The sequence below is a fragment of the Salipiger marinus genome, from assembly GCF_900100085.1.
Lineage (GTDB): Bacteria > Pseudomonadota > Alphaproteobacteria > Rhodobacterales > Rhodobacteraceae > Salipiger > Salipiger marinus.
In genome coordinates, this window is the sequence record NZ_FNEJ01000006.1 from 166,267 (window position 1) to 223,104 (window position 56,838).

Genomic DNA, 56,838 nt, shown 5'->3' on the forward strand with positions numbered 1-56,838 from the left:
CCCGCGCCAGATCGCGGATCAGCCCGGCCAGACCCCGGTCATGCCCGTCATAGGCATTGACGTTCTGGCCCAGCAGGGTGATTTCGCGCACGCCGCGTTCGATCAGATCGCGGGCTTCGGTCATCACGCGATCGGCGGGGCGCGACACCTCTGCGCCACGGGTATAGGGCACCACGCAGAAGGCGCAGAACTTGTCGCAGCCCTCCTGCACGGTCAGAAAGGCGGTGGGGCCGCGTTTCGCCTTGGGCCGCGCCTTGAGATGGACGAACTTGTCCTCTTCGGGGAAATCGGTGTCGAGCGCCCGGCGCCCCTGCCCCGCCTGCGCCTCAAGCTCGGGCAGGCGGTGATAGCTCTGCGGGCCCACCACCAGATCCACCAGCGGCTGGCGGCGCATGATCTCGGCGCCTTCGGCCTGTGCCACGCAGCCCGCCACGCCGATCTTCAGATCCGGCTTGGCATCTTTCAGATCCCGGTAGCGGCCCAGTTCCGAATAGACTTTTTCCGCCGCCTTTTCCCGGATGTGGCAGGTGTTGAGCAGGATCATGTCGGCGTCTTCCGCCGAGGAGGTCTCCACATAACCCTGTCCACCCAGCGCCTCGGCCATGCGTTCGCTGTCATAGACATTCATCTGACAGCCATAGGTCTTGATATAAAGCTTCTTCGGCTGGGTCATCGGAGGCCTCCGGTCGCGGCGGTTCAAGCGCTGCGGATACCGCATTCCGCCCCCTGCTTGCAATGCACCAGATTTTTGCACAGGGTCGGCAGGGGTCGGGTGACGGGGTTGTGATGCGGTATAGCGGGCTGGAGGCGTTCCTGCGGCGGGACCGGGGCCGACTGCGCGGCGGCCCCGTGGCGCTGATCTTCTGCGAGGATCAGGCCGAGATCGACACCACCCTGCGCCATCACCTGCAGCTGGGATTCCGTCCGGTGCTGGCCTTCATGGCGCCGCATCTGGCACTGGCGCCGGATCTGACGGCGCAGGTGCTGCGCATCGACTGGGATCCGGCGGCGGACCGCGCCGTGCCGCATGCCGTCGACCGCCTGAGCGAGGCGGCGCCGGGGCTGTGGATGTTCTACTGCTACAATGCGGAATTCCTGTTCTATCCGTTCAGCGAAACCCGCTCCGTGCCGGAGATGCTGGCCTTTCACACCGAAGAACGCCGCGCGGCCATGCTGACCTATGTGGTCGATCTTTACGCGGGCGATCTGGACCGCTGCCCGGACGCGGTGTCGCTGGACGACGCGTGGATGGACCGGACCGGGTATTACGCGCTGGCGCGGCCCGATCCCGCCCGCCACAACCACCCCAAAGAGCGGCAGCTGGATTTCTTCGGCGGGCTGCGCTGGCGCTACGAGGAGCATGTGCCGCCCGAGCGGCGCAAGATCGACCGGATCGCGCTGTTCCGGTCCGCACGCGGGCTGCGCCTGCGCAGCGACCACACCTTCAGCGACGAGGAATACAACACCTATGCCTGTCCGTGGCATCACAACCTGACGGCGGCGCTGATGTCCTTCCGCACCGCCAAGGCGCTGAAGCGCAATCCCGGATCCAGCGAGAGCATCCGCAGCTTCCGATGGCATGGCTCCGTCCGGTTTGACTGGCAGTCGCGCCAGCTGCTGGATCTGGGGCTGATCGAGCCCGGACAGTGGTTCTGAGCCGGGCGGCGGTTCAGTCAAAATCCTCGGTCACGATGCGGTCGGCGGGCACGCCGCGTTCCCGCAGCAGATCCGACATGTCCTCCAGCATGGCATCGGGGCCGCAGACGTAACAGGTGTCGCGGTCGGGCTGCAGGTAATCCTTGAGCAGCGCCGAGTCGATGCGCGGATGATAAAGCGCGCTGTCCTTGTCCTGAGTCACGATGAACCGGGTGCGCAGGCCGGGCATGTCCTCGAAAAAGGCCTTGAGGAAGATGTCCTGCTCGGTCTCGTTGGAAAAGATCAGCGTGTTGCCCTCCAGCGTTCCGGCCCGGGCGAGCTTGTCGCGCAGCACGGCGATGAAGGGCGTGACCCCTGCCCCGCCGGCGAGGAACAGGCCGTCACCCTCGTCCTTGATGGCGCCCCACGGATCCTCGACCAGCACGGCATCGCCGGGCTGCATCCGCGCGATGCGGGCGGTCATGCCTTCATGGCCCTCCGCATCCTCCGGATAGGTCTTGATGACAAACTCCGCAGCCTCCTCGGAGGGCAGCGAGGTGAAGGTGAAGGGATGCCGGGTCTCGCGCCAGCCGTCACGGTCCAGCGCCATGTCCACCGCCTGACCGGGGGTGAAGGCCAGCCCCTCGGGGCGGTCAAAGACAAGATGAAAAACGGAATGGTTGAGCGGCGTGATGCGCTGCAGGGTCAATCTGCGGGTCATGAAGTCTCCTTGCTGTAGGGCGCAAACGCGCCGCACTCCGGCAAGGTTCCTCTTCTTCCGCGGCCGCGGCCGCTCCGGGGCCGCGCCTATTTGCGGCGCAGCCGGATCACCACATCGACAGAGGCGATTTCCGCCCCTTCGGGCAGATCGGGCAGCTTGGCGATCACAAGCTGGTCCGACGGCGCATCGGTCAGATGCCCGTCCTCTTCCCAGTAGAAATGCGGATGGTCATGGGTGTTGGTGTCGAAATAGCTGCGGCTGCCATCCACCGTGACCTCCTGCATCAGCCCCGCATCGCAGAAGGCGCGCAGCGTGTTGTAGACCGTGGCAAGCGACACGCTTTCGCCCCGCTCCTGCACGGAAGCGAACAGGCTTTCCGCCGTCACATGGCGGTTACGGCCATCGCCGACAAGCAGGGCGGCAAGCGCCACACGCTGCCGCGTCGGGCGCAATCCTGCCTGGTTCAGCCAGTCGCTGCCTCTTTGAATGGCGTCAGAAGTCATCGCCTCATCCGGTCACGTCGCTGCATCAGATCCATATAAGGTCTGAGCCTGTGGAATTTCAAACGGAAATGCGCAAAAGCTGGTGCACCCCCCGCGCCGATGCGCAGGCTTGCATGGCGCGGCGGCGCGGTGCTAGAGGGGGTCGAAACTTGAAACCCTAGGACTAAGAGGGCCTGCCTGCATGGCCGACTATCCCACCAGCTTCGGCAAGGAAGACCTGCTGAAATGCGCGCGCGGCGAACTTTTCGGCGCGGGCAACGCTCAGCTTCCTGCGCCGCCCATGCTCATGATGGACCGCATCACCGACATCTCTGGCGATGGCGGGCTTCATGGCAAGGGGCATGTGGTGGCGGAATTCGACATCACGCCGGACCTGTGGTTTTTCGAGTGCCATTTTCCCGGCAACCCGATCATGCCCGGCTGTCTGGGGCTGGACGGGCTGTGGCAGCTGACCGGATTCAATCTGGGCTGGCGCGGCTGGCAGGGGCGCGGCTATGCTCTGGGTGTGGGCGAGGTCAAGCTGACCGGCATGGTCCGCCCTGACCGCAAGCTGCTGACCTACAAGATCGATTTCACCAAGGCGATCCAGACCCGGCGGCTGACCATGGGGGTTGCCGACGGCATCGTCGAGGCGGATGGGGAAGTGATCTACCAGGTCAAGGACATGAAGGTCGCTCTGTCCGAGAGCTGATCCAGGGAGGATCAACATGCGTCGCGTCGTCATCACCGGACTGGGCATCGTCTCGTCCATCGGAAATTCCGCCACCGAAGTGCTCGCCTCGCTGAAGGCAGGCAAATCCGGCATCACCGCCAACGAGCAGATGAAGGAGCATGGCTTCCGCAGCCAGATCGCGGGGGCTCCCGCCATCGACGTGGCGGACCATGTGGACAAGCGCGTGCTGCGCTTCATGGGCCCCGGTGCGGCCTATGCGCATATCGCCATGACGCAGGCCATCGCGGATGCGGGGCTGGAAGAATCCGACATCGTCAATCCGCGCACCGGTCTGGTGGCAGGATCGGGCGGGCCCTCCACCTCGGCGCTGCTGACCGCGCATCAGACCGTGCTGAAGACCGGCGGCACCAAGCGCGTCGGCCCCTTCGCCGTGCCGAAGGCGATGTGTTCGACCATCTCCGCCAACCTGTCGACCGCCTTCCGCATCAAGGGCATCAACTATTCCATCACCTCCGCCTGCTCGACCTCGCTGCATTGCATCGGCAACGCGGCAGAGCAGATCATGATGGGCAAGCAGGACGTGATGTTCGCGGGCGGAGCAGAAGAACTGGACTGGACCCTGTCCTGCCTGTTCGATGCCATGGGCGCCATGTCCTCCAAATATAACGACACCCCCGAAAAGGCGAGCCGGGCCTTTGATGCCGGGCGCGACGGCTTCGTGATCTCCGGCGGCGGCGGCATCGTCGTGCTGGAAGAGCTGGAGCATGCCCGCGCGCGGGGCGCCAAGATCTATGCCGAAGTGACGGGCTACGCCGCCACCTCGGATGGTCATGACATGGTGGCCCCGTCCGGCGAGGGCGGCGAGCGGGCCATGCGGCTGGCGCTGTCCACCCTGCCCGAGGGCCGCAGCGTCGGCTACATCAACGCGCATGGCACCTCGACCCCGGTCGGCGATGTCGGCGAGATCGAGGCGGTGCGCCGCGTCTTTGGCGAGGGCAGCACGCCCCCCGTCAGCTCCACCAAGTCGATGACCGGCCACAGCCAAGGCGCCACCGGCGCGCAGGAGGCGATCTATTGCCTGCTGATGCTGCAGGACGATTTTATCGCGCCCTCGATCAATGTGGAAACGCTCGACCCCGCGCTGAAGCCTGCAGAGATTGCGACCACCCGCGTGGACAATGCCGGGCTTGATACGGTGATGACCAATTCCTTCGGATTCGGCGGCACGAATGGCTCGATGCTGCTGAGCAGATTTAACGGCTGAGGCAGGTTTAACGAATGAGCGAGCTTCTGAAGGGCAAGCGCGGGCTTGTCATGGGCGTGGCGAATGAGCGCTCCATCGCATGGGGCATCGCCAAGGCGCTGCATGGCGCGGGGGCAGAGCTGGCCTTCACCTATCAGGGCGAGGCTTTTGGCAAGCGGCTGGAGCCGCTCGCCGCTTCGGTCGGGTCGGATTTTATGGTCGATGTCGACGTGACCGACGACGCCTCGCTGGATGCGGCCTTTGCCGCGCTGGCGGACCGCTGGCCCAGCATCGACTTTCTGGTGCATGCCATAGCCTTTTCCGACAAGTCGGAACTGACGGGGCGGATCCTCAACACCAGCCGCGACAACTTCAAGCATTCGCTCGATATTTCCTGCTATTCCTTCATCGATGTCGCGCGCCGCGCGCATCCGCTGATGGTGGAAAACGGCGGCACGCTGCTGACCCTGACCTATGAGGGCAGCCAGCGCGTCGTGCCCAATTACAATGTGATGGGCGTGGCCAAGGCGGCGCTGGAATCGGCCACCCGCTATCTGGCCAATGACCTTGGCCCCGAAGGCATCCGGGTCAATGCCATCTCTCCCGGTCCAATGAAGACGCTGGCGGGGGCGGCCATCGGCGGCGCGCGCAAGACCTACAAGTTCACCGACCAGAACGCGCCGCTGCGGTCCAACGCGACGCTGGAGGCGGTGGGCGGCACGGCGGTCTATCTGGTGTCCGATGCGGGCGCCTGCACCACCGGTGAAATCATCCATGTGGATGGCGGTTTTCACGTGCTGGGAATGCCGCAATACGAATACCTCTGACCCGCTCCGGAGTGCGGCAGCAGCGGGCGACTTAACGTCGCCCGCAAGTCATGCGGTATTGTTTGCATTATCTGCCCAAGCGGCATTATGATTTCTGATATAGTCTGAATGCTCCTGCGGTTCTGCAGGTAACGAGTTTTATTTTTTCCCGAAGCACGCCCGGTAAGCGGTCTTCGCCATTTTTGGTGAGTAATCAGGTGACGAACCGCAAAAACACGTCTCCGCCCAAGCGTCCGCGTCCCGACCGACCGGATTCGGACCCCAAGGGCAGACCTTCCCGCCGCCATGCACCCGGCTGGTGGATCGCGCCTTTCGCGCTGATTGGGCTCTTGCTGTGGTGGGGTCTCTGGAAGCTGGTCCAGTACCTCTTTTTCTGATCCGCCCGCGCCCTGCCGCCGCGCCGTGGGACAGGCTTCGTTCCGGTCATTCCGCAACCGTCAAGAAATCACCACATTAAGACCGCAAACTATGTGCTTCTGAATCCACAACTCTGCGAGAAGAGTGCGGCGCTGCTTACAAACACGGCCAAGATGTGAGTAGGTGATGCTAAGGGGTCTTATTCCAGTAGAGCATGGCGAGGGGCGTGGTTTGCGGAAATCTGCGAAGCAATCAACTGGACGTGCACGTCCTGCGCGCAAGGGTCTTCCCCGCGCGCTGATGACCTGTCTGGTTCTGCTGGCAGGTGCGGCCTGTTCCACCTTTCCCAAGACATGGAGCGAGTTTGACGACACGCTCGACCGCGCCCCCTATGTGCAGCAGGATCTGTCGCAGGCCTGGGTCGGCTATCCGGGGGCGCAGCTTGTGCTGGAACGCCGCTACCGCAATGTCAGCGAACAGCGCATCCTGCTGCCCAACACCACCACCCTGCCCGGCGACAACTTTGTCTTCATGATAACGCAGGGCAACAACCTGACCTCGCTGGGCCAGTTCCAGCCGCTGACCATCTGGCGCCGCAATGGCGAGCCGCCCCTGCCCTTCACCAGCTTCCGCGATCTGACCATCACCACCGAAGAAGACGTGCTCGGCACCCTGCACTGGGCGCGCTGGACCAATGGCACGGATCTGACCTGCGTGCTGGCCTTCCGCAGGCTGGATGCCTCCTCCCGCGTGGTGCCCCCCGGCACCGGAGGGCTGGACGTGATGATGCGCAACTGTCTGCGCGGCAGCGTCGAAGAGGCGCTGCGACCGCTGGCCATGGCCAGCGCGGGCTTTGCCGGGGAACGTGGCGCATTGGATGGACGGCCTCAGATGCTGTCCCCGCTTGCGGCGCCCATCCCGTGAGCCGGACCGCGCGCAAAGCCCGGCCGGGGGCCATGCTGCTGATGCTGGTCTGGCTGGCCCTGCTGGTGCCGGTGCTGTTTCTGGCGGCGACCCCCGTCGCAACCGTGGTGCAGGCGCTGCTGGCTCTGACCGTGCTGGCGATCCTGTTCGCCCTGAAGCCGTTTGTGCAGAAAAGCCTGCGCGTGCGCTTTTTCGTGCTGGCAGCGGCCAGCACGCTGGTGCTGCGCTACTGGTTCTGGCGTCTGACCGAAACCCTGCCCTCGCCCGAGGATCCGGTCTCCTTCATCGCCGCACTGGTGCTGTTCGGGGCGGAATCCTTTACCGTGGTGCTGTTCTTCCTGACGGCCCTCATCACCGCCGATCCGACCACGCCGCCGCTGCCCAAGCGCATGCGCCGCAGCGAGGCGCCCACCGTCGACGTGCTGGTGCCAAGCTATAACGAGCCACCCGAACTGCTGGCGGTGACGCTCGCGGCGGCCATGCAGATGGTCTATCCCGAGGGCCGCAAGACCGTGGTGCTGTGCGACGATGGCGGCACCGACCAGAAATGCGCCTCTCCCGATCCCAAGGCCGCCAAGGAAGCGCAGGAGCGGCGCGCGCAGCTGCAGGCCATGTGCGAACAGATGGGCGTGGTCTACACCACCCGCGCGCGCAACGAACACGCCAAGGCGGGCAATCTCAACTCCGCGCTGCAAAAGCTGCGCGGCGAGCTGGTGCTGATCCTTGACGCCGACCACGTGCCGAGCCGGGAGTTTCTGGCCCGCACCGCCGGGTATTTTGTCGAAAACCCCAAGCTGTTTCTGGTCCAGACCCCACATTTCTTCACCAACCGCGATCCGATCGAGCGCAATATCGGCCTGCCCGAGACCTGCCCCTCGGAAAACGAGATGTTCTATACCGAGATCCATCGCGGGCTGGACCGGCTGGGCGGCGCGTTCTTCTGCGGCTCCGCCGCGCTGATCCGGCGCAAGGCGCTGGACGATGTGGGCGGCATCTCGGGCCGGACCATCACCGAAGACGCCGAAACCGCGCTCGACATCCATTCGCGCGGCTGGGAAAGCCTGTATCTCGACCACGCAATGATCGCGGGGCTGCAGCCGGAAACCTTCGCCTCCTTCATCACGCAGCGCGGCCGCTGGGCCACCGGCATGATGCAGATGCTGATCCTGAAGAACCCGCTGTTCCGTCCCGGCCTGACCATGCTGCAGCGCGTGTGCTACCTGAACTCCATGAGCTACTGGCTGTTTCCGCTGGTGCGCATGATCTTCCTGCTCAGCCCGCTCTTCTACCTGTTCTTCGGCCTCGAGGTCTTTGTGGTGACCTATGACGAGGTGCTGGCCTATATCCTGCCGCATCTTCTGGTGGGCTTCCTGATCCAGAACGCGCTGTTTTCAAAGGTGCGCTGGCCGCTGATCTCTGAAGTCTACGAGATCGCCCAGACCCCCTATCTGCTGAAGGCGGTGTTCAACACCGTGCTGCGCCCCAACGCCGCCACCTTCAAGGTGACGGCCAAGGACGAGACGCTGGACAAGGATTTCATCTCGCCGGTGTTCCAGCCGCTGCTGATGCTGAACCTGCTGCTGTTCGCGGGGCTGGTGGCGGCGGCGATGCGCTGGTCGCTGTTTCCCGGCGACCGCACCGTGGTGCTGATCGTGGGCGGCTGGAACCTTTACAACTTCCTGCTGGCGGCGCTGTCGCTGCGGTCGGTCTTTGAACGGCAGCGGCGGCTGCAGAAACCCCGCACGGTGATCCGCGCCCCTGCGCGGGTCTGGCTCGCCGGTCAGCCCGAAGAGACGGCGGCCCCGGCCCTCGTGCGGTCGATCTCGGGCAAGGGGCTGCGGCTGGAACTGCAGCTCGGCCCCGACACCGATCCGGCCCTGCTGGAGATCAAGCCCGATGCAGAGATCATGGTGCATCTGGAGATCCCCAAGGCGCGCGCGCTGGAGCAGACGCTGCAGGGCAAGGTCACCCAGTCCGACCGCGGGCGGATGGGCGCGGAACGCCATGGGCTGGCCGTCACGTTTGACGAAAGCCAGATGATCGCGGCCAGCGCCATGACCGCATGGCTGGTCTATGGCGACAGCAAGAAATGGCACGCCGCGCGCAAGGCCGTGCCGCAGCGGCGCGGGCTGGTGCCCGGCATCCTGTTCGTGCTGCGCAAGGCCATCGTGTCCCTGCCGGTGACGGTGATCGGGCTGCTGCGGGCGCCGTCTTCGGCGCGGGCGGCCAAGACCGATGACCGCCGCAGTTCGGTCGAACAGCAGGCCATCGACCAGTTTCTGGCCGATGATCCGCGCGACGATGACGGCAGCGGCTATTTCGACAGCGACGAAGCGGAGGTGCGGGCATGATCCATCGAACCCTCCGGCATCTGGGCGCGCTGGCGCTGCTGCTGGCGGCGCTGCCCGGTCAGGCGCAGCAGATCCGGCTCGACCCGCTGCCCGATGCGGGCCCCGCCGAGGTGGAAGAGGCGCGCCCCGTTGTGCCGCAGCAGCCCGCGGGCCCCCGCCTGCATGTGCAGGGCGCCAGCCCCGAGTCGCGCCCCGCCACCACCGCCGACGTGCTGCTGCCGCTGCGTGCGCTGGAGCCGCAGCCGGGGCGGGTCACCAGCTACCGCATGGAAGGCGACGCGCCGCAGGCGGGCTTCGTGCTGTTCCTGCCGCAGGATTTTGACGGAGAGACGCTGCAGATCGCGACGCAAAGCTCCATCAACGTGCTGCCCGACCGCTCGCAGATCCGGGTTTTTGTCAATGGCAGGGCCATCGGCACCGCCACGCTGGAAAATTTCGACAGCGTACGCGCCGTGTCGCTGCCGGTGCCGCCGGGTCTGCTGAAGGCCGGGCGCAATCTGGTCCGGATCGAGGCGCGGCAGACGCATCGCGTATTCTGCGGCGCCGACGCGTCGTTCAGCCTGTGGACCGACATCGTGCTGGACCAGAGCGGCGTGCGTCTGGGATCGCAGAGCTTTGACACCAATCCGCTGGGCTTTCTGGCCGCCGTGGCCGCACAGGCCGCCCGGGGTCAGGCGCTGCGCGTGCATGGCACCGGAGCCGCCGACCGCGCCACCACCATCGCCCCGGTGATCGCGCAGGTGGAAGGCGCCTTTGGCGGCACCCCGCCCCGCATCAGCTTCGAGGATTACTATTCGGTCGGCACCACCCCGCCCGCGCTGGCGCGGGTGGCCGAACTGCCGCTCGGCACCAGCCCGCCCGGCGGCTATGAATTCCGCCGCGGCAGCGATGGCGCCATCGTGATGGCGGTGGATCCCACCGCCTATGAGCGGCTCGCCGAGGTGCTGGCAGAGGCGGTGCCGCAGAATGGCACGGAACAGGGCCTGCCCGATCTGCCGCTGGGACGCTACGTCACCTTCGGCGAGCTTGGCTTTGACGGGCTGCAGGGCCATGGCCGCTACATCCGCGAAGGCGCGGAATTCCGGCTGCCCTGGGACTGGCTGCTCTTGGCCTCGCAGCGGGCAGACTTGGCGCTGAACTACCGCTTCGACACCGGCCTTCCCGAAGGCGCGCTGCTGCTGGTCAAGGTGAACGGCACCACGGTGCAGCTGCTGCCGCTGGACGATCCCGAAACCGCGGGCCAGACCCTGCCGCCGCTGCCGATCCGCTTCCGCGCCTCGCTGCTGCAGCCCGGCGTCAACCGCGTGGATTTCGAGGCGCTGGTGCCCGGCGATCCGCCCGATCGGGCCTGCGAACCCCGCGCCAATCCGGTGTTCGAGGTGCTGGACAGCACGCAGATCTTTGTGCCCGACTCGCCGCTGATGTCGCGGCCCGGCCTTGGGCGTACGCTGGCGCATCTGCGTCAGGAAGGCCTGTCGATCAGTGAAAATGCCAAGCAGACGCTGCCTGCGGGGCTGCTGCTGCAGCTGGCGGCGGTGTTCCGCGGCCATCAGGGCACCGAACGCGCGCCCTCCGGGCTGGACCCGCAGCTGACGCTGGCGACCCCCGCCGATCTGGGCCTGATCGAAGGACCGCTTGCCGACCGCTACAGCGCCGATCTCCTGCACGCGCTGACCCGGGTTTCCGCCCCCGCCGTGGCCACGGCCCCCGTCGCCGCGTGGGACCGGGTGAACGAAGGCAACTGGCTGTCGGCGCTGCTGCGGCTTGACCGCATCGCGGCGCTGCCCGACCGCCTGCGCGAGGGCGTCACCTCGATGTGGCGTGGCGACGAACCCGACCTGCCGGAATGGCTGGCCGACCGCAGCGCACAGGCGCTGCTGTTCCAGCCCGACATGTCCCGCCCCGACCGCGTCTGGCTGGTGGTGGGCCCCCGCGCCATGCCCGAAACCATCGTGGAAAGCCTTGCCGCCACCCATCGCCGGGTCGACGGGCCCAAGGGGCAGGTGTCGGTGCTGACCGGCGAAGGGATCTGGGACAGCTGGGTTTCTCCGGACCAGCCGCTGCAGCTGCACGAGCCTCTGACGCTGGCCAATGCCCGCGCCGTGGCCGGAAACTATGCCACCACACGGCCGCAGGACTATGTGCTGGTCTTCATCACCATCACCCTGTGTTCAGCCTTTGTGGCCATGCTGATCGCAATCCTCATGCGACGGAGACGACCATGATACGGCGCAACCTGCTGGCCGGTCTTTGCGGACTGGCCGGAGCTTCGGTGTTTGGCGCTGGCGCCCTGCGCGCCCAGACGGCGGATGACATCAGCAATCTTGGCGACGTCTGGCGCGCATGGAAGGCGGCGCATCTGGCCTCCACCGGGCGGGTGATCGACCGGCTCCAGCAGAATTCCAGCCATTCCGAAGGTCAGGGCTATGGGCTGCTGCTGGCGGCGGTCATGGGCGATGCCCGCAGCTTCGAGCAGATGGAAACATGGACCCGCGTCAATCTGGCGATCCGCGCCGACACGCTGATGGCGTGGCGCTGGCTGCCCGACACGCCGGAGCGGGTGCCCGATCTCAACAATGCCAGCGACGGCGACCTGTTCCGGGCTTGGGCGCTGATGAAGGCCGCCGATGCCTTTGGCGTGGCGGAATACCGCGACCGTGCCGCCGCCATCGTGGCCGATCTGGTGACCACCTGCATCGTCCCCCGGCCCGACCGCATCGGCATGATGCTGATGCTGCCCGCCGCGCAGGGTTTCCAGACCGATGAGGGCTTCATCTACAACCCGTCCTACGCGATGCCGCTGGCGATGATGGAGCTTGCCAATGCCTTTGACGCGCCCGAACTGGCCTCCGCCGCCGATGGCGCGGTGCAGCTCATGCGCGATCTGGCCTCGGGCGGCGTGGTGCCCGACTGGGTGCTGCTGACCCCCTCCGGCCCCCGCGCCGCCGAGGGGTTTTCCTTTGACGCAGGCTATGAGGCCGTGCGCGCGCCGCTTTATCTGGTCTGGTCCGACATGGCCTCGCATCCGGCGGTGGCACGCTATGCGCAGGCGCAGGCCAATCTGCCGCCCGGGCTCGTCGCCACCGTGATCTCCCGTCAGAGTGGCGGCGTGCTCGCCACGGATGGTGCGGCGGGCTACAATGCCGTTGCAGCCTTGACCGCCTGCGCGGCCTCTGACCAGATCGGGTCGCGCATTCCGCCTTTTGCGCCGACTGACCCCTACTATCCCGCCACGCTGCATCTGTTCGCCCTTCTGGCACAGATGCACGCCGAACCGAGATGTCTGCCGCTATGACCCTGCTCCGCCTGTTCCGCCCCGCCCTTCTTGTGCTTGCGCTGCTGCCCGCCGGGGCCATGGCGCAGGATCCCGATGAACGCGACCTTCAGGCGCTGCGTTTCTACATCAACGAGAACAACGAACAGGCGATCCGGTCGGAACTGCGCCGCCTTCAGGTGCAGTTTCCGGAATGGTCCCCGCCGGACGATCTGTCCAACCTCAACCGCGACGTGCCCCCCGGGCTGGTCGACGGCATCTACCAGCTGATCGCCCGCGAGGATTTTGCCGGGGCCCGCGACCGGATCGAGGATGCGACACGCACCTATCCCAACTGGACGCCCTCCGCCGATCTGCTGCAGACCCTGTCCCTGGCCGAGGCGCAGCGCGAATTCACCGCCGCGGTCGATGCAGGCAATTCTCAGGCGGCGATCCGCATCGCCCGCGCCACCCCCGCGCTGCTGGTCTGCGAACGGGTGAACAACGCATGGCTGCTGGCCGAACAGTATCAGGCGGTGGGCCAGACCGACACCGCGCGCGGCATCTATCGCGGCGTGGCTGACAGCTGCACCACGCCGGACGTGCTGGTGGCGACGCTGGAAAAATCCGCCTCCGTGTCCAATGCCGCGCAGCTGCAGGAGATGGCCGCGCTGATGCGCAACACCGCCCCCGGCGTCGCCGCACAGATCAACGCCGTGGAAACCCGGCTGCTGGCCGGGCTTGGCGCCGCCCCCGCGCCCGGTGCCGCGCCCGCCGAGGCTCCCGCTGCCGCAGGCGTTCCCGTCACCGATGCCACCCGGCCCGAAGCGCGGCCCGCCACGCTGGGCCAGCCGCGCCCCGCCCCGGCACAGGCCCCGGCGTCGCGCACCATGGCAGCCCCTGCGCCCGCAGGCGCTGCACGCGCGGCACCTTCCGGCGGGGGGGCAGGCTATAACGCGGTGCTGGCCGCCGCGCAGGCCGGGGACTGGCGCCGCTGCCTGTCGCTGGCCACCGGGGCGAAACAGCCCGAGATCGTGTCGCAGCGCGGCTGGTGCAACTTCAACATCGACCGCCCCATGCAGGCGCTGAAGGATTTCCGCGCCGCCGCCAGTTCCACCCGCGATGGTAACCTGCAGCGCGATTCCCTGTACGGCATGGCGCTGACCATGCTGCGCATGAACATGGTGGATCAGGCCGCCTCGGTTGCGGCGCAGACCCATTTCACCCCCGAACAGCGGCTGGAGATCGAGACAGAGATCCTCGACAAGCGCGGTGTCGCCGCCTATGAGCGCGGCGATTACCGCCGCGCCATCGCCTATTTCGACGAGGTGGAACGGCTGACCGGGCGGATGCGCCGCGATCTGGCCATGCTCAAGGGCTATGCCTATCTGAATTCCGGTCAGCGCGACCGGGCCCGCGCCCTGTTCCAGATGCTGCATGACCAGATGGCGACCGCGGAATCCCGCCGGGCGCTGGCGGCGGCGATCCAGTAACGCGGGACATCCCCATGACGCGGCCCATGTTCAGCGCAACCACAAAGACAGGGGCACAGGGCGGATGACATCAGACAAGGCGCCGCTGCGGGTGGCGGTGATCGGGATGGGCCCGCGCGGGCTTGGCGCGCTGGAAGCCTTGGCACGCCAGATGCCGCAGACCGCGCGCCCCGTCACGGTGGAGGTGTTCGACACCGGCGCGCATCCCGGTGCGGGGCCGAATTTCGACCCCGAGGACAGCCCGCTCTGCCTGCTGAACACGCCGCTGCGCGCGCTGGATCTGGGCGCACCGCCCGGGGGTCCCGACCGGCTGGCAGGGTTTGCGGAGTGGAGCGGCAGCACCGATCCCGACAGTTTCCCGGCGCGCAGCCTGCTGGGCGGCTATCTGGCCGCGCGCTTCGATGCGCTGGTCTCCTCCCCGCCGGAGGGGCTGCGCCTTGCGCGGCGCAGCGCACAGGTCACGGCGCTCGATCCCGTGCCCGAAGGCTGGCGGCTGCGCGGGCCCGAGGGCGGCTTTGGCCCCTATGACGAGGTGCTGCTGACGCCGGGCCAGCCTGCAACAGACCCCGATCCGCAGCTTGCGCGCTGGCAGGACCACGCGGAGCGGACCGGCGCCGACCTGCAGCCCGCCTATCCCGCCCGCGCCCTGCTTGCCGCCGCCGAAAGCTGGGCCGGGCAGACCCTGGCGATCCGCGGACTGGGCCTTTCGACCTTCGACGTGCTGCGCCTGCTGACGCTGGGGCTGGGCGGCAGCTTTACCGCAGGCGGCTATGTCGCCTCGGGGCGCGAACCCGCGCGGATCCTGCCGTTTTCGCTGAACGGCCATCCACCCGCGCCGAAGCCGCAGACCGCCGCGCTGGATGCCGCCTTTGACCCGACCGGGCCGGAAAGCGCCGCCTTTGACGCGGCACTGGCCCAAGCGCTGGATCAGGCGCCCCGCGCGGCGCTGGAGCGGCTCGCCACGGCCCTGCTGCCCCCGGCCCGCCGCATCCTGCGCGCCATGGCCAGCCCCGACCAGCCCGAGCCATGGCTGGAGACGGAACAGCGCGACCCCGGCGCGCAGGACAGCGGCACCCCGCTGGAGGTGCTGCGCCACGGCATCGCCATGGCAACGGGCACAGCCCCACCCTCGGCGGGTTATGTCATCGGCCAGATCTGGCGCAAATGGCAGAACGCGCTGCGCCAAGGCTTCAACCCCGCGCGCTGCGATGCCGCCACCGCCGCCGCGATCCTCGGCTTTGACGAGGGGCTGAAACGCTTTTCCTACGGCCCGCCGCTGCGCTCCGCGCAGGAACTGCTGGCGCTGGTCGAAGCCGGGCGTGTCGATCTTTGCGCGGCAGAAGATCCGTCGATCACCCTGACCGAGCGCGGCTGGAGCCTGAGCACCGCGCAGGGGGCTGTTCCCGTCCGCGCCATGGTGGATGGGGTGCTGCCCGCGCCGCGGCTTGATGCCGTGACCGATCCGCTGGTGGCAGGCGGGACAGCTGCGCACGCTCTCCGAGGATCTGGGCGCCGAGACCGCGCCCGACGGGCAGCTGGCCGGCGCTTCGCCGGGGCTGTGCCTGCTGGGGCGCATGGCGCTTGGCAGCGTGATCGCGGTGGATTCGCTGCATGACTGTTTCGGCGCCGCGACAGATCGCTGGGCCGAAGGGCTCTGCGCCCGCCACCGCTGAACCGGCGCAGCCGTTGCAGCCCGCGCGGCGGCGCCTATATCAGCAACGGGAACCGGCCCGGCAACCAAGGAGAGCGAGCCATGGGGTATTTCAAGACGGCCCTGCTGATGGCGGCGATGACCGCGCTGTTCATGGGCATCGGCTATCTGCTGGGCGGGGGCGGCGGCGCGCTGATCGCGCTGGCGGTGGCCGCCGCGATGAACGTCTTCACGTGGTGGAATTCCGACCGCATGGTGCTGCGGATGCACAACGCCCGCCCGGTGGGCGCGCGCGACAGTTTCGGGCTGAACACGATGGTGGCGGATCTGGCGAAAAACGCAGGCCTGCCCATGCCCGCCGTCTATATCATCGACACGCCGCAGCCCAATGCCTTTGCCACCGGGCGCAACCCGGCCAATGCCGCCGTGGCGGTGACAACTGGCCTGATGCAGAGCCTGTCGCGCGAAGAACTGGCGGGCGTGGTGGCGCATGAACTGGCGCATATCCGCAACCATGACACCGCGATCATGACGGTGACCGCCACCTTTGCCGGGGCGATTTCCATGCTCGCCAACTTTGCGCTGTTCTTTGGCGGCAGCCGCGAACGGCTGGGGCTGGTCGGCACGCTGGCGATGATGTTCCTTGCCCCCGTCGCGGCGGCGCTGGTGCAGATGGCGATCTCGCGCACGCGGGAATATGCCGCCGACAAGGCCGGGGCCGAGATCTGCGGCCAGCCGCTGTGGCTCGCCTCGGCGCTGGCGCGGATCCAGCAGGGCGCCGCGCGCATCGACAATGACGCCGCCGAACGCCATCCCGGCACCGCGCATATGTTCATCATCAACCCGCTGCACGCGCATAAGCGCGACAGCATGTTCGCCACCCACCCCGCCACCGAAAACCGCATCGCCGCGCTGCGCGCCATGGCGGGCGAGGCCGCAGAGCAGCCCGCTCCGCGCGAGGTGCGCAGCGCGCCCTCGGGCCTGCCCCGGGTGCCGCGCGGCGGCTCGCAGCGCAAGGGACCGTGGACCTGACACAGTTTTCCGGCGGACAGGGCTGGACCATGGCGCAGGCTTCGCCATAGTCCGGCCCGACTGGCCATCCCGGCCCAATCCGGAGGAACATCGTGACAGACCCCCATCCCTTCACCGAAGCGCTGCTGACCGCCTACCAGACCCGCACCCGCGTTTCCCCCGAAACCGGCCTGCCCCAGACCCGGGACGAGGCGCTGGCCGTGCAGGCCGCCGTCAGCGCCGCCCGTGGCGCCGTGGCCGGGTTCAAGGTGGCGGGACAGGGCGACGCGCCGCCCATCCTTGCCCCCATCGCCGCCTGCGACGTGGTGCAGGAGGGCGGCAGCCGTCCCTTGGGCGACCGTTTCGCGGTGGAAATGGAAATCGGCTTCCGGCTGGACAAGCCCCTGCCGCAGGACGGCTTTCCCGCCAGCCCGCAGGAGTATTTCACCCCGCATCTGGTGCTGGAACTGGTGGACCAGCGGATCGACGGCGCGGTGGCCGAACAGCCCCTGCCCCGGCTCGCCGATGCGCAGCTGAACGCCGGTCTGGTGGTCGGCCCGGCGCTGGCGGACTGGGACGGGCGCGATTTCACCACGCTGACTTCCCGGCTGCTGGCCAATGGCACGGCGCTGCTGGACGGTGAGGCCACCGTTCCCGGCGGTTCGGCGCTGGCGCATCTGGAACTGCTCTGCGCCTCTGTGGGCGATCACTGCGGCGGGCTGGTGCCCGGCCAGATCGTCATCACCGGCTCGCTCTGCGGCTGCCCGTGGTTCGACACCCCCACCGACATCGAGGGCCACGTGGACGGGTTCGGCAGCATCCGCGTGCGTCTGGCCTGAGACGGGCCTGACCCGCGCCCCTAACCCGCCGCGATGACGCGGCCCAAGGCAGGGGCAAGCCCGACAGAGGGCTTGCCCACCGGCTTGCAGGCACGCGCGCCAAAGCCCACCCGCAGCGAGGCCAGCGCCAGCGCCTGTGCCGTGGCGGCACATATCGGATCCAGCACCAGCGCGGGCACCTCTCCGGCGATCTCGGGCGCCAGACCCGCCAGCGGCGCGCCGCCAAGGATCACCACATCCGCGCCATCCTCGACCACCGCGCGCCGCGCCAGCGCCACCAGATCGGCGCGCAGCAGGTCGCGGGCGCGGCCCACATCGGGCTGATGCGTCTCGGGCGTGCGCACCCCGGTAAAGCGGGCCGAAAGCCCGGTGGCGGCCACACAGTCGGCATACCAGCGGCGCATGACCGGCGAGAAGGTCACGATGGAAAACCGCTCTCCCATCATCGCGGCGGAAAGCACGGCGGCCTCGGCCATGCCCACCACCGGCAGGTCGAACAGGTCGCGCGCCCCGGCAAGCCCGGGATCGCCAAAGGCGCCGATGATCACCGCGTCCATCCCCTGCTGGTGGTCCGCGATCATTTCCAGCGTGATGGCCCCGGCGATCTGCGCCTCGGCGCGGGAGGCGATATAGGGAAAGCCGCGCGGCGCGGTCAGCGGCACGATCTCGGCCCGGTCCCCCGCCACCTTGCGGGCCAGCGCCGCCATGCTGTCGGTCATGGCGGTGGTCATGTTGGGATTGACGAGAAGCAGGCGCATGGCGGGCACTTTCACAGGCGGGTCAGCAGAGGGGCAAGACGGTCGGCAGCGGCCAGCAGCGCCGCATCACGGCCCCGCGCCGCCCAAAGCTGCATCCCCAAGGGCAGCCCGTCGGTCGTGGTGCCGCAGGGCAGCGACAGCGCGGGACAGCCCGCGTGATTGGCCTGCGAGGTAAAGGCGGCGTGGTCGCGCGGCCCGCAGGGCAGCCCGGCGATGGTGGCAGGGGCAAGCTGGCCCACCGGCCATGCCGCGCAGGGAGTGGTGGGGGTCAGCCAGAGCGGGTGGCGGTCCAGAAACGCGCCAAGGATTTCCGCCATCCGCGCGCTGGCCTGCCGCGCCTGCGTCACCTGCTGCGGGCTCAGCGACAGGCCAAGGGTGATCTGCGCGCCCAGATCGGGGTCGAACCGGCCGGGATCGCGCTGCCATTCGGCGCCAAAAAGCCGCGCCAGCCCCGCAAACTGCAGCGGCATCACGGCGGCGCCGTCAAGCCCCTCCCAGTCGGGCGCGGCCTCGGTCAGTTCATAGCCCGCGCGCTGCAAGGCGGCGAGGCTGCGATCATAGGCGCGCGCCATGTCCGGATCCAGCCGCTGGCCCAGCCCGAAATCCCGGCTGACGGCGAGTGCTGTGACCTGCGGCGCCACGTCGGGCACCCCCGCCAGCACCGCCATGGCCAGCCGCACATCCGCCACGTCCCGCGCGATGGGGGCGATCACCGAAATGCCCGCCACCGGCTCGTCAAAGCCCGGCCCGTAGGGGACCAGATCCTGCGACGGCTTCAGCCCCACCAGCCCGGTATGCGCGGGCGGACGGCGCGAGGATCCGCCCGCATCGGTGCCAAGGGCCAAGGGCGCCATGCCCGCCGCCACCGCCGCCACGCAGCCCCCCGACGAGCCGCCGGGGGTGCGCGACAGATCCGACGGGTTGCGGGTGATGCCGTAAAGCGGGGTATGCGTGGCGCCCTTGCAGGCAAATTCCGAACAAGTCCCGATGCCAAGGATCAGCGCCCCCGCCTGCCGCAGCAGGGCCACGGCGCGCGCGTCTTCGGGGGCCACAAATTCCGCGAACAGATGCGAGCCCTGGGTGATGCGCAGGCCCTTGACCCAGATATTGTCCTTGATGACCACGGGCACGCCCGCCAGCGGCAGCGCATCCCCCCGCGCCAGCCGGGCCGCGACCTCTGCCGCCTCGGCCTGCAGATGCGGGTTGGTCAGGGTCAGGGCGTTCAGCGCCGGGTTACGTTCGGCCACGCGGGCCAGCGCCGCCTTGGCCACGTGCGCCGGGGTGACGCGCCCCGCCCGCACCTCGGCGGCCAGCGCGCGGGCGCTCAGATCCATCACGCTCATGCCTTGGTCCCCCTCGTTTCGGCCCAGCGGGCCGCGATCTCGCGCCGGGGCGCGATCCAGACGCCGGGGCGCGCGGCGATATGGGCCAGCACCGCCTCCAGCCCGGCGATGCGGCCGGGCCGCCCGATGATCCGCAGATGCAGCCCCACCGACAGCATCCGCGCGGCGGTGGCCCCTTCGGCCCAGAGCCGGTCGAAGGCCCCGATGACATAGTCGGAAAAATCCCGCGCCTGCACGAACCCGCCACCGGGCGAAAAGCGCATGTCGTTGGTATCGAACGCATAGGGCAGGATGACATGATCCCCCTCCATGCGCGGGATGTCATCGTCATAGGCATCGCTGTCATAGCGGAAGCCGCCATGCGCCTTCAGCAGCGCGCGGGTGTTGACCGACGCGGCAGAGCGGGTGTGCCAGCCCACGGGGGCCACGCCGCAGGCCCGGGTCAGCGCGGCATGGGTGCGGGCGATCACCTCGGCCTCGGTCTGCGGGTCCATATGGGCGTGACGTTCCCACCGCCAGCCGTGACAGGACACTTCATGCCCGCGCGCCACGATGTCCTGCAGCAGCCACGGCGCGCGCTCGGCCACCCGCCCGCAGGTGGAAAAGGTCGCGCGGGCGCCGCTGGCTTCCAGCGCGCGGACGATGCGGGCATAACCCTGCCGGGGGCCATAGGCGAAATGGCTTTCCATGCAGGGATCAGGCACATGCTCCACCTCCTCGCGGATTTCGTAGGTGGCTTCGTTGCGCGCATCGCCATCGCCGATGGACAGCTCCGCCCCCTCTTCGACATTGACCACGAAGGACACGGCAAGGCGGGCGCCATCGGGCCAGCAGGGCGCGGGTTCGGCCCCGGACCAGCCCCGGAAATCGCGTCGGTCGCTCATTGGCTTACCCCTGGATCATGCGGTTGAGGCCCACGGTGCGCGCGCCGAAGACCAGCACGATGACCGCCAGCAGGATCAGCCCCGAAGACATGGCCGCCAGCGACGGATCCGGCTGTTCCTCAAGATATTGCAGCATCTTGATCGGCAGCGTCTTGTTGCGCGCATCGGTCAGGAAGATCGAGATCGGGTAATTGTCCATCGAGGCGAGGAAGGCGAACAGCCCCGAGGTCAGGTAGGCCGGGGCCAGGTTGGGCACCAGCACCTGCAGGATGGCGCGCGGATAGCTCAGCCCCAGCGTGCGCGCCGCGTCGATCAGCGAGAAATCGAAGGCCGCCATAGAGGCCAGCAGCGTGCGCATCACAAAAGGCAGCGTGATGACGATATGGCCCAGCAGCAGCGACAGATAGGCGTCGCGCAGCCCGATCTCGCGGAAGAACTGCAGCAGCGCCACGCCCACCACCAGCCCCGGCATCATCAGCGGCGAGACGGCGAAGGTGGCGATGGCCTCGCGCCCCCGGAAATTGCCCCGCGTCACGGCGATGCAGGCCAGCGTGCCCAGCACCAGCGAGATGGCGGTGGACAGGGTCGCAAGGTTCAGCGACAGCACCACCGCATCCCAGAGCCCGGACCGGCGGTCCAGCGAGGCATACCAGCGCAGCGACCATTCCGGCGGCGGCAGCGTATAGACCGGCGAGGAGGTGAAGGAGGCCAGCACCGTGATGACGATGGGCAGCATCAGGAAGATGACGCAGCCGATGCCGATGATCCAGCTGAGGCTGCGGAAGATGCGGTCGGTCTGGGTCATTGGCGGGCTCCCAGCCTGCGGGCCAGCACGCTGGAGGACACGACCACAAGGATGGCGATGGCCAGCAGCACGGCGGAGATGGTGGAGCCCAAGGGCTCGTTGCGCAGATACAGGAACGACCGGGCGATCAGCATGGACAGCGTCTGCTGGCGTTCCCCCACGATCAGCGAGGGGATGACATACATCGAGATCGCCATGGAAAAGGTGAAGGCCGATCCGGCCACCACGCCCGGCAGGGTCAGCGGCAGCGTGACATGGAAGAACCGGAACCACGGCGAAGCGCCAAGCGAGGCCGCGGCCTCGGGCAGGCGGGAATCCATCTGGCGCACCACGGCATAGATCGGCAGCACCATGAAGGGCAGGAACACGTTGGCCGCCCCCACCACCAGCGCGGTTTCGGTGAACAGCATCCGCATCGGTTCGGTGATGATCCCCAGCCCCTGCAGCGCGGTGTTCAGAAAACCGTTGGCGCGGAACAGGATGGACCATGCAAAGGCCTTGACCACCACGCCCAGCGACATGGGCAGCACCATGGCCACAAGGAACACGGTCAGCCACGGCCCGCGCGCGCGCGCCATGGCGAAGGCGGTAGGATAGGCGATCAGCAGCGCCAGCAGCGTGGTCAGCGCGGCAACGCGCAGCGTCCGCGCCAGCACCCCCATGTTGTAGTCATCGGCAAAAAACGCGCCATATTCGGCCAGCGACAGCCCGTCCGGCGTGCGCACGGATTTGGCCAGCAGCAGAAGCAGCGGCAGGGCATAGACCACCGCCAGATAGGCCAGCCCCGGCACTGCCAGCAGTGCTATGCGGTCGACGCGGGCCGTCATGGATCCACCCCATAGACCAGCGTGTCCGCCACCGCCCAGCCAAGGCTGACCGTTTCGCCGCGCGCCAGCCCGGTGCGGATGCCGGGCAGTTCGCACAGGATGCGGTCCCCTTCGGGGGCGCGGCCATGCAGCATGGTCTTGGACCCCAGCACCATCACATCCTCCAGCGTGACCGACAGGGTGTTTTCCCCCTGCCCCAGCGCCACAAGCTCTGGCCGCACCGCCAGCAGCGCGGCGCTGCCCGGGGCCAGATCGCCCGGCGCCCGCACCGGGCCAAGCGCCGTCTCGAGGCTCAGCAGATCTCCGTCGCGCGCGGTGACGCGGGCGGCAAGCCGGGTGGACAGGCCGACAAAATCCATCACGAAGGGCGAGGCAGGCCGGGCGTAAAGCGTGGAGGGATCGGCGAACTGTTCGATGCGGCCCGCGTTCATCACCGCGATGCGGTCGGAAACCCCCATCGCCTCTTCCTGATCGTGGGTGACGAAGATGGCGGTGATGCCCCGGTCGCGCAGCAGCGATTTCAGCTCCACCTGCATGGTTTCGCGCAGCTTGCGGTCCAGCGCGGAAAACGGCTCGTCCAGCAGCAGCAGATCGGGGCCCACCACCAGCGCGCGGGCGACGGCCACCCGCTGCTGCTGGCCGCCCGACAGCGCGGCGATGGGACGGTCGGCAAAATCGCTCATCCGCACCAGCCGCAGCGCCTCGGCCACGGGGGCAGCGGTGGCGGATTTGGCGGTGCCGCGCGCCCGCAGGCCAAAGGCCACGTTTTCGGCCACGGTCAGATGCGGGAACAGCGCGTAACTCTGGAACACCACAGAGATGTTGCGCCGGTGCGCGGGCTGGCGCGTGATGTCGCGCCCGCCCAGCACCACCGATCCGTCATCGGCCTCCATCAGACCGGCGATGATGCGCAGCAGCGTGGTCTTGCCGCAGCCCGAGGGACCAAGGAGCGACACAAGCTCCCCCCGGTCCACCCGGAAGTTCATGCCGGACATGACCCGGGTGCCCTTGAAGGATTTCGCCACGCCCCAGACGTCAAGATAGTGGCGGTCGGCGGGAGAGATGGGGGTCATGTCCGTCATGGGATCAGATCGCCATCAGCTTGTCGAAACGGTCGATCCATTCGCGGCGGTTCTGCGACACGAAGGCCCAGTCGGGGCTGTAGATCTGCACCCCGTCCGGGATCACCGCGCCTGCCGTCACCGTGGTGTTGGCGGGAACCGAGGTGGCGAAATCGGCGATCGCCGCCTGCAGCTCGGCCCCCAGCATCTCGTTCACATAACCGGTGGCAAGCTCGGCGTTCGGCCCGCCCTTGACCAGACAGATGCCCGACGGCATGGCAAAGATCCCCTCCTGCGGGGCGGCCAGATCCACCGGCACGCCTTCGGCCTTGCGCGGCAGCGCGTAGGACGAGAAACTGCCCGACAGCATCGAAATCTCGCCCTGCTCCAGCAGGTTGAAGGCCTGGCTCATGGTGGAATAGACCGACAGCAGGTTGGGCTTCAGCTCTTCCAGCTTGGCGAAGGCCGCATCGATTTCATACTGCGCCTCGGCAAAGGGTTTGCCCGATCCCAGCATCGCCGCCATGAACAGCGTCCACATGCCTTCGGTGTTCTGCAGCGACGGGATGATGATGCGGCCCTGCGCCTCGGGGGACCAGAGCGCCTGCCAAGACGGCACGCCTTCGGTCAGGTCGGTGTTATAGGCGATGCCCGCCCAAGGCTGGACGTAGTTGCACCACATGCCGTCCATATGCACCGCGTCGGGGCGCAGGTCGGTCATGTTGGGCACGGCCTCGGCGGTGATGGGGGCCAGCAGATCCTCTTCGACCGCCTGAATCATCACCGGGTCGTCCATCTGCACCACGGAGAGATAGGGATTGTCGCGGTTCGAGGCCATCTTCTCGAGGTTGACCGAGGATTTGGTGCCTTCGAACAGGATGTCCGCGCCGAGGGTCTTTTTCATGTGGGGCACCACCAGCGCCTCCATCCATGCGGTGTGCGAGCCGGCGCAGCCCGCCACCAGTTCGCTGGACTGCGCGCGCAGCAGGGCGGGCGTGGCCAAGGTTCCGGCGGCGGCAAGGGCAGAGGTTTTCAGAAGCGAACGGCGGGTCAGGCCGTTGCGGGAAATCAGGGTCATGGTTGGTCCTTCTCTGTCGGGTCAGGAGGCGGTGTCAGGGTGCACGCACCCGCGAAAGGTCCGGTTCTGCTGCCGGGCTCAAAATGGAATGCCATTTAACTTATGGGAAATGCCTCGCCACGCTGCACCTGATCCTCCGATCAAAACCGCTATAAATATGCAGTCTGTCCACAATTTAGGCAGCCCATTCTGGCTGCTGCACAGGCTCTGACCAGAAGGAAAAGAAAATGGCATCCCATTTGCGAAACATCACTCTGCTGGATCCCGACTCGGGGATGACACGCGGCGTCGATCTGGTGACGGACACGCAGGGCCGCATCGCGCGGATCGGGCCGGATCTGCCCCCTGCCCCGGGCGTGCCGGTGATCGATGCGCAGGGCGCGCTGTGCCTGCCGGGCTTCGTGAACAGCCACAACCATTCGCCGCTGATGATCGTGCGCGGCATGATCGAGGATATCAGCTTTGCCCCCGCCTATACCCCCGGCGTGCCGCAGGGGCACTGGCTGTCGGACGAGGAGACGCTGGCGCTGGCCCGGCTGGGCGTGATGGAAATGCTCTGCGCGGGGGCCACCACCATCGTCGATTACTACCGCTGCCCCGAGGCGCTGGCACAGGCCGCGGCAGAATTCGGCCTGCGCGCGCAGGTGGGGGGCCGGGTCATGGACATGGACAGCGCCGCACTGGCCGAAGGCCGCTTCGCCCGCGATGACGCCTTGGGCGAGGCGACGCTGGGGGCGGCGCTGGCGCTGCGCGACAAATGGGCGGGTCATGCGCGGATCAGCACCATCCTTGCCCCGCACGCCCCTGACAGCTGCTCGCGCGAGATGTTTGCGCAGATGCGCGATCTGGCCTTGGCCAGCGACACGCAGGTGCACACCCATCTGAGCCAGTCGCAGATGGAGGTGGACCAGATCCGGGCGCGCGAAGGCATGACCCCGACCGAATTTCTGGATGATCTGGGTCTGCTGACCCCGGACCTGATCGCCGCGCACTGCATCTTCATGACCGACAGCGACGTGGCGCGGTTTGGGGCTGCGCGCGCGGTGGTGGCCCATGCGCCCATCGGCAATGCCAGCTTTGGCGCCGCCGCCCCGATCAAGGCGCTGGCCGAGGCGGGGGCGCGCATCACGCTCTGCACCGATACCAAATCCGCCGACATGTTCGAGGCGATGCGCATGGCGCTGGCCTCGGCCCGGCTGCGGGCGGGGCTGTGTTTCGATCTGGACGCGGCGCAGGTGTTCCGCTGGGCCACGGCGGGCGGCGCCGAGGCGCTGCGCGGCCATGGTGCCACCGGGCGGCTGCGGGTGGGCGATCCGGCGGATCTGATCCTGCTTGACCCGCTGGCCGCCAACCTGCGCCCGGTGATCGACGGCCCCGGCATCGTGGTGCATTCGGGCAATGCCGCCAATGTCACCGACGTGATGGTGGCAGGTGACTGGCTGGTGCGCGACCGCCGCCCCACCCGTGTCGAGGCCAGCGCCGTGGTGGCCGAGGCGCAGCACGTCGCCGAAGGCCTGTGGCGCCGCGCCCGGGGCTGAGCGCCCGCAGGGTCAGGCGGCGGGCACCTCTCCCGCCGCCAGCACCTCGGCCAGCGTCTGGCCGGTATGGCGCAGATGCTGGCGCCAGATCTCTGCCGCCGCCGCCCCGTCGCGGCGGCGCAGCGCCTCCATCAGCGCCTCGTGTTCGGCCACCGCCTGCGCCAGCCGGTCGGGGCGCATGATGGCCAGAAACCGCCCGCGCCGCGCCCGCGCGATCAGCCGCCGATGCGTGTCGCTGATGATGGGATTGCCGCATTCCATCACCACGAAATCGTGGATCTCGGAATTGGTGTCGAAATAATCGGTGTGATTGCCGATCTTGTGAAAGGTCAGCATCTGCGCGTGCAGATCCTCCAGCCGGTCCAGCTGCGCGGGCGTGATCGTCTGCGCCAGCCGTTCTGCCGCAAGGCTTTCCAGCGCGGCGATGACCTCGAACAGCGCCAGCGCCTCGTCGGCGCCGAACTGCAGCACCTGCGCGCCCTTGTTGCGCGAAATCTCGATCAGCCCGTCCTGATGCAGCAGCTTCAGCGCCTCGCGCACCGGGGTCCGCGACAGGTCCAGCTCTGCCGAGATGCGCCGTTCCACCAGCCGCGCGCCGGGGGGATAATCGCCCTTCACGATGCGGTCGCGCAGCACCTCCGCCACCCATTGCGCGATGGCGGTCAGGCTGTCGGACGGGCCGGGAGGGGAAAGAAGCGGCTGCACCGGAACTTGGTCCTGTCAAAACGGGATATGGCATTCCATCTTGCCCAAGCCCGCCCCGGATGCAAGCACTGCGCGCCTTGCGCTGCCCCCCGGTTTTGGCGCAGCAAGGGGCCAGAGCCGCCGTCAGGAGATGCCATGCCCCCCGCCCCCCGTTCCGACCTGCCCTGCGGTGGCCTTGACCTTGGCGGCACCAAGATCGAGGCGCGGCTGTTTTCGCCCGGCCTCGACCTGCTGGACAGCCGGCGCATTCCCACCCCCACCGGCGGGCTGGACGCGCTGCTGGAGGCGGTGGCGGACCAGCTGCACTGGCTGGAGGCCGCCTCGGGGCAAGGGGCGGCGCTGCCGGTGGGCATGGGCCTGCCCGGCGTGATCGACACGGGCGGCGGCCCCGCCTTTGCCGCGAACCTGCCCGTCGGGGGCCATGACCTGCCCGGCGCGCTGCGCCAGAGGCTGGGCCGTGCGCTGCCGCTGCTCAACGATGCGCAGGCCTTTGCCCTGTCAGAGGCGCGCGGCGGGGCGGGCGATGGCGCGGAGCGGGTCGCGGGGCTGATCATGGGCACCGGCATCGGTGCGGGGCTGGCGGTGCTGGGCCGCGCCCTGCCGCAGATCCAGCTGGCGGCGCTGGAGGTGGGGCATCTGGGCTGGCCCGCCCGGCTGGGGGATGCGCTGCCGCTGCTGGCCTGTGGCTGCGGGCGCAGCGGCTGTTTCGAAACGCTGCTCTCCGGTCCGGGGCTGTCCCGGCTGGCAGAGCACCGGCTGGGCGTGGCGGTCCCGCCCGAGGATCTGGCGCAGCGCGCATCGCATGACCCTGCGGCAGAGGCGGTGCTGACGCTTTGGGCCGATCTGGCGGCGGAACTGCTGCTGACCCTGCATCTGGCGCAGGATCCGCAGGTGATCGTGCTGGGCGGCGGGCTGACCCGCCTGCCGGGGCTGCTTGACCGGCTGGCTGCGGCGCTGGCCCCGCTGCGGCTGGGGCCGCTGCCCCTGCCCCGGCTGGCGCTGGCGGTCTTCGGTGATGCCTCCGGCGCACGGGGGGCCGCGATCCACGCGCGGGATCTGGCGCCATGCTGATCGCGGCGGATCTGGTCTGGACCGGCGACCGCTTTGAACGCGGCCTTGGGGTGGAGACGGCGGGCAGCCACCTGCGCGCCCTGCGCCCGCTTGCCCCCGGCGAGACCCCGGACCGGCACGCCGCGCTGATCGGCCCGGCGCTGAGCGATCTGCAGGTGAATGGCAGCGGCGGCGTGATGCTCAATTCTGATCCCACGCCCGAGGCCATTGCCCACATCGTCGCCACGCAGCGCGCGCGCGGCACCGGCTGGGTGATGCCCACGCTCATCACCTGCGAACCCGAGCGGATGCGCCGCGCCGCCAAGGCGGCGGCAAACGCATGGGGCCTGCCCGGCTTTCTGGGCCTGCATCTGGAGGGGCCGCATCTGAACCCCGACCGGCGCGGCACCCACAGCGCGGGTCCCATGGGCCCGCTGTCGGACACGACCCGCGCCGTGGTGCGCGATCTGCGCGCGCAGGGCATTCCGGTCATGGTGACGCTGGCGCCCGAAATCGCGGGACCGGAGGCGGTGCGCGATCTGGCGGACATGGGCGCCGTGGTGTCGGGCGGGCACAGCGCGGCCACGGCCGAACAGACCCGCGCGGCGCTGGCAGCGGGGATGAGCTGTTTCACCCATCTCTATAATGCCATGCCGCCCATGACCTCGCGCGGGCCGGGCATTCTGGGGGCCGCGATCAATTCCGACGCCTATGCCGGGATCATCGCCGACGGGCATCATGTCTCATGGGAGATGGTGGCGCTGGCGCTCCGCGCCCGCCCGCTGCCGGACCGGATGTTTCTGGTGTCCGACGCGATGGCGACGATTGGCGGGCCGGACCAGTTCGAGCTTTACGGCGAGATCATCCGCCTGCGCGACGGCGCGCTGGTCAATGCGGCGGGGGCGCTGGCCGGGGCGCATGTCGATCTGGTGACCAGCCTGCGCAACATGGTGACGCATGTGGGGGTGCCGCTGCCCGAGGCCTACGCGATGGCGGCACTGGTGCCGCGCGACGTGATGGGCCTGCCGCGCCCCGGTCTGCGCGAGGGCCAGCCGCTGGCGGAGGTGCTGGCGCTGGATGCGGCGCTGGAGCGGCTGCCGCTGGAGTGACCCCGCCCGGACAATGCCGGACGGGGCGCAGGCCTTAGGCCAGAAGCTCGGTCGCGTCCTTGCGCGCCTTGCGCGCGGCACCGGCCAGCAGGCTGATGTCATTGGGGCCAACGATGAAGTTGTAACCCGCATCGCGCAGATCGGCATAGGAGCGGCCCGCCCCTTCGATCGTGCCCAGCATCAGGCCCTTGTCGCGGGCGGTCGCCTCGACTTCAAGGATCTTGGCGCGCACCGACGGTTCGGTCAGGTTTTCGATATGGCCCATTGAGGCGGCAAAATCGTTGGGGCCGACAAAGGCCATGTCGATGCCTTCGATACCCGCGATTTCCGCCACGTCCTTGACCGTGTCGATATGTTCGATCTGCGCCATCAGCAGCAGTTCTTCATGGGCGTCCTTGGCATAGGTCGTGACCGACCCATAGGCGGAGGCGCGCACGATGGGCGCGGCATAGCCCCGGCGCCCGCGCGGCGAATACAGGCAGAAGCTGGCGATGTCGCGCGCCATGGCGGCGGAGGTGACCATGGGCACCATGATCGACCGCGCGCCCCGGTCCAGCGCGCGCTTCAGCGTCGCCTCGGAGGGATCGGGCACGCGCACCACGGCCTGACCGCCTGCGGCCTCGACGGCGCGGATCAGGCCCAGACCCTCTTCCAGCCCGGCGGCGCCGTGTTCGCAGTCGATCACGATCACGTCCCAGCCCGCATGCACGAGCAGTTCCGCCACCTCGGGGGAGCCCAGCTCAAGCCATGCGGCGGCGACGGTCTCTCCCGCCTTCAGACGCGCCTTGAGCGTGTTCTTGCCAGTCATTTCTTTGCATCCTTCGCAGACAGAGTGTTGTGCCGCCCGATGATTTCCAGTGCGGCCCGGACCAGAAGCAGGCCCCAGACAATGAGTGTGACAACCCCCAGCACGGCGGCGGCGTCACGTTCGAAAAAGCCCATCAGGTTGCCCTGTGCCTTCATCATGGAGACCATGAAGTTGCTTTCCACCACCTTGCCAAGCACGATGCCCAGAATGGCGGGGGCCAGCGGAATCTGCGCCCATGCCATGGCAAAGCCCAGCAACCCCAGCACCAGCACGATCCAGATCGCCATGGTGGAGCCCATGATCGCATAGGCGCCGATCATCGACAGCATCAGCACCAGCGGCATCAGCACCGCGCGCGGGATGCGCAGGATATGCGTGGCCACCGCGACGGCCAGACCGCCGGTCAGCAGCATCAGCACGTTGGCGACAAGGAAGGCGCCGAAGATGGTGTAGACCAGCGTGGCATCGGTGGTGAAGATGTCCGGCCCGGGGGTCAGACCCTTCATCAGCAGCACGCCGATGGCGATGGCGGTGACGCTGTCGCCGGGAATGCCGAAGACCAGCGCGGGCGTCCATGCCCCGGCCACTGCGGCATTGTTGGCGGCACCGCCGTCCACGATGCCCTCGATATGGCCCTTGCCGAACTTCTCGGGGGTCTTGGAGAACCGCCGCGACAGGGCATAGGCGATCCATGCCGCCACATCCGCGCCCGCGCCCGGCAGCGCGCCGATCACCGTGCCGCCCACGCCCGACCGCAGCACCGCCAGCTTGCGGTGCCAGATCTCGCGCCATGCGTCGCGCAGGCCGGTAAACAGCGGCTCGATGCTGATCCGGCCCAGCCGTGTCTCTTCGCCGCTGCCCGCGTTGCGCAGCAGTTCGGACAGGGCGAAAAGCCCGATCATGGCGGGGATGAAGCTGACCCCGTCATACAGATCCTCGAGCCCGAAGGTGTAGCGCGGATGGCCCACCGCCACGTCGATGCCCACGGTGGCAATGGCCAGCCCGATGAACAGCGAGGCGAAGTTGCGCGCCACCGAGGCGCCGCCCACGAAGACCGCACAGCTGAGCCCGAGCGTGGCGAGCCAGAAGGCCTCGTCGCTGGAAAAGCTCGCCGACAGCCGCGCCAGCTGCGGCGTGGCGAAGGCAAGGATGATGACGCCGATGATGCCGCCCAGCACCCCCGCGATCAGCGAGGTGAAGAGCGTGGTGCGCGGCTTGCCGTTCATGGACAGGATGTAGCTGTCCTCGACATAGGCGGCGGAGGCGGGCGTGCCCGGCATCTTCAGCAGCGCGCCGGAAATGTCGCCCGCGAAGATCGCGGTGGTGGTGGTGGCCACGATGGCGGCCACGGCCTGTGCCGGACCCATGAAATAGGTGAAGGGCACCAGCAGCGCCACCGCCATGGTGGCGGTCAGACCCGGCATGGAGCCCACGAAGGCGCCGTAAAGCGTGCAGAGCAGCACCGTCAGCAGCAGGTGCGGCTCCATCACGGCGGTGAAAATGGCGAGAACGTCCAAGTGGCGGCCTCCTTACCAGGCGACAGGGGACAGCAGCCCCCATGGCAGCGGCACGCGGAGCACGCTGTAGAAGATGTAATGCAGCACGATCGGCGCGAGGATTGCGACGCTGGCGCAGGTCAGCCAGCTGCCGCCGAAGACGCGGACCACCACCAGCAGCGCCAGTGCCGTCGCGACATGAAAGCCGAGGACCGGCAGCAGGACCGCAAAGCCTGCCACCACCGCGCAGAGGATCAGCGCAGGCAGCCATGCGAAGCTGGACGCCTCCGATTCGGGCGCGATACCTCGCCACGCTTCAAGAAGTACGCCCAGACCGGACAGGATCAGCCCGCCCGCGATGATGCGCGGAAACAGGTCGGGACCGAAGGTCACCGCGCCGATCTGCGGAAAGCCCGCCGCCACCACGATCATGGCGATGCCGAGGACGACAAGCGCCGTCCCCGTCACGATGTCTCTGACCAGAGTCATCCGTTTGCCCGCTTACTTCGCAAGGCCGACAGCTTGGATCACTTCGCCAAGGGCGGCGTCCTGCTGTTCCATATAGGCGGCCAGATCGGCGGCACCCATGTCCACGACTTCGGCGCCACGGCTGGCCTTGAATTCCGCCCATTCGTCAGAGGCCACCACTTCGGCAATGGCTTTCTCGTAGGAGCAGACGATGTTCTCGGGCATCTCGTCCGGGCCGGAGACCGAGATATAGGCCGCCAGCGTCCAGCCGCTGTCCAGCGCCTCGGCGGTCAGCGGCACGTCGGGCAGAGCCGACATCGGCGCGTCATGCATGTAGGCCAGCGCGCGGACTTCGCCGCTTTCCACCAGCGTCTTGCCTTCGGAGAGCGCGGGCGAGGCCACGTCGACACCACCGGCAACCAGTTCCTGCAGCGCGGGCGCAGCACCCTGCGACGGGATCCAGCGGATGGCGTCGGGCGCCATGCCTTCGGCGTTCAGCATGCCGGCAAGCGCCAGATGCCAGATGCCGCCCAGCGAGGTGCCGGAGGCGGTCAGGTCACCCGGATTGGCGCGGGCATGGTCCAGAAGCTCGGTCACGCTGGTGAAGGGGCTGTCCTTGCCCACCAGAACCGACGCGGGCACGATGTCGATCAGCGCGATCGGCGTGATGTCTTCCCAGGTCATGTCGGTCAGACCGACCCAGTGCATCGTGTTGATTTCCACGGTCACGGCGCCCACGGTGTAGCCATCGGGCTCTGCGCGCGAGATTGCCGAATGGCCGGTCACGCCGTTGCCGCCGGTGCGGTTCACCACGTTGAACGGCACGCCCCACGCCTGCTCCAGCAGGGTGGCCATCATGCGGCTGTTGGCATCGGTGCCACCGCCCGCGCCCCACGGCACGACATAGGTCACGGCGCGTTCAGGTTTCCAGTCGCAGCTGTCCTGCGCCAGAAGAGCGGTGCCCGATACGGCAAGAGTCGTGGCCAGCGCGGCCACCTGCACGGTCTTTTTCATGAATCGTCCTCCCAAGACGTGCTGCTTTGGAACCGAAGTCGCAGCATGGACCCATCTTGAAACATGGTATACCAGACTAGTCAATCGGTTGACTCGCCGCGTGACACCGGTTTTTCTTGTCTCACCTCACCCCAGCCTCACAGGTTCGTCAGACGCCACATGCCCAAGCGAACAACGCTGCGCGACATCGCCCAAGAGCTTCAGCTGTCGGTCTCCTCGGTGTCGCTGGCGCTGCGGGGCCATCCGCGCATTCCCGAAAACACCACCGAGAAGGTGCGCCAGACCGCGGCCCGGCTGGGCTATATCTACAACCGCGCCGCCGCCGACCTGCGCCGGGCGGAAAGCCGTCTGGTGGCGGTCTGCATCAACGACCTGTCCAACCCGGTGTTCAACGAATTTCTGGTGCAGATCGAGGAAGAGCTGCACAGTCAGGACCGCGCGGTGTTTCTGGGCGTGGCCCGCGAAAGCGCCGAGCTGCAGCGGCAGTTCCTGAAAACCGCGCTGGAACATGGCGTCAGCGGCATCATCCTTTGTCCGGTGCAGGGCACGGGCGTCGCCGAACTGGACATGCTGCTGCCCGCAGGCGACGGCACGGCGCCGGTGGTGCCGACGGCGGTGTTTTCGCGGCGGATCGCGGCGGCGTCGCTGACGCAATTCGTCAATGACGATCCCCTGACCGGACGGCTGGCGGCGGGCTGCGTGCTGGACGAAGGCCACCGCCGCATCGGCTGGCTGGGCGGCGGACAGGCCACCTCTACCGCGCAGGGGCGGCTTGCGGGCTGTCTTGCCCTGCTGTCCGAGGCGGGCCTGCCCCCGCCGCAGATCCGCCACGGCCCCACCTCCCGCGCCTTTGGCCGCAGCGCCGCGCTGGATCTGCTGCGCGGGCCGGAGCCGCCCACGGCGCTGCTGTGCTTCAGCGACCTTATCGCCTTTGGCGCGCTGGCGGCGCTGCGCGAACTGGGGCTGCGTCCGGGCATCGACGTGTCGCTGGTGGGCTGCGATGACATGGACGAGGCCGCCTTCACCGCCCCCGGCCTGACCACGGTGATGGTCGACAAGGCGGGGATCGGACGCTCCGCCGCCCGCTCGCTGCTGGAGCCGCCCCGGCCCGGCGTCACCGTGCTGGCCCCCCGGCTGATCCGCCGCGCCACCGTGGGGCCCGCCCCGCGCGCCTGAGCCGACGTTACGTCACGCACCGGAACCTTCGCCAAGATCACGGCGTTGTGAAGCGGAACCGCCAGCTTTTTATTCAGATCAGGACAGCTATTTTGGAAAAACTCGCGCACCGCCTCGGCCTAAAGACCGATCCGACCATTTTCTTTGTATCCGCAGGCTTTACGGTCGTATTCGTCCTCGCGCTGGTGCTGTTTCCCAACCCGATCGGAGATGCTTTTGCGGCGGGCCGGTCGTGGATCGTCACCAATCTGGGCTGGTTCTTCATCCTTGGCGTCAATGTCTGGCTGGGCTTCCTGATCTGGGCGGCCATGTCGCGCCACGGGCATATCCGGCTGGGGCCCAAGGGATCCCGCCCGGACTACAACAACCTGTCATGGTTCACGATGCTGTTTGCGGGCGGCATCGGCACGGTGCTGATGTTCTGGGGCGTGGCCGAACCGATCAGCCATTTCGCCAACCCGCCCCTGCCCGGCGTGGTGCCCTATACCGAAGAGGCGGCGCGCGATGCCATGTCCATCGCGATCTACCATCTGGGCCTGCACACCTGGACCATCTTCACCCTGCCCGGTCTGGCCTTCGCCTATTTCATCAACCGCTATGACCTGCCCGTGCGGGTCAGTTCGGTCTTCTATCCGCTGCTGCGCGAGGGCATTCATGGCCCCATCGGCAAGGCCATCGACATCGCGTCGATCCTTGGCACGCTGTTCGGGGTCGCCGTGTCTCTGGGGCTGGGGTCAAGCCAGATCGCTGCGGGCCTGTCGGCGCTCTTCGGCTGGACCGATGGCACCGGGCTCAAGGTGGGCATTCTGGCCGTGCTGACCGTGGTGGCAGTGGGGTCGATCACTGCCGGGCTCGACAAGGGCGTGAAGCTGCTCTCCAACCTCAATATCGGCATGGCCGTGGCGCTGATGGTCTTCGTGCTGGTCACCGGGTCCACGCTGTTCCTGCTGCGCGCCATCGTGGAGACCTTTGGCCTGTATTTCGAGAACCTGCCGCGTCTGGCCTTCTGGAACGACATGCTGGCGGATGAAAACCCGTCCAACGAGCCTTGGGGCTGGCAGGGATCGTGGACCGTGTTCTACTGGGCATGGACCGTGACTTGGTCGCCCTTCATCGGTCTCTTTGTCGCGCGCATCTCGCGCGGGCGGACCATCCGGGAATTCGTGTTCGGCGTGCTGCTGGCGCCGTCGCTGTTCACCCTGATCTGGTTTTCGATCTTTGGCTGGCAGGCGATGGAGTTTGACGGGCTGGGCCTTGCCGCCCGCGCCGCGCTTGGCGATCAGGCCGGAGAGATCAGCGCCGCCGTCGCCGAAAGCGTGCCGCTGGCCATGTTCGCCTTCTTCGAACATTTCCCGCTGACCGATTTTGTGCAGGGCTTTGCCGTCATCATCGTGGCGATCTTCTTTGCCACCTCGTCGGATTCGGCCTCGCTGGTGGTGGACATGCTCTGCACCGGCAAGGCGACGCCGGGGCCGGTGCACCAGCGGGTGTTCTGGGGCGCCGCCGAAGGGCTGGTCGCCGCCATGCTGATCGTGCTGGCGGGCGATGCGGGCCTGACCGCGCTGCAGCAGGTGATCACCGTGGTGGGTCTGCCGATCTTCCTGCTGGTCTGCATGATGATTCCTTCGCTGATCCGGGGGTTTGCGCAGGAAGACATCGACCATGTCAGCATCGGCACCCGCCCCGAACTGAGCGATTTCGACTGACCTGACCTGATCCCCCCACAAGGCCTGACAGCCCCCGCAAGCCCCCGCTTGCGGGGGTTTTTGCGCATGGCGTTGCCGGGTCTTGACAGCTTGTGCCTCTTGGTTGTTATTTGTAGTACAAATTAGAGGAGGAGCTGATGCGGGTATCTGCCGCCATCCATCGCGAATTCAGCATCGCACAGATCGACGACCGGCTTTATTCGGCTTTCATCGAGCATATGGGCCGCGCGATCTATTCCGGCATTTACGAGCCCGGTCATCCGCAAGCCGACGATCACGGTTTTCGCCGCGACGTGGCGCAGATGGTGCGCGACCTGAACATTCCCGCCATCCGCTATCCCGGCGGCAATTTCGTGTCGGCCTATAACTGGGAAGACGGCATCGGGCCGAAAGCGGATCGCCCCGTCCGGCTGGATCTGGCGTGGCGCAGCAAGGAAAGCAATCAGGTCGGGATCAACGAATTTGCGATCTGGGCGCAGGATCTGGGCATCGACATGATGCTGGCCGTCAATCTGGGGTCGCGCGGGATTTCGGATGCGCGCAACTTCATGGAATATGTCAACCATCCGTCGGGCACGCACTGGTCCGACCTGCGCCGCAGTCACGGGGTGAAGCAGCCCTACAACGTCAAGATGTGGTGTCTGGGCAACGAGATGGACGGGCCTTGGCAGATCGGCCACAAGGAGGCCAAGGAATATGGCCGTCTGGCCGATGAAACCGCCAAGGCGCTGCGGCAGCTGACGCCGGGCGCGGAAATGGTGGTCTGCGGATCCTCCAATGACGAAATGCCCACCTATCCCGACTGGGAACGCGGCGTGCTGGAAGAATGTTACGAGAATGTCGATTACATCTCGCTGCACAAGTATTTCGGCAATTCCAGCCGCGACACGCTGAATTTCTTTGGCAAGGTCGAGGAAACCGGGCGCTATATCCAGTCCATCGCCGGCGTGATCGACTTCGTGAAGGCCAAGAAACGCGCCAAGAATGACGTCCATATCTGCTTTGACGAATGGAACGTCTGGTATCACAAGCGCGAACAGGATTCGAAGAACTGGAAAAGCTGGGACTGGCCAGAGGCGCCCGCCCTGCTGGAAGAGGATTACACGTTTGAGGACACGCTCTTCGTGGCCTGCCTGCTCAACGAATTCATCCGCCGGTCCGACCGGGTGCGCATCGCCTGCATCGCGCAGCTCGTCAACGTGATCGCGCCTATCCGGGCCGAGGCGGGCGGCCCCGCATGGCGGCAGTCGATCTACTGGCCCTATCAGCTGGCCTCCATCCACGGGCGCGGCACGGCCCTGCGCGTGGCGGTGGACGGGCCCAGCTATAACTGCGCCGTGGCCGATGACGTGGATTATCTGGACGTGGCCGCGGTTGAAGGGGACGGCATCGTGACGCTGTTCATGGTGAACCGCCACCTGACCGAAGAGGCGGATCTGCGGCTGTCGCTGACCGGCTATCCCGGCGCCACGCTGCTGGACCATCAGGTGATCCAAGGGCATGACCTGATGGCCACCAACGGCCCCGGACGCGAACCCATCGCCCCGGTCGCGGGCCGCGGTCTGGCGGTCGAGGACGGCATGGTGGGCGGGGCGCTTGCGCCGCTGTCCTATCACGTCGTGCGGATCCGGGTCTGAGCCATGGCGGGCGTCAAGCTGACCAATGTCAGAAAGTCCTTCGGCGCGCATGACGTGATCAAGGACGTGTCGCTGGAGGTGCCGAAGGGAGAATTCGGCGTCTTTGTCGGCCCCTCCGGCTGTGGCAAGTCCACCCTGCTGCGGATGATCGCGGGGCTGGAGGACACCAGCGGCGGGCGCATCGAAATCGGCGGGCGCGACGTGACTCACGTGGAACCTGCCAAGCGCGGCGTGGCCATGGTGTTCCAGTCCTACGCGCTTTATCCGCATCTGTCGGTGGCCGAGAACATGGGCTTTTCGCTGTCGCTGGCCCGGGTGCCGAAACAGCAGCGCGAGGAAAAAGTGCGCGAGGCCGCGCGCATCCTGCAGCTGACCGACCATCTGGACAAGAAGCCGTCCGCCCTGTCGGGCGGGCAGCGCCAGCGCGTCGCCATTGGCCGCGCCATCGTGCGCGAACCGGAGGTGTTCCTGTTCGACGAACCGCTGTCGAATCTGGACGCCGAACTGCGGGTGCAGATGCGGCTGGAACTGACCCGGCTGCACCGGCAGATCGGCGCCACCATGATCTATGTGACCCATGATCAGGTGGAGGCGATGACGCTGGCCGACGACATCTTCGTGCTGAAGGGCGGCCATGTGATGCAGGCGGGGCGTCCGCTGTCGCTTTATGACGATCCCGCCAACCGCTTTGTCGCGGGATTCATCGGCTCGCCCGCCATGAACTTTGTCGAGGCCCGCGTGACCGCCAGCGACGCGCAGGGATTTACCGCGCGCGCCGCAGAGGGAGAGCTGCGCGTGGCGATGACCCGCGACACCCCTGCCCCCGGCACCGATCTGGTGCTGGGCATCCGCCCCGAACATCTGCAGCCCGCCGAACAGGGCCTGCCGGTAACGGTGGAAATGGCCGAAGAACTGGGCGGAAATTCCTATGTGCATGCGCGCAGCGCCACCGGCGCCGATCTGGTGTTCGAACGCCGCGGCTCGCGCGACCGGCTGGACGGGCAGCGCCTGCATCTGGGGGCGGATCCGCAGACCATCTACGCCTTCACCCCGGACGGGCAGAGGCTTCGCTAGGGACCAAGCCGCAGGAGGGCGGCCCCATCAAGGAGGAGGACACTATGACTTACAAGGCATTCACTCTGGCCAGCGCCGTGGCGGCGCTGCTGGCGGGCGCTCCGGCCAGCGCGCAGCAGACCGTGACGTGGTGGGATTTCCTGTCCGGCGGCGACGGCGTGCGGATGAAGGCGCTGATCGACCAGTTCAACAGCGAACATCCCGACATTCAGGTGCAGGCCACCACGCTGGAATGGGGCGTGCCCTTTTACACCAAGGTGCGCACCTCTGCCGCCGTGGGCCGGGGCCCCGATGTCATGACCTATCACCTGTCGCGCCTGCCGCTGGGGCTGGCCGAAGAGGTGCTGACCCCGATCACCGCCGAGGATCTGGACACGGCGGGGCTGGCGGAGGAGGATTTCTTTGCCACGGCGCTTGATGCCGGCAAGGACGCCGAGGGCGCGCTTTATGCCATCCCCTTCGACATCCACGCCATCGTTCTTTATTACAACGCCTCCTATCTGGAAGGCTCGCGCTTCCTGGATGACGAGGGCAAGCTGACCGGCATCGAAAGCCTCGCCGATTTCGAAGAGGCGCTGGCGCTCGCCGCAGAGAACGGCGCCGAATCCCCCGTGACCTATGCCACCGGCGATGATGGCGGCACCTATCGCGTGTTCTACACGCTGCTGGCGCAGCAGGGCGGCACGCTGATTTCCGACGAGGGCGAGATCCTGCCCGGCGACAGCACCGAAAAGGCGGTGCGCGCGGTCGAGATCATGACCAAATGGCATCAGGAGGGCTGGCAGCCGGAACAGGCGCTCTATGAAGCCTCGGTCGCGCTTTTCACCTCCGGCAAGTCGGCCTTCCAGCTGAATGGCGTCTGGGAAGTGCCCACGATGACCGATCTGGAAGACGCGGGCGATCTGGGCTTCGACTGGGGTGCCGTCGAGATCCCGCAGCTGATGGACCAGCAGGTGACATGGGCCGACAGCCACGGCTTTGCCATCCCCGTGCAGGGCGACGCGCCCATGGATCCCGAAAAGCGCGAGGCGGTGATGACCGTGATCGGCTGGATGGAAAAGAACGCGATCCAGTGGGCCGATGCGGGCCATATCCCCGCCTACAAGCCCGTGGCGGAAAGCGAGGAGTTTGCGGCGATGCAGCCCAATGCCACCTATGCCTCGCTTGCCGACCGCGCCGCCTATGACCCCCGGTCGGAAATCGCGGGCGTCGCCTCCCCCGCCTATGACGTGGCGATCAACATCATCTCTCCCGCGATCCACGGCTATCTGTCGCCCGAAGACGCGGTGGAGCAGATGAAGGCCGAGCTGCAGTCCCGTCTGCGCTGACCCCCTGCCCCCGCCCGTGCCTGCGGCGCGGGGGCATTCCTGACAACAGAAAGAGCCCCGCCATGGCCATGATCCGCAACCGGTCACGCCACCGCCTTGTGGCGCTGTCGCTGATCCTGCCCTTTGCCGCCATCTTCGCGCTGGTCTTTGCCTATCCCGTGGCCGAGGTGGTGCGGATGAGCTTTACCGACGCACCGCTGATCGGCGGCGGCGACTGGGTGGGCTGGGACAATTACGCCCGCCTGCTGTCGGACCGGCTGTTCTACACCTCGCTGAAAAACAACGGCTATTTCGTGCTGCTGACGGTGGTGCCGACCACGGCCATAGCTCTTGCCATCGCGCTGGCGGTCAACCGGCTGTCGGGGCGGATGCAGGCGCTGGCGCTGGTGCTGTTCTTTACCCCCTATGTGCTGCCGGTGTCGGTGGTCACGCAGATCTGGGCATGGATGCTGGATTTCCAGTTCGGCGTGCTGCAACCGGTGATCGAATTCTTCACCGGCAAGCCGGTCCCGGTGTTCAAGAATCCCAACTGGGTGATGCCCGCCGTGGCGGTGGTGACGATCTGGTGGACCAATGGCTTCAACGTGCTGCTGTTCCTTGCCGGGCTGCGCAACATCCCCACCGAGCTTTACGAGGCCGCAGCCCTGGACGGCGCCACCCGGCGGCAGCTGTTCGGGCGCATCACATGGCCGCTGCTGTGGCCGGTCACGGCGCTGGTGCTGACGCTGCAGCTGATCCTGCAGCTGAAGATCTTCGATCAGGTCTATCTGCTGTCCGAAGGCGGGCCGTTCAATTCCAGCTATGTGCTGCTGCTCATGGTCTATCGCGAGGCCTTCCAGCTGAACAACGGCGGCTATGCCGCAGCGGTGTCGCTGGTGCTGTTCCTGCTGATCGTCGTCATCTCGATCCTGCAATTCCAGATCCTGCGCATCGGAGGGCGCAAGTCATGACCCGCCGCATCGAAAACCTCTCGCTCACCGTGCTGACGCTGCTGGCCGGGCTCATCTGGATCTTCCCGCTCTACTGGGCTTTCGTCACCTCGCTGCGCTCTGAAAACCGCGTGGTCTCCGAAGAGGCGGGCGTCTGGCCGGACGAATTCAACCTGTCCTCCTATGTGGACGCGCTGTTCAACACCTCGCTGATGGACTGGTATGTCAATTCGATCGGCACCTCGCTCATCATCACCGCCATCGTGCTGCTGACCGGCATGATGTGCGCCTATGCGCTGAGCCAGATGGAATTCCCGGGCCGCCGCCTGCTTTACGGCATCGTGCTGGCCAGCTTCATGGTGCCCGCGCAGGCGCTGGTGGTGCCGCAGTTCATCCTGATGAACGATCTCGACCTCATCAACCGCTGGGGCGGCATCATCCTGCCGCAGCTGGTCGTGCCGGTGGTCATCATCGTCTACAAGCAGTTCTTCGACGCCGTGCCCAAGGAGATGCGCGAGGCGGTCACGCTGGATGGCGGCAGCGATTACACCCTGCTGTTCCGCATCTACCTGCCGCTGAACTGGGGCATCACCACGGCGCTTGGCATCATCACCTTCATCATGAGCTGGAATGCCTTTCTCTGGCCCTTCCTCGTCATCACGACCGAGGACATGATGACCATTCCCGTGGGCATCACGCAGGTGAACGATGCCTTCGGCGTGGCCTATGCCCGGATCATGTCGGTGGCGCTGCTGGCGGCGGCCCCGGTGGTCATCGCCTATCTGATCTTCCAGAAGCGCGTGACCGAGGCGGTGATGATCTCCTCCGGCGTCAAGGGCTGATCCCCTGCGGCCGGTCGCTCCCTGACGGCTGCTGCCCTGCCGGCGCTCAGACCTTGAGCGTCGGCAGGCCCAGATCAAACACCGTGGTGCCCCGCGAATCAAGCAGCGCCGTATCCACCAGCTCCGTCATCAGCCGCCGCGCGCCCGCCGGATCCCGCGCCTCGATCCGTGCGAAGACGGCGGCATGTTCCTCCACCGGGTTGCGGGTGTGCGGGTTGGGCATGTCGCGGTAGCGAAAGGCGGTGGTATGGGCCACCGCCGCGCAGATCCCCGCCTCCAGCGCGCCCAGCACCGGGTTCTGCGAACTGGTCAGGATGGCGCGATGAAAGCTGGCATCGGCATTGTGCCACGCGCTTTCCGTCATGTCGCAGGTGCGCATGTCATGCAGCGCGCGGCGGAAGGCGGCCAGATCGGCCTCGGTCCGGCGTTCGGCGGCAAAGGCGGCAGCGGGCGGCTCGATCATCGCCCGCATCTCGTACAGCGCGCGGATATACCAGTCGGGTGGCGCGCCGCTTTCAAAGCTCCAGCGCACCACATCCGGATCCAGCAGCGACCATTTCTCGCGCGGGGCCACCCGCGTGCCGCTGCGGGTGCGGGTGACCAGCATCCCCTTCCCCGCCAGCCGCCGCAGCGCCTCGCGATAGGCGCCGCGCGAAATGCCGGTTTCGGCAAGAAACACCATTTCCTTGGGCACAGGCTCGCCCATGGCGATCTTGCCCGCGACGATCTGCCGTCCGAGCCAGTCCGCGATGGATTCGTTCTTGCGCTTGTCCTGTGTCCGCATCGCCTCGACCAGCGCCACGGCCTCATCCGTTTTCTCTGCCATAGGTCCACTCTAGCCGCCCGCACGCTGCTCCGCAGCAGCGAAAACGCGGCACGGGGCCCATGCAGGGCCGGAGACCGTCTGCCGTAGCCTAAAACTGGACAGCGGCGCAGAATGAAGGTAGCGCAGAACCGCTGGATTCCGCCGCAGAGGCAACATCCAGCAGCGGCCCGCGTGGTGGAAAGGTAGACACAGGGGACTTAAACTCCCCAGACTTCGGTCGTGCCGGTTCGATCCCGGCCGCGGGCACCACCTCCACCCACGCAAATCCATGCCGACAGCCCCACCAAAGCCCCGAGCCGCCTAGGCCAGCAACCGCAATCCAGTGAACTCGAAGGAAAACTGGTGCCCCCACACGGACTCGAACCGCGGACCTACTGATTACAAATTACGTCATACATGTTTGATAACAAGTAGTTAGGCGGAATGCATGACTAAACTAACAGTCAGAGTTTCAATCACTTAGCTTGAACCCCTGTCCCTGCTTAATCAAGCATGCGAGGAGAGAATCTCTGCGGGGCTCCTTACAAAGGAGGATCTGATTGCGCCCGATCCAATTATAAAACATTTGTTTATTCACAAGGAATTATGGGCGGGCGATGCAGAAAAAACCTCCATAGCTTAAGTCAGTTAACTGCAATCCTGACCAAGGCCGACAGAGATCTTGAGAGACACCCTCTGTGCGGATTCGAGCCTAAGGAAGGACGGGAAATCCTAAATTTGCACAAGCAGTGCGAGGGGGATTTCAACCACGAAACAATTTGCTACTGTCGAACACGAGGGGCAGGTACTGGCGTAGTACTTGGCAGGAGGGTGATACACATGGCTACGATCTCAACGATTAAAACACTTAGCGGCGTCGGCATCTTGGCAGACAAAACCAGCAAAGATGCCATACCATCATTTCAAAAGTTTAATCTTGTCTACGGCTTTAACGGAACCGGAAAAAGCACGCTATCGCGCGTATTTTCTTGCCTCGAGGAGGGCAAGCATCACGATGCACTTCCTCCAGACTGCAGCTTTGAGATCGCGCTTGATGACGGCGTCACATACAAGGCGCCGAGCAGGCTGGAAGGCCTAGAAGGCCGAGTCTGCGTCTTCAACGATGATTTCGTTGAGCGAAATCTTCGGTGGAGAGAGGGCCGCGCATCATCAATTTTCTACATTAGCAAAGAGCAGTCCGATCTTGCAGCCAAACTTCGGATGAATCAGCAAGTCCTTACGGAAAAGGAGCGATCGCGGGACGCCGATCAGAAAATCGCCGATGAGCGAGAGAAATCTCTCAAGAGCTACCGTACAGAACGAGCCAAGTTGATTGCCAGCTCGCTGCACTTGGGCAACCGTAGATACGAAGCTAGGCAGCTGGAGAAGGACTACGAAACGCTGCTATACAGCAAAGGCGCAAAATTAGAGGCAGATGCCCTTAATTCTCTGGTTGATGTAGTCCGCCTTACTGCGCCCCCCCCCGCTCTAAAGACTATTTATATAGATATTGAAGGGATCTATGACACGGTACGAGTCGCACGACACTTGGCTGAGCTGAGTATCGGTACGGTAGTTTTAGAGGAAATGGTAAACCACCCAGCGATGGTTCCTTGGCTGAAGGACGGCCATGATTATCACAGCGAGAACGACCTCGACACTTGCCTGTATTGTGGTAACCCGATCACCGATGCTCGGAAGCACACACTCGCTGAAGCACTGGACGACCAGCTTTCAAAGCTGATGAAAGACCTGAAATTCGAGGAAGTGAAGGCCTCAGAGCTTTTATTCGAGATCAAAGCTGCTTCCGAAGCCTGGCCAAAATCTACCGAGCTCGATTTGCAGCTAGCAGAGCGTTACGCTTCAGCTTACCGGGATACAAATAGCGCACTGCATTATTTCATACCTATTATTGAGGAGGCGCGCCGAGTTCTCACTACCCGCGCAGAACAGCCAACATCTACCCTGCCAAACAAACTTCCGAGCCTTCAAGAAACTGAGGAACGAGCCGAACTACTCAAGGAGATGATCAATAGACAGAACGCTATTATAATTAAGCATAACGAAGCATTTAATAACTTCACAGAGCGCCAGAATAACGCCCGTGACGCCATCAAGAAACACTACTTGGCTGACGGACAAGACAACTATGACGCACTCAATAAGTCGCTGGCGATTGCAAGTGAACGCGTCAAATCCATTCAGAAAGAAATCGATAACCTGGAAAGCGACATTGCTGAGCTTAGCGCCAAGGTTCGAACCCATGGCCCTGCCGCGGATCAGATCACGAAGCTCGTTCGTGCCTACCTTGGCCACGGAGAGCTCACGATATACGCGGCCGACGAAGGTTACGAACTACGCCGACACGGCAAGATCGTCAAAGGAGCGCCGAGCGAAGGTGAAAAGACAGCCATTGCACTCTGCTATTTCCTCTCATCCTTGGAGGCAGACGATCGATCAATCAACGATTTGATCGTGGTCATTGACGATCCTATCTCAAGCCTCGACACCAAGGCCATGAACTATGCCTGCTCGCTCATCCTCTCACGTCTCGAAGGGGCTGCACAGCTTTTTCTCCTGACACACAATCAGCACTGTATGAACGAGTTTAAAAAGGCTTGGCGTAAGCAGGCAGAGGCAGAACCTCCGACAGCCGCGTTGCTCTTTCTGGATGCTTTTATTCCCGAGGGATCGCAGGTGAGGAGCGCCCGCATCACCCATCTTCCGTCGCAGCTTTGTGCTTATGACTCCGAATACCATTTCCTGTGCCACAAGATGTTACAGTTTGAATTGGCTGTAGAAAGTTACTCGGAGTACTGGTTCATGATGCCAAACGTAATCCGACGGGTATTGGATGTTTTTCTTGCCTTCAAAGTTCCGGGAAGCCACCCACTGCAACAGAAACTCAAAGCATTAACTAAGAAATATCCAGCCATAGATGACGTCCGCATCAAGGCCCTAGAGCGCTTGATCCAAGTAGAATCACACTCTGACAGCCTTGATGATCTCATTTCGCATTCGTCGATGACAATCGAGGAAACGCGGGACGCGAACGCAGCACTGCTCGAACTGATGGCAACGTCCGACGCCGACCACACCAAGGCGATCCGTCGGCAATGCAAGGCCGCGTGAAACCTGCCGGAGAACACCACATCCTGTCGCCCGAGTCACTGTGCAAACATTCCGCGTCCGGTATGTAGTTGCCTGACCGGTCGAGCAGTTTATTCGCACTATCGTTCTGTGATGCTGTGCTGCTGAATCTCTGGCGCGCATTCCCGGTCCCATGTCGTGTTGGTCTTAATGTCCAGCCGCAGGTTTTCGGGCCAGCGGTCCGACCGGACCTCGAGCTCTTCGCGCGTGAACCGCCTTGGCTGTTCCACGTCGCAGAAAAGCGGCCCCTCGGTCGGGACCAGCTCAAGCTTGCGCGCGGGGTCAGCGCAGCCAGTGGTCAGGCACATGCCGCAGATCAAAGTCAGGCAGCTGGTCAATCGCATGATCGCTCTCCTTGTCTCTCGTGATTGCAAGAACACGGGCGCTGCATCCGGTCAGCGCCACGTCGAGTGCCGCGTTATCCTGCGCCAGAGCGGCGCCGGCCTGCCTTTCCCGGTGCAGGAGCAGGCCAAGGCCGGCCACCGCACTCAGGGCCGCGCACAGCGCCGCTGCGAGGATGTTGCGAATCATGCCACCAGCACCCGGTTCAGATCCTCTACCTGAACAGAGGCAACGCCGCACATGCCCGGCGACCAGGGCGTGTCCGGCTTGCCCTGCCACCAGCGGAAGCGGTCCGCGAGGCGAGTGTGGTAACCATGGGTCGCATAGCCCGGGCCGTTGTAGCAACGAGCAAAGCCCCGCCAGTCGTGCCGGCGCAGTTCGTCATCGAGGCCGGCCGCTACGATGAAGGTGACCATGGCGTCCAGCTGGTGTTCCTCATCCTGCGCGAAGTCCTCGACCATCGCGCGCCCGGTATCGTAGCCGCAGAGCGAGGCGTTGAACCCCATCATCTGGGGCAGCCCCCAAGAACAGGACCGGATCGCGGCGCGTTCGTCGATCGCCGCCATGCGCGCAAAGAGCGCGTAGCGCGCATCGGCCGAGACGGGATAGGGCCGTTCTCCCCATTTCGGATAGGCCAGCCCCTGCCGCGCGGCTTCGTCCCGCCGCGGGCCCGCGCCAAGCTCCCGCCAGAAGACATGCCGCTCTGGCAGCATCTTCAGCCGCCCGTCAGGAAAGAAGCCGCTGTTGCTCGCCTCCACGTCGAGCACCGCGTGCAGCTCGTCCTCGCCCACGCCGATTCGATGCCCGATGCGCGGCAGATCGATGTCATCCAGCCGACGGGCGGCGCCTTTATAGAACATCACTTCGGTCTCCTCAGGATGGAGTAGAGCCGGAACGGCTCGGGATAGGTCACACAGGTGAACAGGTTGTAGGCGGGCCGGTCATCTTCGGGGATCGCCAGAAGGCGCGCCCGCAGGATCAGCAGCAGGCCGATGATCAGGCAGAGCTCGAAGCCCATGTTGATGTTGAGGCCACCCAGCAGATCGCGGACGAACGGCCATTCGTCACCCGTGACGACGCGGCCAAAGGACCAGTAGACGGATCGGCCAATGGCGCCGAACGCGACGAAGAAGAAGCCCCAGGCCAGATGCGCCGCCGGCGGCGTCATCGAGGCGAGCAGGTTCGGGATATATGCCCGTGCAGCCCAGAGGCCGATCAGCAGGGTGGCGAGTGCCGTGGCGTGGTGCATGGCCATTAGTGTCTCTCCTTCGGACGTCGGGTGATCTCGTCGAGCGCGTTGGAGATTTCCCGCTCGAGGCTTTCACGCTTGAGCCGCAGCTCCGCGAGCTGGCGCTCCTGTGCGGCGATGCCGGCCGCAGCGCGGCGGATACGCTCGTCTTCTTCAGGGTGGGGTGGTCTGCGGAAGGGCCAGATGTTCATCCTGCTGCTCCCTTCTGGATCGCGGCGGAGATGCGTTCGAGCTGGGCCAGCGTCTGCACCTCGCGCTGGATCGAGCTTTCAAGGTTCTGCTGGGACTGTTCGATCAGCCGGTCTGTCAGCCGGTCGATGCGTTCCTGACGCTGGGCGTTGTCCTTCAGCAGCCGCTGACGGTCATAGACCATCGCGGCCAGCATCAGGCCAATCGTCCCGAACCTCTCTACCCACCACTCCGGATCCATTACATCAACCCGAACCCTGCCCTTACCTCCGCCACCAGCGCGTCGGCCTCGGCCTGGTCGAGCCAGGGCGCGAGGTCATCGCGGGTGAGGGTGACGGGGGTGCCGTTCTTGACGACAGCCACGCGCCCCCCGTCGAGGTAGATCCAGATCTCCTCGGCATTCCTGTCGCGCGGGCGGTAGACGCGGACCCGATCCACATCGTCCGGATCCAGCTGCACGAGGAAATCCCGGACGGAATAATCCGCCCAGGGCAGGAAGTCGAAGGTGCAGAAATCAGCAAGCGTTTTCATGGGATCATCCTCAGAGGTAGCGTTCCATATGGACTTTGAGCGTCCTGCCCCGCCACGCGGCGAGATCAGCCGCAGAGTGGACCTGCAGGACGCCACCAGTCGTTCGGACTTCGAGCGGCTGCGTATAGGTGTCGGTGTCACGAAGCTCGTCAATCAGCCCCCCACCGAAGGTGCCAAAGTCGTTGAGACTGCCAGAGCGATACCGCGCGCTGATCACCGTTGAGAGGATGAGCTGCACGTAGACCCGCGAGCGGTTGACCTGCACGGGGTTGCCGTCCGCATCCCGCACCGTCGTCCAGACCGAACTATCGGTCGCATCAAGCGTCACCGTGGCCGCGCTTTCGACCTTGGCGCCCACGGCGAGGCGCGGGCCTTTGAGGGCGCCCTGTGTGGTTTCGATATCCCCCGAGGCCTGCAGCGCGCCGAAGGTCATGGGCCGGCGCGATCGGTCCAGACCGGTGAATTTGCGATCGTCGAACTGCCGCCCATTGTTGCGGTGGCTCAGCTCTTCCGTCTTGAACTGATGCGTCGGCCCGGCCTCTTCATAGCAGACGGTCGGAAGGGTTGTGACCGTGGCCCCCACCACGCTCTCAGAGGCATTGTGAGAGACGGTCACCTCGGACGAGGATGTGAACCCGGTGATCCACGTCTTCAGGGTGGCGCCACCGGTCCCAGCCCCGGCAATGTCCACGGGCTGACCCTCCGCCATCCACTCGCCGAACTGGGTTTCGCCGTCGAGGGTCAGCACGTTGCTTCCGGCGGTCATGATGCCGCTGGTCGTGGTCTTTCCTTCATACCCCTGCTCGAAGTCGATATCCTTGATCCGACTGCCGTAGATGCCGCCGCCGTTGTTCCGGAACACCGCGATCTTCTGGCCATTGCCCTTCACGCGCGTGATCTGGCTGTCATACATGCCCATGCGGTTGACGATCAGGTAGGATTTGGCGGTGCTGCCAAATATGAGATCCATATTGGTCCGGGCCTGGCTGGCCGTCGCCGTGGAGTCGGGGCGCGCTCCATTGTCGTAAAGCCGGTCGCAGTCCAGCGCCTTCATGTCCTCATGGGTGTTGTTCTCGGACCATGAGGTGCAATTGCGCTGGAAAAGGCAGACGGCGCTCTTCAGTCCGGAATGCCGCCACCGATAAAATCTCAGCCCCTTGGTGTTCCCGCCCCCGATGTCGTCCCAGAGGATGCAGCCGAGAGGGTCAATGAGGCTGTCTGCGGCATGGAAGAACCCGCCGTCGATGATCGGTGTCTTCCAGCCTGCATTGTTGCCAAGCTGATAAATCCGCAGCGCCCATTTGCCGGTGCCTTCCGTGAACAGGAAGTTCGCGCCCCGAAAGTCGAAGTAGCTGTCCCGCCCGGACTTCGGCACGTCATAGGAGTAGCAGGCTGGCGCATCGTCAATCACCGGGTCGCCCGGATCGCCCAGCCTGTAGAACCCGCCCGCTTTTGCGTGCCCGCCCCCGCGACGCGCATTGGCCTTCAGGAACTGGCGGAAGGCCAGGGTCGATGGCAGCACACCATCAGGATCTGCCCCGAACGAATCGAGGTAGAGGACACCGCCCAATGGCAGCACCTTCAGCCGCTGTTGTGCGGCATTCACAAAATCATAGTCCGTATCCGTGGAGGCCTTAGCCTCGAACCGAAAATCCCCCGAGTAGATAACTTCTCCTGGCTTCCAGCTCTCGCCGGAAGCCAGGAGATAGGAAACCGCGTTGAAGGGCTTTCGCGCCAAGGCGAAGCCTCCCAAGGTTTCACCATCGAAAACCCGCAGCTCCTTGGTATCCACGTCAACTTGCACCTCCGAAAACGCGCCGACGCTGTTGTCGAGCATTGCCGATGTGCCGCGCCGCAGCTGCAATTCCTGAGCCATGTCCTGTCTCCTGCCTAAGCGTCTTCGTTCGACCAGCCGAGGTCATAGGTTGCCGTGATGACGGGGTCGTTCGCCCAGCCCAGATCCATCGGGAATGACATGGGACGGCTGGCAATCAGGGACGCGACCGCCTGCAGGTGCGGCCCCTCGATCACCTCATAGCCGTCGTCCGACCAGGCGAAGATCTTGCCACCGCGTTCCTCGGGAGGACGTGTCACAGGCCGAAGCGGTCCATGATCCGGGGGCGTGCGCAGGGCGCTGTCGAGCTCGCGGCGGGTGTCCTGCGTCGCCTGCGTCGTGCGATCCAGCTGCCGCTGCAGCCCACGCTCGCGCGCGTTCTCGCCCCTGTAGCCCTGTTCGATCCGGGTGCTGCGCTGGATTGCCAGCTTGGCGCCCGCGTGCAGGCCGGCGACAGTGGCATCAAGCGTCAGCGCCCCCGACATCTCCGCAGCAGCGGGGCTGAGCGAAAACTGCGACTGGCTGAGAACGGTTCGGCCGGTCAGGGAAACCACCGTCACCCGCAGCTCGTCAGCGCCGCCATAGGGATGCGGCACGATGTAAGGGCCCTGCCCGGCAATGATCTGCACCGGAGCCGGTGTCAGCTCGTCCACGCTCATCTCTGTCCTCCGAGTGCATTGCCAAGATCAGGCGCGCGCGACGGCAGCGCCGCGCCACGGTCCCACCAGCCGCGCGTCCCGTAATCGCGCTCGCGCTTGCGCATCTGCCGCCGCCAGAGATCTTCCGCCTCGGGATCCAGAAAGGACTGCAGCTGATCGGCCACCATCCGGTCGAAGGCGACGCGCTGATACCAGAGCGACGACAGGACGGGCGTGTTGTAGCGGATGAAATTCGACACATCCCGGCCAACGAAGGTGCTTTCACCCTCGGCTGCCCGCGTGGCGTTGGACAGCGGCACATTCAAGGCGTCGCCTGCAAAGGACACCACCGGCCCGGCGATGGTTTCGGCCAGTCCGCCGCCGAAACGGTTGGTCTCCGCCGCGAAGAAATCGCCGAAGATGCCAAGGCCACCGCCCTGCAGCACCGCGCCGCCCCAGAATTTGGCATCGTCCATTGGGCGCGGATCGTTCCCCTTGGCGAGCTCCTTCAGCTGCAGGGCAAGCGCGCCGAGAACGATGAGCCCCGCGCTCATCTGCGCGGCATAGACGGCGCGATCGGAGCCCGTGGGCATGGCCAGCCAACGCCGGTACTGGCCCATGGTCAGCGACAGCGCGAAGCCTTTGAACATGGTCGAACTGCGCAGCAGCTCGCCCGCGATCGTGCCGGGCCGCGTGTCGCCAACGGTCAGCGCCCTGCCTTCGATCCGCAGGTTGGGCACCGCATATTCAAGCTGTTCTTCGATCGCCATCTGCAGGCGCAGCGCCAGCCCCTCCGCCTCCATGGGTGGCAGGGCTGTCTGATGCTCGCGCCAGTGAAAGGGGGTCAGGAAGGTGACACCATCCGGCGTGCGGAACATCGCATCAGGAGCGCGCAGGTTGTCCCAATCCTGAGGCGTGATGCCGCGCGCCTCAAAGATCTTCCGCAGCGGTTCGTCGATCTGGTCAAAGCTGCGCCCGGCATTGTCCGCCAGAAACCCCGCAAACTCCATCTGGAAGGCGGTGCGGTGCATGTCTGTCCAGAAGCTCAGACCAGAGGCGCGGATCGTGAAGCTGGTCAGGCGGTTGGTGAGCTCTGACGACATCTGCTCGGACAGGAAGCGGGCGGCAGCGCTGCCGGTATCCGCCAAGGTGTCAGCGACATAGCCCATGCGCGCTGCGGTCTCGCGCGTCGCGTTGCTGGCCGCCAGCTGAGCAGACCGCGCGAGCACGTTCCGAGGCTGCAAGCCCGACACCTTTGCCGCCATGGAGATGGTGGCAAGATCCGTGGGCGAAGACAAGATTGCCGCCCCCAGCTTCGCCGATGTCAGGACACTGCGGGTGCTTGCAAAGAAGCGGGCCCAGCCCTCCTGTTCGGTCTGGTTCACGGACCCGTCGATATGGGCCAGCATCGTGCGAGCCAGCGCCGCCTTCTTGCGCACCGCCTTTTCGGCGCTGACATTTCCCGCAACCCGTTTCGTGGCCACCTGTGACGCGAATTCCAGACCCATGCGCGGATTGGGGCCAAGGACGCGCATCTGGGCAATGTCGCGCGCCAGACCGTGCAACCCGCCCACCATGGAGGAAAAGGGATCAGAGGCCCCGAAGCGGGCGTTGTAGTCCATCCATGTGTCGCCATCGAGGAAGTGCAGAACCCGGTGTTCGGCATGCCGGTTGTAAAGCGCCTTGCCGCCGGGGGTCATGCGGGGATCGCGGCGGTTCGAGCCCTGGGTCAGGATGCCCTCGCGGATCTCGGCCAGAAACTCCATCGCGCGAGCCCGGTTCGGCATCGCGCCGCGCTCGGACGCAAAGGGCTTGCCGGTGCGCAGATCGGTGATGCGCGACCAGTCCAGCCGGTCGAAAACAAACTGCTCCCATTCGCCCGGCGCCGCCTTGCGGATGGCAGCCGCATCATGGGAATGACTGACACCAAAATTGTCGAGCTTGCCGATGTCGCCCCCATAGGCGTTGAACAGCTGGCGCAGGCGTTCCTGCTGCTTGCCCACGGCGTCGGCCAGCGCCTTGGCCACCAGATCGCCGCTGTCCTGCCCGTGCAACTCGCGCAGCACATTGCGCAGCCGCGCCTTGTTCCGGCTGACACCCAGCAGGTTCCGCCCGGTCGATTTCAGCACGTCGCGGATGCCATGGTTCACCGAACGCACCAGCGCCCGGCGGACGCTTTCCACGCTCTCCCCCCGGAAACCGCTGTTTTCGGAATGCTCGATAAGGTCGCGCAGGGCCAGCGCCGGATCCGGGGCGTCGCTGATCAGGGTATGAAGACGGCGCATGCCCTGCAGCTGGTTGATGACGGCGTGTCGGCGCGACCGCGCCTGCTTTCTGGTTGCCTCTTTCAGATCGGCAAGCGCGGCCGCTTCAGCCTGATGGGGCGGCATGACGGTTTCATACCGGGCCATCAGCTGATCGAATTCCCGCGCCGCCTCGGTCGCGCGGGTGCTGTCCAGTTCACCGCCCTGCACGGCGCGATCGAGACAATCATGAATATTGGCCATCAGGCTTTTCCTTTCACACCGCAGAGGTCGACAACGGTTGCCAGCGCATCGTCCTGGTCGATGTCATCGAGCATTTCGCGCACGCTGAGACGGATGCCGCTTTCCAGTTCGAATTCTTCGGCAGCAAAGGCCTGAAGCTCCTGCAGGGCCTTGTCATCGAGATCTGCCGCATCTACGTTTGATCCGGAGGTATCCCCCATGACATCACCCGTATTCACTGACTGGGACGGTCGCCCTGCGGTGCTGTTCTCGGCTTCGCGAAAAGAGGCGCTGGCGCTTCTCAAGCCGGGCGGCGACTGGGTGCCGGTCGATGCAGCTGACGTGTCCCATACTGCGCGGGTGCTCGACTCTGCCGAGACGCTGAAGTCCTGGTTCGCAAGCACCTTCGGGGAGTTCGAGGTGCCCACCAGCTTCGCAAACGAGGCATCGTCGCGGGACAGCGCCGCGGAATAAAGATCACGCATCTGCTGCATCAGCGCCTCGCTCTCTTCAGCGTCGCCAGAGCTCCTATATCTTTCGTAGAGTGCGTGCCCTGTCGCGTTCTTGGCCTCCAGCATCGCCGGTGACCAGATCTGCACCTCGGCCACCACTCCGTTCGGGGTTTGAACCAGCACCTTCCGATCAAAGTAACCGTCATTGGTCACCGACCAGCCTTCGTCCAGAACACCAGCGGCAGCGGCAAGCCGAGCCACGAGGCGATCTGCGTCCTCGGCGGTATTCACAAGGAAGCCGCCGCGCGCGACGTCGGTCATTTCCTGCGCGGTCTCATATGCCTTGCGCTGCATCTTCTCCAAGGCGGTAGCCTTCACCTTCAGCCCAGGCGTCTTGAAGGTGATGCCAAGATCATCCGCCACGCGCACGCCCAGATCCTCAAGAAACGACTGCGCCGCCGGCGCGAGTTCGTAAAGCTGATCCACCGTCTCGAAGGGCTGCGATGCCTTCAGATCGGCCAGAGCCTGCCGGGGGTTCTCGACTTCCTGAAGCGTCCGGGGCGGCGTCATGTCCGCCGCATCGCGGAGCTGCTGCGCCCCGATCGCGTCTGCGGCTTCCACCTCCGGGCTGGCAGCCCCCGCCGCGAAGGCATCCTCGGGGATGTCGTCCAGCCGGATTTCGGGCTCCGGCGCGGGGGGCACAGCGGCGCGGCCGATTTCGGTCAGATCACCAAAGGCGGCCTTGTCGATCGCTTTCAGCGCATCGAGCGGGCCCGGTGCATCAAAAAGCGCCGCCTCCGCCCCGCCGATCTTTTGGGCCTCGGCGGCATAGCGTTTCAGAAACTCGGCGATGGTTTCGGCCCGGGCCGCGCGGCCGTTCGGGGCAAACTTGCGGATCAGGGCCACGGTCAGCGGCGCGGTGTTCCCCTCCAGCAGATCGACCTGCGCCAGCATATCATCCAGCACGCTGGCGAGCTTGCCGCCTTCCCGGGCAGCAACCTCGCGCGCAAGGGCAATCGTGCGCATCGCGTCCAGGACAAACGGCGTGATGTCCATCTCGGCCCGGATCCGGCCTTCGGCGACGGCCTGACGCAACGCCGCCCATTCCGGCGCCGCCTGCGCGAGCGCGTCCAGCAGGGACTTCAGCTCGCCCGCCTCGGTTTCCGCATAGCGCGCGACGATGTCCGGCGCGTCATAGGCGCGGGCGAACAGGGCATCCCGGATCCGGCGCAGGCCTTCGGCGTTGATTTTGCCAGTGGCATCGACCAGCCCCGAACGCTCTGCCTGCGGCATGCTGTCGAGAACCCGGCGCGTGAAGGGCGCATTGGCGGGTGTGTTAAGCCCCTGCGTCGGATCATAAAGGGCGACGGTTTCCGAGTTGATCCCGCGCGCGTCCATCGCCGCCCGTTCGGTAGCGCTCATGCGCGCGATCTGCGAGGTGTTGGCGGCACGGACGAAGCCCTGCCGCTGGGTGCCGTCCAGATCCGATGTGCGGCGACCGATCAGGACGGGCCGCTGCATCCCCTCCGGGATCTCGAAGCCGGCGGCAATGATCTGCTGGCGATAGGCGTCGGCGCGGTCGGGATGCAGATTATAGGCGCGGTCGATCGCGGCGACCCTGCCATTGCCGCTTTCCACCATGCTGTCGGGGCCCACGATCGGTGCGCCCCGGTCAGCCTCTGGCGACGGCATGAGCCGGGCCGGATCAAGCCCTGCGGCGATGGCGCTGATCTGTTCATCGCTCGAGGCCCGGCTGCGGTCCCGCGGCTGCAGGTCGCCGCTGGCGCGCTGCAGGCTGGCGAGATCCACAACCTGATATTCCACATCGATGCGGAACCCGTCGCCCGCCGAAACCTGCCCCGTGGCGGTGTAGCCGCGCCGCGTGGAATAGCCGGAAAAGCTGGAGCTGCCGGCGTCCGCGCTCGCCCCGCCGCGTTGGCGTGCGCTGGCCTGCACACCATTAACCTTTCCGGGTTTGAAGCCTTCATGCCGCTCCATCGCATCCAGCATGACCTGACGTTGTGCCGGGGTCAGTGACGCGGTGTGGGTGTCTGCCGATACCCCCACGGCACGGGCGACGACGCTGATATAGGCACCCGTATTGTTTTCAGATGGAGGAGCATACCGGTTGATCGCATCCGCAATCGACAGGTTGCGATAGGCTCCGCTTTCAAACAGCAGCGCAGCCTTTGCGGCCCGCCCTGCCTCATATGTCGGGAACACGGCAAACCGGCCATCCGTCCCTATCGCCCCATGCCTACGAGCGAAATCGCCATACTCGATATTGCCGGGGTTATGGTTGCGCCAGTTGCGGGCACCTTCGCGACGCTGAGCGGTGCCATCTGCCGATTGCACCACGGTGAAGCCCCGTCCGGCTTCGATGACGCGGTCAAAGGCTGGCAGCTCCGCATCGGCAGCTTCCATGCCGGGCGCATCGCGGCCAAGGATCCCGCCCATGGTTCCTGCAGACGACGGCTCAGGCGGCACGGCATCCCCGCGCATCTGCCGCCCTGCCCGCGCCACATCGTCACCAAAGCCAAGCTGCGGCGCGCCCGGGGGTCGCTGCCCCCCAAGAGCAGCATTGCGCGTGCTGCGGTATTGGCTGTAGCGCAGCGCCCCCGCGATGCCGCCGCCGATGAGGCCGCCGGTCAGCGCCGCCATGCCCAGCTGGCCTGCCACGTTCGGTGTCGGCAGATCCAGCCGCTCGGCTGTTTCGAACTGACGCTCCAGCAGCAGGGCTTCGGCGCCAGCGTTCACGGCCGCCTCGACGCCAACGACGGTCAGAAGTCGGGCGCCGGCGCTGGCCCCGAAAGGAAGGGACAGGACCGTGCTCTGATCCGTCGCACCCGCCCACATCCGGCCCAGAAATTCCGCGCCGCCGCCGCCAAGCTGCAGCACGTCCATGGCATCGTCATGCTCCGCCTTCAGGCGGGACGTGACCTCCTGACCGAACTCCTCGCGCGTGGTCGGCAGGGGGATGCCGAAGTTTCGCAGCTCCGGGTTCTGCGCCAGCATCTGCCGGTTGCGATCAAGCACATAGTCCAGTTCGTTGAAGAACCGCGAGTTGGAGGACCGGCTGCGGATGGTGCCCGGCCCGTCGCCATAGGCGTTGCTGTCGCGCAGCCGCGCAGCCTGCTCTTCCATCACCTCGCGGCTGGTCCGCTGGGCCCGGTTCCAGCTGTCGGTCTCGATCCGCTCTGCGGTGATTCCTGCGGAGAAGGTTTCGCCAAAATCCGGCACCTTGCCCTGCAGGGGCGCGAGAAGCGGCGCGCTGCCGGTATCCTTCAGAATGAAGGTCATTTCGCGGCCTCCCGCAGCAGGCGCCGCAAGCTGAAGGTGAACGGCGCCCCCTGATCGTTCATGAGGACGGTCGGCGGCTCGGCGGGATCAGCAGAGGGGCGGACAAAAACGTAGCTGTCATCGCCCGCAGCCATCAGCTGCAGCTCCGACATGGTGCGCTGGTCGGGCAACTCGCCGTCGATCCGGGGCAGCTGACCCCCGGATACCGCTTTCAGGCGCGCTTCAAGGCCCTCGGCGGACCACCTGAAGGAACGCGGGTTTCCGGGATCCTGCGCATAGCCAAGCCGCGACAGCGCCTGCTCCACCTCCGGCGCCCCGGCGCCCTTCGGCAGGATGACGGGCACGCCGGCAACCTCCTGAATGCCGCCGCGCGCCTGGGCCGTGCCGTGGCGCCCGGTGCCGCCCAGAACCTCGTGCAGGGCCTGCGTGTAACGGTCGTCATCAATATCGGCGGTCGGATCGACCCGCCCCATGCGCCGGGCGTAGAGGGCATCCGCCGCCGCAAGCGTGCGCTCCTGAAGCGCATCCCCGCCCGGAAGGTCTGCGTAGACCGCATCGAGCACCTGAAACGACACGCCGCGCCGGTCGGCCAGCGGCGGCATGACGACGTTTTCCCGCGCCAGAGCGGCCTGCCCGCGCAGCATGTCGAGCGCCCGGCCGGGCGGGTTGCCCGCCGACAGGAAATCCCCCGCGTGGACAAGCACCGGATCCCCGCTCAGCCGCTGCAGCTCTGCCGTGCCCACGG

The 56,838-nt window shown here is 66.1% G+C and carries 51 protein-coding genes and 1 tRNA gene (2 of these 52 cut by a window edge); 24 read left to right on the forward strand and 28 right to left on the reverse strand.

Features of this window, described 5'->3' with window-relative positions; translation table 11 throughout:
• Positions 1-673, reverse strand: partial view of a tRNA (N6-isopentenyl adenosine(37)-C2)-methylthiotransferase MiaB gene (miaB, locus tag BLR51_RS08650; protein ID WP_089845915.1) — the 5' portion only. 635 nt of this gene lie to the left of the window's left edge; only the first 673 of its 1,308 coding nucleotides appear in the window; its start codon is at positions 671-673; the stop codon falls past the left edge of the window.
• A 113-nt stretch (positions 674-786) separates the two neighbouring features.
• Here miaB and BLR51_RS08655 point away from each other — a divergent pair, with 113 nt between their 5' ends.
• A complete protein-coding gene (locus tag BLR51_RS08655) occupies positions 787-1,656 on the forward strand; it encodes a hypothetical protein (protein WP_089845916.1) in 870 nt (289 codons plus the stop codon).
• 13 nt (positions 1,657-1,669) lie between these two features.
• Here the strand turns inward: BLR51_RS08655 and BLR51_RS08660 are convergent, their stop codons facing one another.
• The gene (locus BLR51_RS08660) at positions 1,670-2,356 is read right to left on the reverse strand and encodes an FAD-binding oxidoreductase (RefSeq protein ID WP_089845918.1); all 687 of its coding nucleotides are present in this window, start codon (positions 2,354-2,356) and stop codon (positions 1,670-1,672) included.
• A gap of 86 nt (positions 2,357-2,442) precedes the next feature.
• Complete coding sequence (gene irrA, locus BLR51_RS08665; RefSeq protein ID WP_089845920.1) at positions 2,443-2,859, reverse strand: iron response transcriptional regulator IrrA; 417 nt, start codon at positions 2,857-2,859, stop codon at positions 2,443-2,445.
• A gap of 181 nt (positions 2,860-3,040) precedes the next feature.
• Between irrA and fabA the strand changes: the two genes are divergently transcribed.
• The 11 genes from fabA to BLR51_RS08720 all read left to right on the forward strand — a co-directional run bounded on the left by fabA (position 3,041) and on the right by BLR51_RS08720 (position 17,481).
• Entirely contained in the window at positions 3,041-3,550 is a 510-nt protein-coding gene (gene fabA / locus BLR51_RS08670) for a bifunctional 3-hydroxydecanoyl-ACP dehydratase/trans-2-decenoyl-ACP isomerase (RefSeq protein ID WP_089845923.1), read from the forward strand.
• Positions 3,551-3,566: 16 nt separating this feature from the next.
• On the forward strand, positions 3,567-4,796 hold the full coding sequence (fabB, locus tag BLR51_RS08675) for a beta-ketoacyl-ACP synthase I (protein ID WP_089845925.1): 1,230 nt from the start codon (positions 3,567-3,569) through the stop codon (positions 4,794-4,796).
• Between the two features lie 14 nt (positions 4,797-4,810).
• Positions 4,811-5,602: an enoyl-ACP reductase FabI gene (locus BLR51_RS08680; RefSeq protein ID WP_089845927.1), complete on the forward strand. Its 792-nt coding sequence runs from the start codon at positions 4,811-4,813 to the stop codon at positions 5,600-5,602.
• Positions 5,603-6,259: 657 nt separating this feature from the next.
• Positions 6,260-6,883, forward strand: coding sequence for a hypothetical protein (locus tag BLR51_RS08685; protein WP_089845928.1), 624 nt, complete (start codon positions 6,260-6,262; stop codon positions 6,881-6,883).
• Positions 6,884-6,915: 32 nt separating this feature from the next.
• Complete coding sequence (gene bcsA / locus BLR51_RS08690; RefSeq protein ID WP_089845930.1) at positions 6,916-9,234, forward strand: UDP-forming cellulose synthase catalytic subunit; 2,319 nt, start codon at positions 6,916-6,918, stop codon at positions 9,232-9,234.
• Positions 9,231-11,459, forward strand: coding sequence for a cellulose biosynthesis cyclic di-GMP-binding regulatory protein BcsB (locus tag BLR51_RS08695; protein ID WP_089845932.1), 2,229 nt, complete (start codon positions 9,231-9,233; stop codon positions 11,457-11,459). The genes bcsA and BLR51_RS08695 overlap by 4 nt, the downstream gene beginning before the upstream one ends.
• A complete protein-coding gene (locus BLR51_RS08700) occupies positions 11,456-12,529 on the forward strand; it encodes a family 8 glycosyl hydrolase (RefSeq protein ID WP_089845934.1) in 1,074 nt (357 codons plus the stop codon). The genes BLR51_RS08695 and BLR51_RS08700 overlap by 4 nt, the downstream gene beginning before the upstream one ends.
• A complete protein-coding gene (locus tag BLR51_RS08705) occupies positions 12,526-13,980 on the forward strand; it encodes a hypothetical protein (RefSeq protein WP_165616774.1) in 1,455 nt (484 codons plus the stop codon). The genes BLR51_RS08700 and BLR51_RS08705 overlap by 4 nt, the downstream gene beginning before the upstream one ends.
• 64 nt (positions 13,981-14,044) lie before the next feature.
• Positions 14,045-15,595: an FAD/NAD(P)-binding protein gene (locus tag BLR51_RS08710; protein WP_165616775.1), complete on the forward strand. Its 1,551-nt coding sequence runs from the start codon at positions 14,045-14,047 to the stop codon at positions 15,593-15,595.
• 138 nt (positions 15,596-15,733) lie between these two features.
• Positions 15,734-16,663, forward strand: a complete 930-nt coding sequence (gene htpX, locus BLR51_RS08715; RefSeq protein WP_089845939.1) for a zinc metalloprotease HtpX — start codon at positions 15,734-15,736, stop codon at positions 16,661-16,663.
• A 92-nt stretch (positions 16,664-16,755) separates the two neighbouring features.
• Entirely contained in the window at positions 16,756-17,481 is a 726-nt protein-coding gene (locus BLR51_RS08720; RefSeq protein WP_089845941.1) for a hypothetical protein, read from the forward strand.
• 20 nt (positions 17,482-17,501) lie between these two features.
• Here BLR51_RS08720 and BLR51_RS08725 read toward each other — a convergent pair whose 3' ends face one another.
• Genes BLR51_RS08725 through BLR51_RS08755 form a run of 7 tightly spaced genes read right to left on the reverse strand, consistent with a single transcriptional unit; the run spans position 17,502 to position 24,237 of the window.
• Positions 17,502-18,239, reverse strand: coding sequence for an aspartate/glutamate racemase family protein (locus tag BLR51_RS08725; RefSeq protein WP_089845942.1), 738 nt, complete (start codon positions 18,237-18,239; stop codon positions 17,502-17,504).
• A gap of 11 nt (positions 18,240-18,250) precedes the next feature.
• Positions 18,251-19,582, reverse strand: coding sequence for an amidase (locus BLR51_RS08730; protein WP_089845944.1), 1,332 nt, complete (start codon positions 19,580-19,582; stop codon positions 18,251-18,253).
• Positions 19,579-20,466 carry a polysaccharide deacetylase family protein gene (locus BLR51_RS08735; RefSeq protein ID WP_089845945.1) on the reverse strand — a complete coding sequence of 296 codons (888 nt, stop codon included), beginning with the start codon at positions 20,464-20,466 and terminating at the stop codon, positions 19,579-19,581. Before BLR51_RS08735 ends, BLR51_RS08730 begins: the two co-directional genes overlap by 4 nt.
• A gap of 4 nt (positions 20,467-20,470) precedes the next feature.
• Positions 20,471-21,271, reverse strand: a complete 801-nt coding sequence (locus BLR51_RS08740) for an ABC transporter permease (protein ID WP_089845947.1) — start codon at positions 21,269-21,271, stop codon at positions 20,471-20,473.
• Positions 21,268-22,098 carry an ABC transporter permease gene (locus BLR51_RS08745; RefSeq protein ID WP_089845948.1) on the reverse strand — a complete coding sequence of 277 codons (831 nt, stop codon included), beginning with the start codon at positions 22,096-22,098 and terminating at the stop codon, positions 21,268-21,270. Before BLR51_RS08745 ends, BLR51_RS08740 begins: the two co-directional genes overlap by 4 nt.
• Complete coding sequence (locus BLR51_RS08750; RefSeq protein WP_242656688.1) at positions 22,095-23,180, reverse strand: ABC transporter ATP-binding protein; 1,086 nt, start codon at positions 23,178-23,180, stop codon at positions 22,095-22,097. The genes BLR51_RS08745 and BLR51_RS08750 overlap by 4 nt, the downstream gene beginning before the upstream one ends.
• Before the next feature lie 4 nt (positions 23,181-23,184).
• A complete protein-coding gene (locus BLR51_RS08755) occupies positions 23,185-24,237 on the reverse strand; it encodes an extracellular solute-binding protein (protein WP_089845952.1) in 1,053 nt (350 codons plus the stop codon).
• 227 nt (positions 24,238-24,464) lie between these two features.
• Here BLR51_RS08755 and BLR51_RS08760 point away from each other — a divergent pair, with 227 nt between their 5' ends.
• Positions 24,465-25,775 (forward strand): amidohydrolase family protein, encoded by a 1,311-nt coding sequence (locus BLR51_RS08760; RefSeq protein ID WP_089845954.1) that lies wholly within the window; start codon positions 24,465-24,467, stop codon positions 25,773-25,775.
• A gap of 12 nt (positions 25,776-25,787) precedes the next feature.
• Here the strand turns inward: BLR51_RS08760 and BLR51_RS08765 are convergent, their stop codons facing one another.
• On the reverse strand, positions 25,788-26,480 hold the full coding sequence (locus tag BLR51_RS08765; protein ID WP_089845956.1) for a GntR family transcriptional regulator: 693 nt from the start codon (positions 26,478-26,480) through the stop codon (positions 25,788-25,790).
• A gap of 135 nt (positions 26,481-26,615) precedes the next feature.
• On the opposite strand from BLR51_RS08765, the gene BLR51_RS08770 reads away from it, so the two are divergent.
• Positions 26,616-27,551: an ROK family protein gene (locus BLR51_RS08770; protein WP_207543596.1), complete on the forward strand. Its 936-nt coding sequence runs from the start codon at positions 26,616-26,618 to the stop codon at positions 27,549-27,551.
• Positions 27,545-28,639: an N-acetylglucosamine-6-phosphate deacetylase gene (locus BLR51_RS08775; RefSeq protein WP_089845958.1), complete on the forward strand. Its 1,095-nt coding sequence runs from the start codon at positions 27,545-27,547 to the stop codon at positions 28,637-28,639. Before BLR51_RS08770 ends, BLR51_RS08775 begins: the two co-directional genes overlap by 7 nt.
• Before the next feature lie 34 nt (positions 28,640-28,673).
• On the opposite strand, the gene BLR51_RS08780 is transcribed toward BLR51_RS08775, so the two are convergent.
• From BLR51_RS08780 to BLR51_RS08795, 4 genes are read right to left on the reverse strand one after another with little or no spacing between them, the layout of a single operon-like run.
• On the reverse strand, positions 28,674-29,447 hold the full coding sequence (locus BLR51_RS08780; protein WP_089845960.1) for an HpcH/HpaI aldolase family protein: 774 nt from the start codon (positions 29,445-29,447) through the stop codon (positions 28,674-28,676).
• A complete protein-coding gene (locus BLR51_RS08785; protein WP_230797406.1) occupies positions 29,444-30,964 on the reverse strand; it encodes a tripartite tricarboxylate transporter permease in 1,521 nt (506 codons plus the stop codon). The genes BLR51_RS08780 and BLR51_RS08785 overlap by 4 nt, the downstream gene beginning before the upstream one ends.
• Positions 30,965-30,976: 12 nt before the next feature.
• A complete protein-coding gene (locus BLR51_RS08790; protein WP_089845963.1) occupies positions 30,977-31,432 on the reverse strand; it encodes a tripartite tricarboxylate transporter TctB family protein in 456 nt (151 codons plus the stop codon).
• Between the two features lie 12 nt (positions 31,433-31,444).
• Positions 31,445-32,425, reverse strand: a complete 981-nt coding sequence (locus BLR51_RS08795; protein WP_089845965.1) for a tripartite tricarboxylate transporter substrate binding protein — start codon at positions 32,423-32,425, stop codon at positions 31,445-31,447.
• A 159-nt stretch (positions 32,426-32,584) separates the two neighbouring features.
• Between BLR51_RS08795 and BLR51_RS08800 the strand changes: the two genes are divergently transcribed.
• The 7 genes from BLR51_RS08800 to BLR51_RS08830 all read left to right on the forward strand — a co-directional run bounded on the left by BLR51_RS08800 (position 32,585) and on the right by BLR51_RS08830 (position 41,117).
• Positions 32,585-33,601: a LacI family DNA-binding transcriptional regulator gene (locus BLR51_RS08800; protein ID WP_165616776.1), complete on the forward strand. Its 1,017-nt coding sequence runs from the start codon at positions 32,585-32,587 to the stop codon at positions 33,599-33,601.
• 92 nt (positions 33,602-33,693) lie between these two features.
• A complete protein-coding gene (locus BLR51_RS08805) occupies positions 33,694-35,307 on the forward strand; it encodes a BCCT family transporter (RefSeq protein WP_089845969.1) in 1,614 nt (537 codons plus the stop codon).
• 137 nt (positions 35,308-35,444) lie between these two features.
• A complete protein-coding gene (gene arfA, locus BLR51_RS08810; protein ID WP_089845971.1) occupies positions 35,445-36,944 on the forward strand; it encodes an arabinosylfuranosidase ArfA in 1,500 nt (499 codons plus the stop codon).
• Positions 36,945-36,947: 3 nt separating this feature from the next.
• Positions 36,948-38,018 carry an ABC transporter ATP-binding protein gene (locus BLR51_RS08815; protein ID WP_089845973.1) on the forward strand — a complete coding sequence of 357 codons (1,071 nt, stop codon included), beginning with the start codon at positions 36,948-36,950 and terminating at the stop codon, positions 38,016-38,018.
• A gap of 44 nt (positions 38,019-38,062) precedes the next feature.
• Positions 38,063-39,346, forward strand: coding sequence for an extracellular solute-binding protein (locus BLR51_RS08820; RefSeq protein WP_089845975.1), 1,284 nt, complete (start codon positions 38,063-38,065; stop codon positions 39,344-39,346).
• 62 nt (positions 39,347-39,408) lie between these two features.
• Positions 39,409-40,296 (forward strand): carbohydrate ABC transporter permease, encoded by an 888-nt coding sequence (locus tag BLR51_RS08825; protein WP_165616777.1) that lies wholly within the window; start codon positions 39,409-39,411, stop codon positions 40,294-40,296.
• A complete protein-coding gene (locus tag BLR51_RS08830) occupies positions 40,293-41,117 on the forward strand; it encodes a carbohydrate ABC transporter permease (RefSeq protein WP_089845976.1) in 825 nt (274 codons plus the stop codon). The genes BLR51_RS08825 and BLR51_RS08830 overlap by 4 nt, the downstream gene beginning before the upstream one ends.
• A gap of 46 nt (positions 41,118-41,163) precedes the next feature.
• Here the strand turns inward: BLR51_RS08830 and BLR51_RS08835 are convergent, their stop codons facing one another.
• Positions 41,164-41,943, reverse strand: coding sequence for a FadR/GntR family transcriptional regulator (locus tag BLR51_RS08835; protein WP_089845978.1), 780 nt, complete (start codon positions 41,941-41,943; stop codon positions 41,164-41,166).
• Positions 41,944-42,108: 165 nt separating this feature from the next.
• Here BLR51_RS08835 and BLR51_RS08840 point away from each other — a divergent pair.
• A tRNA-Leu gene (locus BLR51_RS08840) sits at positions 42,109-42,192 on the forward strand.
• 570 nt (positions 42,193-42,762) lie between these two features.
• A complete protein-coding gene (locus tag BLR51_RS08845; RefSeq protein WP_089845980.1) occupies positions 42,763-45,054 on the forward strand; it encodes an AAA family ATPase in 2,292 nt (763 codons plus the stop codon).
• A 98-nt stretch (positions 45,055-45,152) separates the two neighbouring features.
• Here BLR51_RS08845 and BLR51_RS27710 read toward each other — a convergent pair whose 3' ends face one another.
• From BLR51_RS27710 to BLR51_RS08905, 12 genes are all read right to left on the reverse strand, one after another.
• Positions 45,153-45,416 carry a hypothetical protein gene (locus BLR51_RS27710; protein WP_165616778.1) on the reverse strand — a complete coding sequence of 88 codons (264 nt, stop codon included), beginning with the start codon at positions 45,414-45,416 and terminating at the stop codon, positions 45,153-45,155.
• A complete protein-coding gene (locus tag BLR51_RS08855) occupies positions 45,355-45,603 on the reverse strand; it encodes a hypothetical protein (RefSeq protein ID WP_089845984.1) in 249 nt (82 codons plus the stop codon). The genes BLR51_RS27710 and BLR51_RS08855 overlap by 62 nt, the downstream gene beginning before the upstream one ends.
• A complete protein-coding gene (locus BLR51_RS08860) occupies positions 45,600-46,274 on the reverse strand; it encodes an N-acetylmuramidase family protein (RefSeq protein WP_089845986.1) in 675 nt (224 codons plus the stop codon). Before BLR51_RS08860 ends, BLR51_RS08855 begins: the two co-directional genes overlap by 4 nt.
• Positions 46,274-46,669, reverse strand: coding sequence for a hypothetical protein (locus BLR51_RS08865; protein WP_089845988.1), 396 nt, complete (start codon positions 46,667-46,669; stop codon positions 46,274-46,276). Before BLR51_RS08865 ends, BLR51_RS08860 begins: the two co-directional genes overlap by 1 nt.
• Entirely contained in the window at positions 46,669-46,854 is a 186-nt protein-coding gene (locus BLR51_RS08870; protein WP_089845990.1) for a hypothetical protein, read from the reverse strand. The genes BLR51_RS08865 and BLR51_RS08870 overlap by 1 nt, the downstream gene beginning before the upstream one ends.
• On the reverse strand, positions 46,851-47,093 hold the full coding sequence (locus BLR51_RS08875) for a hypothetical protein (RefSeq protein WP_131821800.1): 243 nt from the start codon (positions 47,091-47,093) through the stop codon (positions 46,851-46,853). The genes BLR51_RS08870 and BLR51_RS08875 overlap by 4 nt, the downstream gene beginning before the upstream one ends.
• A complete protein-coding gene (locus BLR51_RS08880; RefSeq protein WP_089845994.1) occupies positions 47,093-47,383 on the reverse strand; it encodes a hypothetical protein in 291 nt (96 codons plus the stop codon). Before BLR51_RS08880 ends, BLR51_RS08875 begins: the two co-directional genes overlap by 1 nt.
• Positions 47,384-47,393: 10 nt before the next feature.
• A complete protein-coding gene (locus BLR51_RS08885) occupies positions 47,394-49,259 on the reverse strand; it encodes a hyaluronate lyase N-terminal domain-containing protein (RefSeq protein ID WP_089845996.1) in 1,866 nt (621 codons plus the stop codon).
• A 14-nt stretch (positions 49,260-49,273) separates the two neighbouring features.
• Complete coding sequence (locus BLR51_RS08890; protein ID WP_089845998.1) at positions 49,274-49,876, reverse strand: hypothetical protein; 603 nt, start codon at positions 49,874-49,876, stop codon at positions 49,274-49,276.
• On the reverse strand, positions 49,873-52,362 hold the full coding sequence (locus BLR51_RS08895; protein ID WP_089846000.1) for a hypothetical protein: 2,490 nt from the start codon (positions 52,360-52,362) through the stop codon (positions 49,873-49,875). Before BLR51_RS08895 ends, BLR51_RS08890 begins: the two co-directional genes overlap by 4 nt.
• A complete protein-coding gene (locus BLR51_RS08900) occupies positions 52,362-55,829 on the reverse strand; it encodes a hypothetical protein (RefSeq protein ID WP_131821801.1) in 3,468 nt (1,155 codons plus the stop codon). Before BLR51_RS08900 ends, BLR51_RS08895 begins: the two co-directional genes overlap by 1 nt.
• A gap of 260 nt (positions 55,830-56,089) precedes the next feature.
• A protein-coding gene (locus tag BLR51_RS08905; RefSeq protein ID WP_089846004.1) for a hypothetical protein crosses the window boundary here: on the reverse strand, positions 56,090-56,838 show its final stretch. The gene runs 1,336 nt beyond the window's last position; 749 of the gene's 2,085 nt are visible here — the last part of the coding sequence; its start codon lies off the right edge, out of view — the gene reads right to left on this strand; it ends in the stop codon at positions 56,090-56,092.

Coding starts and splice junctions, on each gene's coding strand:
- BLR51_RS08780 (WP_089845960.1), bottom strand. CDS start 29,447: ATGACTGGCAAGAACACGCTCAAGGCGCGTCTGAAGGCGGGAGAGACC.
- BLR51_RS08750 (WP_242656688.1), bottom strand. CDS start 23,180: ATGACGGACATGACCCCCATCTCTCCCGCCGACCGCCACTATCTTGAC.
- BLR51_RS08760 (WP_089845954.1), top strand. CDS start 24,465: ATGGCATCCCATTTGCGAAACATCACTCTGCTGGATCCCGACTCGGGG.
- BLR51_RS08745 (WP_089845948.1), bottom strand. CDS start 22,098: ATGACGGCCCGCGTCGACCGCATAGCACTGCTGGCAGTGCCGGGGCTG.
- BLR51_RS08730 (WP_089845944.1), bottom strand. CDS start 19,582: ATGAGCGTGATGGATCTGAGCGCCCGCGCGCTGGCCGCCGAGGTGCGG.
- BLR51_RS08830 (WP_089845976.1), top strand. CDS start 40,293: ATGACCCGCCGCATCGAAAACCTCTCGCTCACCGTGCTGACGCTGCTG.
- BLR51_RS08775 (WP_089845958.1), top strand. CDS start 27,545: ATGCTGATCGCGGCGGATCTGGTCTGGACCGGCGACCGCTTTGAACGC.
- BLR51_RS08880 (WP_089845994.1), bottom strand. CDS start 47,383: ATGAAAACGCTTGCTGATTTCTGCACCTTCGACTTCCTGCCCTGGGCG.
- BLR51_RS08855 (WP_089845984.1), bottom strand. CDS start 45,603: ATGATTCGCAACATCCTCGCAGCGGCGCTGTGCGCGGCCCTGAGTGCG.
- BLR51_RS08815 (WP_089845973.1), top strand. CDS start 36,948: ATGGCGGGCGTCAAGCTGACCAATGTCAGAAAGTCCTTCGGCGCGCAT.
- BLR51_RS08865 (WP_089845988.1), bottom strand. CDS start 46,669: ATGGCCATGCACCACGCCACGGCACTCGCCACCCTGCTGATCGGCCTC.
- BLR51_RS08770 (WP_207543596.1), top strand. CDS start 26,616: ATGCCCCCCGCCCCCCGTTCCGACCTGCCCTGCGGTGGCCTTGACCTT.
- fabB (WP_089845925.1), top strand. CDS start 3,567: ATGCGTCGCGTCGTCATCACCGGACTGGGCATCGTCTCGTCCATCGGA.
- arfA (WP_089845971.1), top strand. CDS start 35,445: ATGCGGGTATCTGCCGCCATCCATCGCGAATTCAGCATCGCACAGATC.
- fabA (WP_089845923.1), top strand. CDS start 3,041: ATGGCCGACTATCCCACCAGCTTCGGCAAGGAAGACCTGCTGAAATGC.
- htpX (WP_089845939.1), top strand. CDS start 15,734: ATGGGGTATTTCAAGACGGCCCTGCTGATGGCGGCGATGACCGCGCTG.
- BLR51_RS08795 (WP_089845965.1), bottom strand. CDS start 32,425: ATGAAAAAGACCGTGCAGGTGGCCGCGCTGGCCACGACTCTTGCCGTA.
- BLR51_RS08660 (WP_089845918.1), bottom strand. CDS start 2,356: ATGACCCGCAGATTGACCCTGCAGCGCATCACGCCGCTCAACCATTCC.
- BLR51_RS08755 (WP_089845952.1), bottom strand. CDS start 24,237: ATGACCCTGATTTCCCGCAACGGCCTGACCCGCCGTTCGCTTCTGAAA.
- BLR51_RS08820 (WP_089845975.1), top strand. CDS start 38,063: ATGACTTACAAGGCATTCACTCTGGCCAGCGCCGTGGCGGCGCTGCTG.
- BLR51_RS08705 (WP_165616774.1), top strand. CDS start 12,526: ATGACCCTGCTCCGCCTGTTCCGCCCCGCCCTTCTTGTGCTTGCGCTG.
- BLR51_RS08890 (WP_089845998.1), bottom strand. CDS start 49,876: ATGAGCGTGGACGAGCTGACACCGGCTCCGGTGCAGATCATTGCCGGG.
- BLR51_RS08685 (WP_089845928.1), top strand. CDS start 6,260: ATGACCTGTCTGGTTCTGCTGGCAGGTGCGGCCTGTTCCACCTTTCCC.
- bcsA (WP_089845930.1), top strand. CDS start 6,916: ATGCTGCTGATGCTGGTCTGGCTGGCCCTGCTGGTGCCGGTGCTGTTT.
- BLR51_RS08725 (WP_089845942.1), bottom strand. CDS start 18,239: ATGCGCCTGCTTCTCGTCAATCCCAACATGACCACCGCCATGACCGAC.
- BLR51_RS08740 (WP_089845947.1), bottom strand. CDS start 21,271: ATGACCCAGACCGACCGCATCTTCCGCAGCCTCAGCTGGATCATCGGC.
- BLR51_RS08875 (WP_131821800.1), bottom strand. CDS start 47,093: ATGGATCCGGAGTGGTGGGTAGAGAGGTTCGGGACGATTGGCCTGATG.
- BLR51_RS08695 (WP_089845932.1), top strand. CDS start 9,231: ATGATCCATCGAACCCTCCGGCATCTGGGCGCGCTGGCGCTGCTGCTG.
- BLR51_RS08655 (WP_089845916.1), top strand. CDS start 787: ATGCGGTATAGCGGGCTGGAGGCGTTCCTGCGGCGGGACCGGGGCCGA.
- BLR51_RS27710 (WP_165616778.1), bottom strand. CDS start 45,416: ATGCGATTGACCAGCTGCCTGACTTTGATCTGCGGCATGTGCCTGACC.
- BLR51_RS08790 (WP_089845963.1), bottom strand. CDS start 31,432: ATGACTCTGGTCAGAGACATCGTGACGGGGACGGCGCTTGTCGTCCTC.
- BLR51_RS08710 (WP_165616775.1), top strand. CDS start 14,045: ATGACATCAGACAAGGCGCCGCTGCGGGTGGCGGTGATCGGGATGGGC.
- BLR51_RS08680 (WP_089845927.1), top strand. CDS start 4,811: ATGAGCGAGCTTCTGAAGGGCAAGCGCGGGCTTGTCATGGGCGTGGCG.
- BLR51_RS08870 (WP_089845990.1), bottom strand. CDS start 46,854: ATGAACATCTGGCCCTTCCGCAGACCACCCCACCCTGAAGAAGACGAG.
- BLR51_RS08895 (WP_089846000.1), bottom strand. CDS start 52,362: ATGGCCAATATTCATGATTGTCTCGATCGCGCCGTGCAGGGCGGTGAA.
- BLR51_RS08700 (WP_089845934.1), top strand. CDS start 11,456: ATGATACGGCGCAACCTGCTGGCCGGTCTTTGCGGACTGGCCGGAGCT.
- BLR51_RS08835 (WP_089845978.1), bottom strand. CDS start 41,943: ATGGCAGAGAAAACGGATGAGGCCGTGGCGCTGGTCGAGGCGATGCGG.
- irrA (WP_089845920.1), bottom strand. CDS start 2,859: ATGACTTCTGACGCCATTCAAAGAGGCAGCGACTGGCTGAACCAGGCA.
- BLR51_RS08800 (WP_165616776.1), top strand. CDS start 32,585: ATGCCCAAGCGAACAACGCTGCGCGACATCGCCCAAGAGCTTCAGCTG.
- BLR51_RS08845 (WP_089845980.1), top strand. CDS start 42,763: ATGGCTACGATCTCAACGATTAAAACACTTAGCGGCGTCGGCATCTTG.
- BLR51_RS08860 (WP_089845986.1), bottom strand. CDS start 46,274: ATGTTCTATAAAGGCGCCGCCCGTCGGCTGGATGACATCGATCTGCCG.
- BLR51_RS08735 (WP_089845945.1), bottom strand. CDS start 20,466: ATGAGCGACCGACGCGATTTCCGGGGCTGGTCCGGGGCCGAACCCGCG.
- BLR51_RS08885 (WP_089845996.1), bottom strand. CDS start 49,259: ATGGCTCAGGAATTGCAGCTGCGGCGCGGCACATCGGCAATGCTCGAC.
- BLR51_RS08825 (WP_165616777.1), top strand. CDS start 39,409: ATGGCCATGATCCGCAACCGGTCACGCCACCGCCTTGTGGCGCTGTCG.